Source organism: Kosakonia oryziphila (genome assembly GCF_900094795.1).
GTDB classification, from domain to species: domain Bacteria; phylum Pseudomonadota; class Gammaproteobacteria; order Enterobacterales; family Enterobacteriaceae; genus Kosakonia; species Kosakonia oryziphila.
The window spans coordinates 1-57,064 of the sequence record NZ_FMBC01000019.1; the positions used below are offsets into that span (position 1 = coordinate 1).

Below are 57,064 nucleotides of genomic sequence, written 5' to 3' on the forward strand. Positions count from 1 at the left end.
AGCTAACCGGTACTAATGAACCGTGAGGCTTAACCTTACAACGCCGAAGATGTTTTGGCGATTTGAGAAGACGAGCAATATTCAGCTTTGATTCAGATTAGCGGAAACGAAAGATTTTACGCTGAGGCAAGGCGGCAAACGCGGCGAAGGAAGGAGCATACGGTGGTATGTGACTGAGTTCGCAAGAGCAGCCAACACAGTCTCAGTGGAAAAGATTCGTTTCGTGCACCAGAATTTGCCTGGCGGCAACAGCGCGGTGGTCCCACCTGACCCCATGCCGAACTCAGAAGTGAAACGCCGTAGCGCCGATGGTAGTGTGGGGTCTCCCCATGCGAGAGTAGGGAACTGCCAGGCATCAAATTAGCAAGTCAAACCGGGGCAACAAACCGGTGGTTGTAAAGAAATTCGGTGGAGCGGTAGTTCAGTCGGTTAGAATACCTGCCTGTCACGCAGGGGGTCGCGGGTTCGAGTCCCGTCCGTTCCGCCACCCTAATTAGGGGCGTAGTTCAATTGGTAGAGCACCGGTCTCCAAAACCGGGTGTTGGGGGTTCGAGTCCCTCCGCCCCTGCCAGAAACAATCCTTAGCATTTGCTAAGGATTTTTTTTGCTTTTTTCAGCGACCTTCATATAGAAGGTACCAAACTGGCATCCTTGCCTCATAATTCAACCAATCACTTTGATCTTTAAAAGATCTTTGATCTGATTCTGTTTATCGCTGTTCTGCAGCCAAATAGCGTAAAGTGGGCGAGAAAGGGTTGCGGTATCCGCGACCAGATGTAAGCCAACTTTTTGTTCTGCCCACGACACCGGTAGCCAGGTACAGCCATTTAGATATGACAATTGTTGATGCGCGACTTCCGCAGAACTGGTCGTTAATGTGGGTACATCGTCACTGGCGATCAACTCCGCTTCATGCTGCTGAAAATCAGCCCCCCACTCCAGTCGCAAGTAATTTAGTTCCGCTTTATTTTTACCCGGCTCAGCAGAATAGAGCGCGAGTGTAAAATGCCCCAATAGTTGACTGCTGAACTCATCCATTTTCGGTGTTTCGGTGGTAATCAGAAGATCCAGTTGCCGCTCATGTAACTGTTTAACTAATGACTGACGTTGTGCAATACGTGCTTCGAATTGCAGATTTCCCTGTAGCTCATAGAGTCTGCTTAGCCAGTCGCTGAGCATACACTCCCATAATGACGCGCTGGCACCGATAGAAAATTGGTGATGCCGCGAAGTATGTGCAACCTCTTTCCGCGCAGCCTGCCACGTACTCATAAGCGTCTCTGCATAAGGCAGAAGCTTCTCTCCAGCCGCCGTAAGACGGATATTATTACGGTGACGAGTAAATAGATTAACCCCAAGCTGGTTCTCCAGCTGGCGAATACGAAAACTCACTGCGGACTGTGTCAGGTAGAGTGATTCTGCTGCCCGGCCGAAGTGACGAGTCCTGCTTACTTCCAGGAAAGTTTTTAGTAATTCCGTATCCACGGTTTTCTCCACAAAAATATTTGTCGTAATGATTTAAATGTTTTGTTTTACACTCTGTCAAGCGTAACTAATACTCCGCGCCATAAATAGCTCGGCCAAAGAATTAGGAGCGTGCAGGATGGCGGAAAGCTTTACGACGACGAATCGTTTTTTCGACAATAAAAATTATCCACGCGGGTTCTCGCGCCACGGTGATTTCACCATCAAAGAGGCTCAACTGCTTGAGCGTCACGGCTACGCGTTTAACGAGCTGGAGCTTGGTAAACGTGACCCAGTGACCGAAGTAGAAACGCAGTTTGTCGCAGTCTGCCGTGGAGAACGTGAACCCAGCACGGAAGCAGAACGTGTCTGGCTTAAGTATATGGCTCGCATTAAGCGACCGAAGCGTTTTCATACCTTGTCGGGTGGAAAACCACAGATGGAAGGCACGGAAGATTACACTGAGTCTGACGATTAAGAGAAAGGGGCGAAGGCCCCTTTTTTACGTCAACATCTTTTGCAGATGAATGAGTAACCTGTCGATTGCGCGGTAACTTAGCGCTTCTTGCAGGTGTGCTCGCTGGATCTCATCCTGTTGTTCCAGATCAGCGATGGTTCTTGCAACCTTCAGCAGACGTTGCCAGGCTCGTATAGAGAAACCGAGACGTGTTAGCGTCTCTTCCAGCCATTCCCCATCCTCTTTTGCAAGCAAGCAGAACTCTTTTGTTTCGTTGCTTTCCAGCCGGGCGTTGAGCTTCTTTTGCCGTTGATGCTGACGAGCATGAGCCTGAATAACACGTGACCGCACGACCTCACTGCATTCACCTTTCTGCTGGGGTTGGCTCATTAAGCCGGGAGCAGGCAGCGGTATTTCCAGCGAGAGATCAAACCGATCGAGAAAAGGGCCTGATAGCCTTCCCAGATACCGCAGTGTCTGTTCAGGCGTGCTGCGATTATGGTTACCCTGATAGTGCCCGGTTGGGCTGGGATTCATGGCCGCAATCAACTGAAAGCGTGCAGGATAAGTGATTTTTGCTCTTGTTCGTGAAATGTGAATCTGGCCTGACTCCATCGGTTCGCGCAGAGCATCCAGTACGCGTCGCTCAAACTCAGGTAGTTCATCCAGAAACAGTACACCGTTGTGCGCCAGCGAAATTTCACCGGGCTCTGGTAATGAACCTCCCCCAACCAATGCTGTCAGGGAGGCGCTGTGATGAGGCGTTCTGAATGGCCGTCGTCGCCAGTGAAGAGTGGTGCTATTGTTGTTGAATACACTCATCACTGCTGCACTTTCCAGGGCTTCCTGATTATTAAGCGGTGGTAATAATCCCCCCAGTCTACTGGCCAGCATGGTTTTTCCGGTTCCTGGTGGCCCTATCAACAATAAATTATGTCCGCCTGCCGCAGTGATTTCTAAAGCTCGTTTCCCTTGCTGCTGTCCAATTACATCGCTCAGATCCCCGCTGTGCCTCTCCTGAACGCCCTCAAAGGGCGCTGGAGTTAAAAGGGTGTGTTTTCCTTCCAGAAAAGCACATACCTCCTGCAAATGGGTGGCTATGCGGCAATCTTCTGTTTCAGCAAGACTGGCCTCTGCTTCATTTTCCTGAGCAATGATGATGCTACGCCTGGCTTTAACTGCTTCCATGACACAAGAGATAGTGCCGGAGACTCCACGTAATGCGCCTGTAAGAGCAAGTTCACCAACGAACTCGTAGTCACTCAGCATTGGTGCTGTTAGTTGCTCTGAGGCCGCCAGAAGCGCGATAGCGATGGGTAAATCGTATCGCCCGCCTTCTTTTGGAAGATCGGCCGGTGCGAGATTGATCGTGATCCGCTTTGCCGGAAAAACATAACCACTGTTGATGATCGCGCTGCGTACCCGATCGCGTGCCTCTTTAACGGTCATCTCTGGTAATCCGACAATGGTCAGCCCTGGAAGTCCGTTGCTGATATGCACTTCGACCGTCACCAATGGCGCAGTAACGCCAAGTGCCGCTCGGGTATAAATGACTGACAATGCCATAGTTCCTCCTTGCCATGTTCATTATCTGTTCGTCGCTTTTACCTTTCATTATCGATATTGAGCATTTACGTGGACGTTTCCGGTAATTTGTTGCAAGTACATCCCCTTTTCATCGCGCCGGGAGTACGCTCGCAATATTGATTTCGTTAAAAAAACAGTGAAATATTTTCATGAGCTTTTTTATTATATAAAACAATGAGTTTTTGCTATTTTGTGAGCAATGATGCCAAAGCGGTCATAAATTTTTCTTGTGTCTTGTCTGAAATCTGTGTTACCTCTTTAGGCATTCCTTCGAACATGAAGCAAGAACGAACAAACATGAAAGCCCTTCTACGAGTGATTAGCCTGGTCGTGATTAGCGTGGTGGTGATTATTATCCCACCGTGCGGGGCTGCACTTGGACGAGGAAAGGCTTAGAAAACAAGCCTTAACGAACTAAGACCCCCGCACCGAAAGGTCCGGGGGTTTTTTTATGACTTAAAAATATAAGCGAGGAGCAGAGAATGAGTTGTAGCACAAAATTCTGTTTCTCCCGATATACGGCGGGGAACTGACTATGAATGGGGCACAGTGGGTAGTACATGCGTTGCGGGCACAGAAAGTGGATACGGTTTTTGGCTATCCGGGTGGCGCAATCATGCCGGTTTACGATGCATTGTATGACGGCGGCGTGGAACACCTACTGTGTCGGCATGAGCAGGGCGCCGCGATGGCCGCTATTGGCTATGCCCGTGCAACGGGTAAGACAGGCGTATGCATTGCGACATCCGGTCCGGGCGCTACCAATCTGATTACTGGCCTTGCCGATGCGTTGTTAGATTCAGTTCCGGTGGTGGCGATTACGGGTCAGGTTGCGGCTCCATTGATAGGAACTGACGCTTTTCAGGAAGTGGATGTGTTGGGTTTATCGCTGGCCTGTACCAAACACAGCTTTCTGGTTGAGTCCCTGCAAGAACTGCCGCGCGTAATGGCTGAAGCCTTCCATGTCGCCAGTTCTGGCCGCCCTGGCCCGGTTCTGGTTGATATCCCGAAAGACATCCAACTGGCGAGTGGCGATCTTGAGCCCTATTTCGCTACCGTTGATGAGGTAATCTCCTTCCCGCAGGCGCAGGTTGATCAGGCCCGCCAGATGTTAGCGCAGGCTAAAAAACCGATGCTGTATGTTGGTGGTGGCGTTGGTATGGCACAGGCGGTTCCTGCTTTGCGTGAGTTCCTGGCTGCAACACAGATGCCAGTGGTGTGTACACTGAAAGGTCTGGGCGCAGTGGCACCAGAATATGCTTATTACCTCGGTATGCTGGGGATGCACGGTACTAAAGCGGCGAACTTTGCTGTTCAGGAGTGCGATTTGCTGGTTGCTGTTGGCGCGCGGTTTGACGATCGTGTGACCGGCAAGCTAAATACCTTTGCGCCACATGCAGAAGTGATTCATATGGATATCGATCCGGCGGAAATGAGTAAGTTGCGTCAGGCGCATGTCGCGTTGCAGGGCGATTTGAATGCGTTGCTCCCGGTGTTGCAACAGGTGCTGTCCATTGATGCGTGGCGACAGCACGCCGCAGACTTACGCCGCGAGCATGCATGGCGTTATGACCATCCTGGCGAGGCGATTTATGCGCCACTGCTGTTAAAACAACTCTCTGAACGTAAACCGGCGAACAGCGTAGTGACGACCGATGTCGGGCAGCATCAGATGTGGGCTGCGCAACATCTTGAATTCGATCGTCCGGAAAATTTCATCACCTCTAGCGGCTTAGGCACGATGGGTTTTGGTCTGCCCGCTGCCGTTGGCGCGCAGGTCGCCCGCCCGGAGGATACGGTCATCTGTATCTCTGGTGACGGCTCCTTCATGATGAATGTACAGGAACTGGGCACCGTAAAACGTAAACAGTTACCGCTGAAGATGGTATTGCTGGACAACCAGCGTTTAGGAATGGTTCGACAATGGCAGCAGTTATTCTTTAACGAGCGTTATAGCGAAACTATTCTGACTGACAACCCCGATTTCCTCACGCTGGCCAGCGCCTTTGGCATCCCGGGCCAGCACATCACCCGTAAAGACCAGGTTGAAGCGGCACTCGACACCATGCTTTCGAGCTCAGGGCCATACCTGCTTCATGTCTCAATCGATGAACTTGAGAACGTCTGGCCATTGGTGCCGCCCGGCGCCAGTAACTCACAAATGCTGGAGAAATTATCATGATGCAACATCAGGTCGCCGTTGAGGCTCGTTTCAACCCGGAAACGTTAGAACGCGTGTTGCGCGTGGTGCGACACCGTGGTTTTCAGGTATGCGCGATGAATATGGAAACCGCCAGCGATGCGCAGAACATAAATATTGAATTGACCGTTGCCAGCCCGCGGCCTGTCGAATTACTGTTTAGCCAACTGAGCAAGCTTGTCGACGTTGCCCGGGTTGATATCCGACAGCGCGCCACATCATCACAATCACAACAAATCCGCGCGTAAGCGCAAAAGGAAGAACAACAATGACGACGAAAAAAGCAGACTACATTTGGTTCAATGGCGAGATGGTTCGTTGGGAAGACGCGAAAGTTCACGTGATGTCCCATGCTCTGCACTACGGCACATCTGTCTTCGAAGGTATCCGTTGCTACGACTCGCACAAAGGCCCGGTAGTCTTCCGCCATCGTGAACATATGCAGCGTCTGCATGATTCCGCCAAAATCTACCGTTTCCCGGTTTCTCAGAGCATTGATGACCTGATGGAAGCCTGCCGTGGAGTGATCCGCAAAAACAACCTGACTAGCGCGTATATCCGTCCGCTGATCTTTGTTGGCGATGTTGGTATGGGCGTGAACCCGCCTGCGGGTTACGGCACTGACGTGATTATCGCTGCGTTCCCGTGGGGTGCTTACCTGGGCGCGGAAGCGCTGGATCAGGGGATCGATGCGATGGTTTCTTCGTGGAATCGTGCTGCGCCGAATACCATCCCGACAGCCGCGAAAGCTGGCGGCAACTATCTCTCCTCTCTGCTGGTCGGCAGCGAAGCGCGCCGTCACGGTTATCAGGAAGGTATCGCACTGGATGTGAACGGTTATATCTCTGAAGGTGCAGGCGAAAACTTGTTTGAAGTGAAAGACGGCATCCTGTTTACTCCGCCGTTCACCTCTTCTGCTCTGCCGGGGATCACCCGTGATGCCATTATCAAGCTGGCAAAAGAGCTGAATATTGAAGTTCGTGAGCAGGTGCTGTCCCGCGAATCGCTGTACCTGGCGGATGAAGTGTTCATGTCCGGTACCGCTGCTGAGATCACCCCGGTTCGTAGCGTTGATGGTATCCAGGTTGGTGAAGGTCGTTGCGGTCCGGTCACCAAACGTATTCAGCAAGCATTCTTTGGCCTCTTCACCGGTGAAACGGAAGATAAGTGGGGCTGGTTGGATCAAGTTAATCCATAAATACCCGTCATACTTCAGGTTGTAGGTGTGTTGGCTGCACTCGTTCACCCCAGTCACTTACTTATGTAAGCTCCTGGGGATTCGCTCGCTTGCCGCCTTCCTACAACCCGAATTATTTAGGGTATAGCAAATAAATATGGGATGGCACGCACCACCCCATCGACAAGACAGACGGGAGTAAAAGAGCATGCCTAAGTACCGTTCCGCCACCACCACTCACGGGCGCAATATGGCGGGTGCCCGCGCGCTGTGGCGCGCAACCGGGATGACCGACGCCGATTTCGGCAAGCCGATTATTGCTGTCGTGAACTCATTTACCCAGTTCGTGCCCGGGCACGTTCATCTGCGCGATCTTGGTAAGCTGGTTGCAGAGCAAATCGAAGCCGCAGGTGGCGTAGCGAAAGAGTTCAACACCATTGCTGTCGATGACGGTATCGCCATGGGCCACGGTGGCATGCTGTATTCACTGCCCTCCCGCGAGCTTATTGCTGATTCTGTTGAATATATGGTTAATGCCCACTGCGCCGATGCGATGGTGTGTATTTCCAACTGCGACAAAATCACCCCTGGGATGTTGATGGCTTCCCTGCGCCTCAATATTCCGGTGATTTTCGTCTCCGGCGGCCCGATGGAAGCCGGTAAGACCAAACTCTCCAACCAGATCATCAAGCTGGATCTGGTTGATGCGATGATTCAAGGCGCAGACCCGAAAGTCTCTGATGGCCAGAGCGAACAGGTGGAACGTTCCGCATGCCCGACCTGTGGCTCCTGTTCCGGCATGTTCACCGCCAATTCAATGAATTGCCTGACTGAAGCGCTGGGCCTGTCACAGCCGGGCAACGGTTCGTTACTGGCTACTCACGCCGATCGCAAAGCGTTGTTTATCAATGCCGGCAAACGCATTGTTGAGCTGACTAAACGTTACTACGAGCAGGACGATGGTTCGGCGCTACCACGCGCTATCGCCAGCAAAGCGGCATTCGAAAACGCCATGACGCTGGACATCGCAATGGGCGGTTCGACCAATACCGTTCTGCACCTGCTGGCGGCGGCGCAGGAAGCCGAAATTGATTTCACCATGAGTGATATCGATCAGCTTTCCCGCAAAGTTCCGCAACTGTGTAAAGTCGCGCCGAGTACGCAGAAATACCATATGGAAGATGTCCACCGTGCAGGTGGCGTGCTGGGTATTCTGGGGGAACTGGATCGAGCAGGCCTGTTAAACCGTAACGTGAAAAACGTGCTCGGTCTGACGCTGCCGCAAACGCTTGAGCAGTACGATGTCATGCTGACCAAAGACGAAGCGGTGAAAACTATGTTCCGCGCTGGCCCGGCAGGTATTCGCACCACGCAGGCTTTCTCACAGGATTGCCGCTGGGATACGCTGGATGATGATCGCGCGGCAGGTTGTATCCGCTCGCTGGAGCATGCATACAGCAAAGATGGCGGTCTGGCCGTACTGTACGGCAACTTTGCTGAAAACGGCTGCATCGTGAAAACCGCAGGCGTGGATGACAGCAATCTGAAATTCACCGGTCCGGCAAAAGTATATGAAAGCCAGGATGCGGCGGTTGAGGCTATTCTCGGCGGTAAAGTGGTGGCTGGCGATGTTGTGGTTATCCGCTATGAGGGGCCGAAAGGTGGGCCGGGCATGCAGGAGATGCTGTATCCAACCAGCTTCCTGAAGTCGATGGGGCTGGGTAAAGCCTGCGCGCTTATCACCGACGGGCGCTTCTCAGGTGGGACATCCGGCCTTTCCATCGGTCACGTTTCCCCGGAAGCGGCCAGCGGCGGCAATATTGGGCTGATTGAAGATGGCGACATCATCGCTATCGATATCCCGAACCGTGGTATTCAGTTGCAGGTTAGCGACCAGCAGTTGGCGGCGCGTCGTGAAGCACAGGAAGCTCGCGGCGATAAAGCCTGGACGCCGGTGGATCGCGAACGTCAGGTCTCTTTCGCGTTACGCGCTTACGCCAGTCTCGCAACCAGTGCAGACAAGGGTGCGGTGCGCGATAAATCTAAACTTGGGGGTTAATGATGGCCGAATCCCAACCCCTCTCCGCCGCCCCTGAAGGGGCGGAATATTTGAGGGCTGTGTTGCGCGCGCCGGTTTATGAAGTGGCGCAGGTGACGCCGCTGCAAAAAATGGACAAGCTATCTTCGCGTCTGGATAACGTCATTCTGGTAAAACGCGAAGATCGCCAGCCTGTGCACAGCTTCAAGCTGCGTGGCGCTTATGCGATGATCGCAGGGTTAACCGCCGAGCAGAAATCGCATGGTGTAATCACGGCATCCGCAGGCAATCACGCGCAGGGTGTGGCGATGTCTTCTACGCGCCTCGGCATCAAATCGCTGATCGTGATGCCAGTGGCGACAGCCGATATCAAAGTCGATGCGGTACGCGGTTTTGGCGGAGAAGTACTGCTACATGGTGCTAATTTCGATGAAGCGAAAGCCAAAGCCATTGAACTGTCGCAGCAGCAAGGGTTCACGTTTGTCCCGCCGTTCGATCATCCGATGGTGATTGCCGGGCAGGGAACGCTGGCGCTGGAGTTGTTGCAGCAGGATGCGCATATCGACCGGATCTTTGTACCGGTCGGTGGCGGTGGTCTGGCAGCGGGTGTAGCGGTGCTGATTAAGCAACTGATGCCGCAAATCAAAGTGATCGCTGTCGAAGCGGAAGATTCCGCCTGTCTGAAAGCGGCGCTGGACGCCGGGCATCCGGTCGATTTGCCGCGCGTTGGGTTGTTTGCCGAAGGCGTGGCGGTTAAACGCATCGGTGATGAGACCTTCCGTCTGTGCCAGGAGTACCTCGACGATATCATTACCGTCGATAGCGATGCGATTTGCGCGGCGATGAAAGATCTGTTCGAAGATGTGCGGGCGGTCGCGGAACCGTCCGGCGCGCTGGCACTGGCGGGGATGAAGAAATATATCGCCAAACACGACATTCACGGCGAGCGGCTGGCGCATGTGCTCTCCGGCGCAAACGTCAATTTCCACGGCTTACGTTACGTTTCTGAACGCTGTGAGCTGGGCGAGCAACGCGAAGCGCTGCTGGCGGTGACCATTCCAGAAGAGAAGGGCAGCTTCCTGAAATTCTGCCAGTTGCTGGGAGGACGTTCCGTCACCGAGTTTAATTACCGTTTCGCCGATGCGAAAAATGCCTGCATTTTTGTTGGCGTACGTTTGAGTCGCGGCCTGGAAGAGCGCCAGGAGATCCTTTCATTGCTGAACCACGGCGGTTATAGCGTGGTGGATCTCTCTGACGATGAGATGGCGAAACTGCATGTGCGCTATATGGTTGGCGGACGGCCATCGAAACCGTTGCAGGAGCGCTTGTACAGCTTCGAGTTCCCAGAATCACCGGGTGCGCTGCTGAAATTCCTGCATACGCTCGGTACGTACTGGAATATTTCGCTATTCCACTATCGTAGCCATGGCACGGATTATGGCCGCGTGCTGGCGGCGTTTGAACTGGGCGATCACGAGCCGGATTTTGAAACCCGACTCAATGAACTGGGTTATGACTGCCACGATGAAACACATAACCCGGCATTCCGTTTCTTCCTGGCGGGTTAGTTGTTCGGCAGAATTTTCCAGAAGGCATCGATAAGCGGCTCATAGAGCCGCTTTTTTTGTACGCACACGCCAAGCTCGAACGGTGTTTTTTCATCGCTACGTTCGAGGATCATCACGCGATTACGTACCGGCTCCGGACTGTTTTCCAGTACCACTTCCGGGATCAGCGCCACGCCGCACCCCAGCGCTACCATGGAGACCATTGCTTCGTGCCCGCCAACGGTCGCGTAAATGGCCGGGTTGCTGATTTTGTGGCGGCGGAACCACAGCTCAATACGCCGACGCACCGGCCCCTGATCGGCCATGATAAATGGCACCGTCGACCAGTCAGGCTCGGTTTGCGATACCTGATTACGCACAGGGCACGGCAACGCTGGTGCAATCAGCACTACTGCCAGATTCTCCAGCATAGAAAACGCCACCGCGCCGGGGAGCGTTTCCGGCTTACCGGCAATCGCCAGGTCCGCTTCACCTGTAACTACTTTTTCCATGGCATCGGCAGCATCGCCGGTTGTGAGTTTGATCTCCACCGACGGATGTTCAGCACGGAAATGGTCGAGGATTGGCGGTAAATGGCTGTAGGCTGCGGTGACCGAACAGAACAGGTGTAGCTCGCCGGAGAGTGATGGGCCTTGCTGGTCTATCGAATGGCGGAGTTGCTGATACTGTAATAACGTTTGTTGAGCAAAGGTGCGTAACTCTTCTCCCGCATCGGTCAGCGTGACGGCGCGGTTATCGCGTACAAACAGCGGTTGACCAAGGTCTTCTTCCAGCCGCTGAATCTGGCGTGAAAGCGTGGAGGGACTGACATGCATGGCGCGTGCGCTGCGGCCAAAATGGCGGCTTTCCGCCAGATGCAGGAAGGTTTTCAGATCGCGTAAATCCATGAGACAGGCTCCACAAATTTACATTGCAAAAATTGCAATGTGACGTTGTTAATATATCAATTTAAGCAACGCATTTCCTGTCATATAGTGGGTTCAATCTCGCGAATCAGCGAACTGAACAATAAGCACGACAACACAACATCATGAGGTCTTACCATGGCTAACTACTTTAATACACTGAACCTGCGCCAGCAGTTGGCGCAGCTGGGTAAATGTCGCTTTATGGCGCGTGAAGAATTTGCCGATGGCGCAAGCTACCTTCAGGGTAAAAAAGTGGTCATTGTCGGCTGCGGAGCGCAGGGTCTTAACCAGGGCCTGAACATGCGCGACTCCGGTCTGGATATCTCTTACGCTCTGCGTAAAGAAGCCATCGCAGAAAAACGTGCCTCCTGGCGTAAAGCGACCGAAAACGGTTTTAAAGTAGGTACCTACGAAGAACTGATCCCGCAGGCGGATCTGGTTGTTAACCTGACGCCGGACAAGCAGCACTCTGACGTTGTGCGCTCCGTACAGCCGCTGATGAAAGATGGCGCGGCACTGGGTTACTCCCACGGTTTTAACATCGTCGAAGTGGGCGAGCAGATCCGTAAAGACATCACTGTCGTGATGGTGGCACCGAAGTGTCCTGGTACGGAAGTGCGTGAAGAGTACAAACGCGGCTTTGGCGTACCGACGCTTATCGCTGTTCACCCGGAAAACGATCCGAAAGGTGAAGGCATGGCGATTGCCAAAGCGTGGGCTGCGGCAACAGGCGGCCATCGCGCAGGTGTTCTGGAGTCCTCTTTCGTAGCGGAAGTGAAATCTGACCTGATGGGCGAGCAGACCATTCTCTGCGGTATGTTACAGGCCGGTTCTCTGCTGTGCTTCGACAAGCTGGTGGCCGAAGGTACTGATCCGGCTTATGCTGAAAAACTGATCCAGTTTGGCTGGGAAACCGTGACCGAAGCCCTGAAGCAGGGCGGGATCACACTGATGATGGATCGTCTGTCTAACCCGGCGAAACTGCGTGCTTACGCGTTGTCCGAACAACTGAAAGGCATCATGGCGCCGTTGTTCCAGAAACATATGGATGACATCATCTCTGGTGAATTCTCTTCCGGCATGATGGCTGACTGGGCCAACGATGATAAAAAACTGCTGACCTGGCGTGAAGAGACCGGTAAAACCGCATTCGAAACCGCACCGCAGTTTGAAGGCAAAATCAGCGAGCAAGAGTACTTTGATAAAGGCGTGCTGATGATCGCGATGGTTAAAGCGGGCGTTGAACTGGCGTTCGAAACCATGGTGGCGTCCGGTATTATCGAAGAGTCTGCTTACTATGAATCGCTGCACGAACTGCCGCTGATTGCCAACACCATCGCGCGTAAGCGTCTGTATGAGATGAATGTGGTAATTTCCGATACCGCAGAGTACGGCAACTATCTGTTCTCTTACGCTTGCGTACCACTGCTGAAAGAGTTTATGACCACGCTGCAAACCGGCGATCTGGGCAAAGCGATTGCGGAAGGCGCGGTTGATAACGCGCAGCTGCGTGATGTGAACGAAGCGATTCGCGGCCATGCGATTGAAAAAGTGGGCCAGAAACTGCGTGGCTACATGACAGATATGAAACGTATCGCGGTCGCTGGCTGATTTCCATCGCCTTTCGGCCCACTGATGCGTTGGCTTTATAGTGCACCCAGGCCTCATAGTTATTCTATGCTCCTGGGGATGTACTTACTTGCCACCCTCCAGCAACCCGAAGTTCTTAGAGAAATGCGTTTCAGAATACAAACCCGGTAAGCGTCCGCGTTGCCGGGTTTATTTTTTGCGGCGCAGGGCAATCACCGAATCCGATACCTCCCCTTCTTGCCCCTGCGGACCGTGCATTAGCCTCGCAACATCATCACAGAAGATAATTTCCCAGTCTGTAGAGAGCGGTTCCAGCACAACTATCGCTTTTTTGGCCGACTGGAACGGTCTGTCAGCCTGTGGAGACCATGACGGTGGCTTCGCGTGTGAGGTAATGAGCAGCATTCCGCCAGGTGCAACATGAGTGAGCGCAGTGCGGAAAATCGTAAAGCGATCGAACGTCAGCGGCGATTCGAGAAACGATGCCACAATCAGATCGTAACTCCCTGTTGGAAAAGACTGTGTCAGATCGTATTGGGCAAAGACGATCTGCTTGCTGACCCAGATCTCTGTGCGTTTGCTGCAGCATACTCCAGCGCCCTGTAAGATAAATCAACAGCCGTAACCTGCCATCCCTTTTTGGCCAGCCAGATCGCATCATCCCCGCGCCCACAGCCTAATTCCAGGGCACTGGCGGGCGCAAGGCTATCGACAAACCGTACCAGCATCTTTCCGGGAATACCGTTTGAGTGTGGTGACATTGCGTCGTAGTGGCTCTCCCAGAACTCGACAGGTGTTTGATCAAGGTTGTGCATTGACGCCTCGCAGGGTGATGAATTTCATGTAATAAACAAAGTAACATAAGATGTCATTACGTCAATATTTTATAATAAAATTTTAAATTTAATTAAAATCAATGAGTTGATTGCTATCGCTATGTTTTTTACCGTGCAGTGATTGTTGAAATCCACTTTATGTAATATCGTAAGTTACATGAAAATAAACAACTCATTCTCAGCAACACTACACATCCTGCTTCATATGGAGCAGGCGGATAAATCGATGACATCGGAACAGATGGCTGCTTATATTGACGGCAACCCGGCATTTATTCGTAAGCTTCTTGCCGGGCTTCGGGAAAGCCAGATCGTGTATGCGACAAAAGGGCATCATGGCGGCTGGCGGCTTTGTCGCCCCGCCAGTGATGTCACTCTCCACGATATCTATATCGCTTTAGGTTCCCCGGCGCTGTTTGCCCTGGGAAATCGTAGCGAGAATCCCCAGTGCCTAGTTGAACAAGGTGTTAACCGGGTGATGTCATCCACGTTAGCTGATGCGCAGTCGCTGATTCTGGAGCGCTTTAAAAACCTAACGTTGCAGGATGTGGGAGCCGAATTCATCAGTTACTTCAATGAAAAAGGGCATAATAATGATTTCCACATTAATGACTGATCTGACGACCTGCCTGATGATCGCACTGGCAGCCAGCAGTATATCAATGACGGTAACGCAAACAGAACTGTTTGCCGCATTTCGTGAATGGGCAACCAAAAAGAACGCAATGATGGGGCACCTTTTCCAGTGCTTTTATTGCTTGAGTCATTGGGTGGTATTTGGCGGGATGCTGGTTTATCGTCCGGCGTTACTGCAAAGCGGTTTTGCTCTGATTGACTGGGTGATGACGGCATTTATCACCATTACCCTGACGACGTTGATTAATGGCCTGATGTTTAAAGTATTCCAGGCTGCTGTCAGTACACATGTGATGAAATTCGAAGCGCAAAAAACGCTGCAATCTCCTAAATAAAACAAGATAGCCTCTCATGCACAGAGAGGCTTTATAGCCGAACTATTTCCGGTACAGCACTTTGATGATGTGATAGCCAAACTTGGTTTTAACCGGACCGAAAGGTTGCAATAACGGGCAACTGAATACGGCCTTATCAAAAGGCCCTACCATCACGCCTTGCTTGAATTCGCCCAGATCGCCGCCGTTACGTGCTGAAGGGCAGGTGGAATAGCGCTTTGCCAGATGGCCGAAACTCGAGCCTTTCTCCAGCTTAGCCATAATTTCCTGCGCCAGTTTTTCGGTTTTCACCAGAATATGCAGCGCTGCTGCTGTCTTCGCCATGTTCACGTTCCGTAGTTGAGAGAAGCCTCCACACTTTACCATTGGCGGGTAAATCTCTGGCAGGCTTTCTGCTACAATCCTTCCCCCGTGCGAAGATTGAGCAATACCTCCATGCGTTTAAATCCAGGCCAACAACAAGCTGTCGAATTCGTCACCGGACCCTGCCTGGTGCTTGCGGGCGCGGGATCCGGTAAAACACGCGTGATCACCAACAAAATCGCTCATCTGATCCGCAGCTGCGGCTATCAGGCAAAACATATCGCGGCGGTAACTTTCACCAACAAAGCGGCGCGCGAAATGAAAGAGCGTGTAGCGCAGACGCTGGGGCGCAAAGAGGCGCGCGGTTTGATGATCTCCACCTTTCACACGCTGGGGTTAACGATTATTAAGCGCGAATTCGCCGCGCTGGGGATGAAATCCAACTTTTCGCTGTTTGATGATACCGATCAGGCCGCGCTGCTGAAAGATCTGACCGAAGGGCTGATCGACGATGACAAAGCGGTGTTGCAGCAGTTGATCTCCACGATCTCGAACTGGAAAAACGATCTGCTGACGCCGTCGCAGGTTGCCGCACAGGCAAAGGGCGAGCGCGATCGTATTTTTGCTCACTGCTATGGCCTGTACGATAGTCATATGAAATCGTGCAATGTGCTCGATTTCGACGATTTGATTTTGCTACCGACACTGTTATTGCAGCGTAATGAAGAGGTGCGCGAACGCTGGCAAAACAAGATTCGCTATCTGTTGGTGGATGAATATCAGGATACCAACACCAGCCAGTACGAGCTGGTAAAATTGCTGGTGGGGCAGCGCGCGCGCTTTACAGTGGTGGGGGATGACGATCAGTCGATCTACTCCTGGCGCGGCGCGCGCCCGCAAAACTTGGTACTGCTGAGTCAGGATTTTCCGGCATTGCAGGTGATTAAGCTGGAGCAAAACTACCGCTCATCCGGGCGTATTCTGAAGGCGGCAAACATTCTGATCGCCAACAACCCGCACGTATTTGAAAAGCGTCTTTTTTCAGAGCTGGGCTACGGGCCGGAACTGAAGATCCTTAGCGCGAATCACGAAGAACATGAAGCCGAACGTGTTACCGGAGAGCTGATCGCCCATCACTTCGTCAACAAAACCCAGTACAAAGATTATGCGATTCTCTATCGCGGTAATCATCAGTCGAGGGTGTTTGAAAAATTCCTGATGCAGAACCGCATCCCGTACAAGATCTCGGGCGGTACGTCGTTTTTCTCGCGTCCGGAAATCAAAGACCTGCTGGCTTACTTGCGCGTGCTGACCAATACGGAAGACGACAGTGCGTTTTTGCGGATTGTGAATACACCGAAGCGTGAGATTGGCTCAGCTACCCTGCAAAAGTTGGGGGAGTGGGCGATGCTGCGCAACAAAGGCCTTTTTGCCGCCAGCTTTGATGTTGGCCTGAATCAGACGCTCACTGGGCGGGGCTATGAATCGTTGACACGCTTTACGCAGTGGCTTGGCGATGTGCAGCAGTTGTCTGAGCGCGAGCCGATTGCTGCAGTGCGCGATTTGATCCACGGCATCGACTATGAATCCTGGCTGTTTGAAACTTCGCCCAGTCCTAAGGCCGCCGAGATGCGGATGAAAAACGTCAACACGCTGTTCGGATGGATGACAGAAATGCTGGAAGGAAACGAACTGGATGAGCCAATGACGCTGGCGGAAGTGGTCACGCGTTTTACCCTGCGCGATATGATGGAGCGCGGCGAGGGCGATGACGAATCTGACCAGGTGCAGCTAATGACGCTGCATGCCTCCAAAGGGCTGGAATTTCCGTATGTCTTCCTGGTTGGTATGGAAGAGGGATTACTGCCGCATCAGAGCAGCATCGATGAGGATAACGTCGATGAAGAGCGCCGTCTTGCCTATGTGGGCATCACCCGGGCGCAGAAAGAGCTGATTTTCACTCTCTGTAAGGAGCGCCGTCAGTATGGCGAACTGGTGCGCCCTGAGCCCAGCCGTTTCCTGCTGGAATTACCGCAGGATGATCTGAACTGGGAGCAGGAGCGCAAAGTAGTGAGTGCTGAAGAGAGGATGCACAAAGGCCAGGCCAACGTAGCAAATATTCGTGCCATGCTGGCGAAGGCGAAAGAGAAGTAAAAAAGGCCCGGTCAATGGGCCTCACACTTACTGGATTTCCAGCGGCCAGTGGACGTAACTTTGCCACTGGCTTTCCTGCTCGATTAACTCTGCGCCCAGAGGGTGACTTTTCAACCAGCCCAGCGGCAACGATAGCGTTAGTTTTTCTCCTCGCGCACTGACGATAATTTCCGGCAATAAATCGTCGCGACGGCGGCTGGCAAAAATAATCGCCAGGCGCAGCAGGCGGCAGAGATGTTCCGCAACGCGCGGTGGGACGGCGTTTTGCTGATGCAGGGAAGAGAGATCGACGGCGTTGGTCTGGTTCAGCAGCAGCGTGGCGAGCAGTTTTTTCTGCGCTGGCGTAAAGCCCGGGAGATCGAGATTGCGTACCAGCCATGCGGCATGCTGTGGTGCCTGTTTAAACTCAATACTCAAACCAATTTCATGCAATTCGCAGGCAACTTGCAGTATTTCGATGCTGTAGGCATCAAGCTCCCACTCTTTTTCTACACTCAGCACAAAGCGTTTTGCCAGCGCAGTCACGCGATGGGCTTGATCGGTATCGATAATAAAACGGCGCTGGATGTTGCGCAGCGTACGGCTGCGAATATCCTGATCAACCGGCAGATGCAGCATGCCGTAGACCAGCCCTTCGCGCAGCGCGCCGCCGGCCAGCGTCATGCTGGCAATATTCATCTCGGTGAAGATAGCGATCAGAATCGCCAGCCCACTAGGAAAGACCAGTGCGCGCTCCAGCGTCAGGCCTTCGATCTCCAGCTCTTCAAGCCGTCCACACTGAATAGCGCGCTGCTTAAGCTGCTGAAGTTTGGCGAGCGTAATGCGCTCATCCATGCCCTGCGCCATCATAATTTCTTGTAGGGCCTGCACGGTGCCGGATGCGCCAACGCATACTTTCCAGCCGTGCCGACGAAGCTCATCGGCGACCGGACGCAGCACTTCACGTGCAGCATGCTCTGCAGCGTCGAAATTTTCCTGCCCGAGATTGCGGTCGGTAAAAAAACGTTCAAGCCAGGTGACGCAGCCCATCGACAGACTAAACAGCGAAGTGGTTTGCGCGCCAGTGCCGGTCACCAGCTCGGTACTGGCACCGCCGATATCCACAACCAGACGCTGATCCGCACCGCCGGTGGTATGTGCGACACCCTGATAAATCAGGCGCGCTTCCTCTTCGCCACTGATAACCTGCACCGGGCAACCGAGGATGACTTGTGCTTTGTTGAGGAATTCCTGAGCGTTGACCGCCAGGCGGAGCGTGGCCGTTGCCACAACGCGGATTTGCTGTGCTGGAATATCCTGAAGACGCTCTGAAAACAGACGCAGACACTGCCAGCCGCGTTCCATCGCGTCCTGGGAAAGCTGATTTTCACTGCTCAGGCCCGCTGCCAGGCGAACCTTGCGTTTGATGCGGGAAAGCGTCTGAATGCTTCCCGCCACCTCGCGCACAACCAGCATATGAAAACTGTTGGAGCCAAGATCAATGGCGGCATAGAGCGAGGCGGAACCAAGCATATTTTTTTAACCTGAACGACGGCGATTACGTGGTGCACCACCATTGCGGCGCGGACCGTTACCTGAGCGCGAACGCGTCAGGCGTTTCGGCGGCGGTAATTCGCTGAGCAGCGCATCCGGATTGTATTTGCTCACCGGAATTGAGTGTCCGATATACGTTTCAATCGCGGGCAGGTTCAGCGCGTACTCTTCGCAAGCAAGGCTGATAGAGTTGCCGCTGGCACCCGCACGACCCGTACGACCGATGCGATGCACGTAGTCTTCGCAATCGTCCGGTAAATCGTAGTTAAAGACGTGGGTAACGGCAGGAATATGTAGACCGCGTGCCGCAACGTCTGTAGCGACCAGAATATCAAGATCGCCGCGGGTAAATTCATCAAGGATACGCAAGCGTTTCTTCTGCGCTACGTCGCCAGTCAGCAGACCAACGCGATGACCATCGGCAGCCAGATGGCCCCAGATATCTTCACAGCGGTGTTTTGTATTGGCGAAAATAATGGCGCGATCCGGCCACTCTTCTTCAATCAACGTTTGCAGCAGGCGCATTTTCTCTTCATTAGAAGGATAGAAAAGCTCTTCTTTAATGCGGTGGCCGGTTTTCTGTTCCGGTTCCACTTCGACGTATTCTGCGTTGTTCATCTGCTCGAATGCCAGTTCACGTACCCGATAAGAGAGGGTAGCGGAGAACAGCATGTTCAGACGCTGTGTTGTTGCTGGCATACGGCGGAACAGCCAACGAATATCTTTGATAAAGCCGAGATCGTACATACGATCGGCTTCGTCCAGCACCACAACCTGAACTGCGGCCAGGTTAATATGGTTCTGTTTGGTGTAATCGATCATACGACCGGTTGTGCCGATCAGAATATCGACGCCGCTTTCCAGCACTTTGAGCTGTTTGTCGTAACCATCTCCGCCGTAAGCGAGACCCAGTTTCAGGCCTGTTGACTGCGCAAGCGGTTCTGCATCGGCATGAATTTGTACCGCAAGTTCACGCGTCGGCGCCATAATAATTGCGCGCGGCTGGTTCACTTTACGGTCTTCGATCGCCGGGTGAGAGAGAAGATAATGAAACGTTGACGTTAAAAACGCCATCGTTTTACCGGTACCGGTTTGCGCCTGACCTGCAACGTCACGGCCCGCCAGCGTCAGCGGAAGAGCCAGAGCCTGTATAGGCGTGCAGTTATGAAACCCTTTATATTCAAGGGCTTCTATCACTTTTGGGTGCAGGGCGAAGTCGGAAAACTTCTGTTCAGTTAAATGTGTTTTGCTCATAGTGTGGTAGAATATCAGCTTACTATTGCTTTACGAAAGCGTATCCGGTGAAATAAAGTCAACCTTTAGTTGGTTATTGTGGCATCAATACGTTGCTGTTTTATGCTACACCAACACACCAGGCTTATTCCTGTGGAGTTATATATGAGCGATAAAATTATTCACCTGACTGACGATAGTTTTGACACGGATGTACTCAAAGCGGACGGGCTTGTTCTCGTTGATTTCTGGGCAGAGTGGTGTGGACCGTGCAAAATGATCGCCCCGATTCTGGATGAAGTCGCTAATGAGTACGAAGGCAAACTGACCATTGCGAAACTGAATATCGACCAGAACCCAGGCACCGCGCCGAAGTACGGTATTCGTGGTATCCCTACCCTGCTGCTGTTTAAAAACGGCGAAGTGGCGGCGACCAAAGTGGGTGCCTTGTCCAAAGGCCAACTGAAAGAGTTCCTGGACGCCAACCTGGCGTAATCTCAGGTTCTGCCGGCGCGCCAGTCGTCCTAATTTTTTAGGATCGCTGGACGCCCGGCTTCTGCCGTGCTAATTTAGTTTTGACTTCGTTTTGAACATACCTTTAGTTGTTTGAACCTTGCATTACCCGATACTTCCCGCAGAGCAATATTGCCGCGACGGAAGTAAACAGATTCCGGGCTTATCACTCATTCCGTCTTATCGTTTCAGTTCTGCGTACTTTCTTGTGACCAGGCACCGATCAGATATGAGTTGATGGCCGTTAACAGGCATGGATGACCCTGCCATACCATTCACAACATTAAGTTCGAGATTTACCCCGAGTTTAAGAACCCACACCATTATGAATCTTACCGAATTAAAGAATACGCCGGTTTCTGAGCTGATCACTCTCGGCGAAAATATGGGGCTGGAAAACCTGGCCCGTATGCGCAAACAGGACATCATTTTCGCCATCCTGAAGCAGCACGCGAAGAGTGGCGAAGATATCTTTGGCGACGGTGTGCTGGAGATTCTGCAGGATGGATTTGGTTTCCTCCGTTCCGCAGACAGCTCCTACCTCGCCGGCCCTGACGACATCTACGTATCCCCCAGCCAAATCCGCCGTTTCAACCTCCGCACTGGCGACACCATTTCAGGTAAGATTCGCCCACCTAAAGAAGGTGAACGTTACTTCGCATTGCTGAAAGTTAACGAGGTGAATTTCGATAAGCCGGAAAACGCGCGTAATAAAATTCTGTTCGAAAACTTAACGCCGCTGCATGCAAACTCTCGTCTGCGTATGGAGCGTGGTAATGGTTCGACCGAAGATTTAACCGCTCGCGTACTGGATCTGGCATCGCCGATTGGTCGTGGTCAGCGCGGTCTGATTGTTGCACCGCCGAAAGCAGGTAAAACCATGCTGCTGCAGAACATTGCGCAGAGCATTGCGTATAACCATCCGGATTGCGTACTGATGGTGCTGCTGATTGACGAACGTCCGGAAGAAGTGACGGAAATGCAGCGTCTGGTGAAAGGCGAAGTGGTTGCTTCAACCTTCGATGAACCTGCTTCCCGCCATGTGCAGGTTGCTGAAATGGTTATCGAAAAAGCCAAACGTCTGGTTGAGCACAAGAAAGACGTTATCATTCTGCTGGATTCCATCACCCGCCTGGCGCGAGCTTATAACACCGTCGTTCCGGCTTCCGGTAAAGTGTTGACGGGTGGTGTGGATGCTAACGCCCTGCATCGTCCGAAGCGTTTCTTCGGTGCTGCGCGTAACGTGGAAGAGGGCGGTAGCTTGACCATTATTGCGACGGCGTTGATCGATACCGGATCGAAGATGGATGAAGTGATTTACGAAGAGTTTAAAGGCACCGGTAACATGGAACTGCATCTCTCCCGTAAGATCGCAGAAAAACGCGTCTTCCCGGCGATTGATTACAACCGTTCCGGTACGCGTAAAGAAGAACTTCTCACCACTCAGGAAGAGCTGCAGAAGATGTGGATCCTGCGCAAAATCATCCATCCAATGGGTGAGATTGATGCAATGGAGTTCCTCATCAACAAGCTGGCGATGACGAAGACAAATGATGAATTCTTCGACATGATGAAGCGCTCCTGATTCAAATAAACCTCAGATACGCCACGTTTTTACGTGGCGTTTTTCATTTCTGGGCTATACGCTATATGCACCAGGACAGGTATTGTCCGACACTGGCGACGACTGGATGGCGTTTCGAAGGTCAAAACCTTCCATTTGGCTGAAAAGCAAACAATAACGCCTGTGATTGACCTGCATTCTCCTTTTATGGAGTGTAGCAACGTCGTTATACTGCCAGGATCAACATTTGCTGAGAGCATGCATTGTGAGTTTATCCACTGCGATTACTGAATTATTCGGTATTTTCTTGTTTACAACGGTTTTCCTGTTCTTCGCCCGAAAAATGGCGAAGCACGTTGGCCTGGTAGACAAACCTAACTCCCGAAAACGACACCAGGGGCTGGTCCCATTGGTTGGCGGCATTTCAGTTTACGCCGGGATTTGCTTCACTTTCAGCATTACAGACTACTACATTCCCCACGTTGGTCTTTATCTTGCCTGCGCAGGTGTGCTCGCGTTTGTCGGGGCGCTGGACGATCGTTTCGATATCAGTGTTAAAACCCGCGCAGCTATTCAGACGGTGATTGCCGTTGTGATGATGTGGGCCGGTAATCTCTACCTTAGCAGCCTCGGCTATATCTTTGGATCCTGGGAGATGGTGCTGGGGCCGTTTGGCTATCTGCTTACGTTGTTTGCCGTCTGGGCGGCTATTAACGCGTTTAATATGGTAGACGGCATTGATGGCCTGCTAGGTGGTCTTTCCTGCGTCTCGTTTGCAGCGATTGGTATCATTTTATGGTTTGATGGCCAGACCAGCCTGGCACTGTGGTGCTTTGCCATGATCGCGGCAATTCTGCCCTATATTCTGCTCAATCTTGGCCTGCTGGGGCGGCGTTATAAAGTGTTTATGGGCGATGCTGGCAGCACGCTGATTGGTTTCACTATCATCTGGATTTTGCTGGAAACGACTCAGGGTAAGACCCATCCGATAAGCCCGGTGACGGCGTTATGGATTATTGCTATTCCCTTGATGGATATGGTGGCGATTACCTACCGACGTCTGCGTAAAGGCATGAGTCCGTTCTCACCCGATCGCCAGCATATTCACCACCTCATTATGCGGGCAGGTTTCAGTTCCCGTCAGGCGTTTGTGCTCATTACGCTCGCTGCGGCAATACTTGCCAGCATCGGCGTCCTGGCAGAGTATCTTCATTTTATCCCTGAATGGGTGATGTTGGCATTATTTTTGCTAGCATTCTTTTTATACGGTTACTGCATCAAACGCGCCTGGAAAGTCGCGCGCTTAATGAAACGAGTTAAACGCAGAATGCGCCGTTACAGCGCTTCTAAATCAACACTAACCAAGTAAATCCGGGAAAGCGATGACTCAACCATTGTCGGGAACACCTTCAGCGGGTACGGAAAATGAGCTGGATATTCGAGGACTGTTTCGTACTTTGTGGGCTGGAAAACTGTGGATTGGGGGGATGGCGCTGCTGTTTGCATTGATTGCGCTGGCCTGGACTTTCTTTGCGCGGCAGGAATGGAGCGCGACGGCCATTACGGATAGCCCCACGGTTAACATGCTTGGCGGATTTTACTCCCAGCAGCAGTTTTTACGTAATCTGGATGTGAAGGCGAATCTGGCATCCGTCGAACAACCTTCGGTAATGGATGAATCCTATAAAGAGTTTGTTGTGCAACTGGCTTCATGGGATACGCGCCGTGACTTCTGGTTGCAGACGGACTATTACAAGCAGCGTCTGGTTGGTAACAGTAAATCTGATGCTGCGATGCTGGATGAGTTAATCAACAATATTCAGTACACGCCGGGTGATGCGGCTCGCAATCTGAATGACAACGTCAAGCTGATTGCTGAGACCGCGCCGGATGCGAATAATTTGTTGCGCCAGTACGTGGCTTTCGCCAGCCAGCGTGCCGCCAGCCATTTAAATGATGAGCTGAAAGGGGCATGGGCCGCGCGTACCATCCAGATGAAAGCCCAGGTTAAGCGCCAGGAAGAGGTGGCAAAAGCGATTTACAACCGTCGCCTGCACAATGTTGAACAGGCGCTGAAAGTTGCTGAACAGCATAATATTTCACGCAATGAAACTGAGGTTCCACCCGACGAGTTACCCGATTCGGAACTGTTTATGTTAGGCCGCCCGATGTTGCAGGCGCGCCTTGAGAACTTACAGGCTGTGGGGCCGCAGTTCGATCTGGACTATGATCAAAACCGGGCGATGCTGAATACCCTTAACGTTGGGCCTACATTGGACCCGCGTTTCCAGACTTATCGTTATTTGCGTACACCGGAGGAGCCGGTGAAACGTGACAGCCCGCGCCGCGTTTTCCTGATGATCATCTGGGGTATCGTTGGGGTGTTAGTCGGCGCCGGGGTGGCATTAACACGTCGCCGCACACATTAAGCGACGCCTGAGATGAAGGCACGGGGCCTTCATCCTCTAAAACAAAGAGAATCGTTGTGAAAGTACTCACCGTATTCGGCACACGACCAGAAGCTATCAAAATGGCTCCACTAGTGCATGCGTTGGCAAAAGATCCTGACTTTGAGGCGAAAGTTTGCGTCACTGCACAGCATAGGGAAATGTTGGATCAGGTGTTGAGCCTTTTCTCGATTGTTCCGGATTATGACCTGAATATCATGCGCCCCGGACAGGGGCTGACGGAGATCACTTGCGGTATTCTTGAAGGATTGAAACCGATCCTTGAATCGTTCCGCCCGGATGTTGTGCTGGTGCATGGCGATACGACGACCACCATTGCAGCGAGCCTTGCTGCTTTTTACCAACGTATTCCTGTTGGTCATGTGGAAGCCGGGCTGCGCACTGGCGATCTCTCTTCGCCCTGGCCCGAAGAAGCCAACCGTACCCTGACGGGCCATCTGGCAATGTATCATTTTGCGCCGACAGAAAATTCTCGCCGTAATTTGCTGCGCGAGAACGTTGCCGACAGCCATATTTTTGTGACGGGTAATACAGTGATTGATGCCCTGTTCTGGGTGCGCGACAGCGTAATGAATACTTCCGGCCGCTATAAGGAACTGGCGGTGCGCTATCCGTTCCTCGATGTCAATAAGAAACTGATTCTTGTCACCGGGCATCGCCGCGAGAGTTTTGGTCATGGGTTCGAACAGATTTGCCATGCACTGGCGGATATCGCCGCGCAACATGATGATGTGCAGATTGTCTACCCGGTGCACCTGAACCCCAACGTCAGTGAGCCGGTAAACCGAATTCTGGGTCATGTTGAGAATGTGAGCCTAATTGAGCCGCAGGATTACCTGCCGTTTTTGTGGTTGATGAATCGCGCCTGGCTAATCCTCACCGATTCAGGCGGTATTCAGGAAGAAGCACCTTCACTAGGTAAACCAGTGCTGGTGATGCGGGATACGACCGAGCGTCCGGAGGCCATCGAAGCGGGAACGGTAAAACTGGTCGGTACGAATCGCCAGCGCATTGTGGAAGAGGTCACGCGCCTGCTCCGCGATAACGATGCCTGGCAAGCAATGAGCCATGCGCACAACCCCTATGGCGATGGACAGGCCTGTGGGCGCATTTTGCACGCACTTAAAAACAATCGGATAACACTATGAGCTTTACAACCATTTCCGTGATCGGCCTTGGCTATATTGGCCTGCCTACCGCTGCCGCTTTTGCCTCCCGGCACAAACAGGTCGTGGGAATCGACATCAACTCGCACGCTGTGGACACCATTAACCGTGGTGAAATCCATATTGTTGAGCCAGAGTTGAGTAACGTGGTCAAAGCGGCTGTGGATGGCGGTTATCTGCGGGCCAGTACGACGCCGGTGGTAGCCGATGCTTACCTGATTGCCGTGCCGACGCCGTTTAAAGGCGAGCACGAACCCGATATGACTTATGTCGAAGCGGCAGCCAAATCCATTGCACCAGTGCTGACGAGAGGTGCGCTGGTGATCCTCGAATCCACTTCGCCCGTCGGCGCAACAGAGCAGATGGCTGACTGGCTCGCCGAAGCGCGACCGGATCTCACTTTCCCGCAACAGGTGGGCGAGGCGGCCGATGTGAACATCGCTTATTGCCCGGAGCGTGTGCTGCCAGGGCAGGTGATGGTAGAGCTGATCAGGAACGACCGTGTGATCGGTGGTATGACGTCGGTCTGCTCGGCGCGTGCCAGCGAGCTGTACAAGATTTTCCTTGAGGGCGAGTGTGTGGTGACCAACTCCCGCACCGCTGAAATGTGCAAACTCACCGAAAACAGTTTCCGTGATGTGAACATCGCCTTCGCGAACGAACTGTCTTTGATCTGCGCCGAGCAGGGGATCAATGTCTGGGAGCTGATTCGTCTGGCGAATCGTCATCCACGAGTAAACATTTTGCAACCGGGGCCAGGTGTTGGCGGGCACTGCATTGCAGTCGATCCATGGTTTATTGTGGCGCAGAACCCGCAGCAGGCGCGGCTTATCCGTACGGCGCGCGAGGTGAACGATTATAAACCTCACTGGGTGCTGAACCAGGTTAAAGCGTGCATTGCCGATTGCCTGACCGCCAGCGGTAAACGCGCCAGCGAGATTAAAATCGCCTGCTTCGGGCTGGCGTTTAAACCGAATATTGACGATCTGCGCGAAAGTCCGGCGATGGAAATTGCCGGTGATATTGCGCAGTGGCACAGCGGGCAAACGCTGGTTGTCGAACCGAACATTCATCAACTTCCGGCAGCGCTGAGTAGCCATGCGTCGCTGGTAAATATCGCAGATGCACTGGCGCAGGCTGATGTGCTGGTGCTGCTGGTTGATCACAACGAATTTAAAGCTGTAGAGAGTAGCCGCATCACGCAACGCTACATCGTGGATACCAAAGGCGTCTGGCGCTAAGGCGTAAAGGAGGCGAAATGGCAGTTCACGGAACGTTAGAAGAGCTGGCCTGGGAAAGCGCCTTTTTTGGCGTGCGCAGTGCAATTGTGCGCCTGCAACCTGCGGCTCCTGCGCTGAGCGTGACGGATTTTAGCGCCTGGGAACGTGTGCAGGTAAAGCTGGCGGCGTCGCAAACCACACAACTGGACGCCTTGCAAACGCTCGGTTTTCAGTTGGTGGAGGGCGAGATCGACTTTTCGCTAACGGTATCGCCGCAGGGTGTTGACCCCGCTTGCGACGTGGCTACCGCCGACGATATTGCTGAATTACGCCGTCTGGCAGCCGGGATCTTCGTGCAGAGCCGTTTTCGTGCTCCCTGGTATGCGGCTGAAGCAAGCGGGCGATTTTACGCGCAATGGATAGAAAACGCAGTCAAAGGCGTATTTGACCATCAATGTCTGCTGTTTCGCGGTGAAAATGGCGAAATTGCGGGTTTTGTTTCTCTGCGTCAGCTTAACGAGCAGGAGGCGCGTATAGGCCTGCTGGCCGGGCGCGGCGTCGGAGAAAAATTAATGCAGGCTGCGTGTCACTGGGCGCGACAGCGGCAACTGACTCTTGTGCGTGTCGCGACCCAACTTGGGAATACCGCGGCACTTAAACGATATATTCAGAGCGGTGCGAACGTTGAAAGCACCGCCTTGTGGTTATACAGGTGACTCTATGATCCCCTTCAATGCACCACCGGTAGTAGGCACAGAAATCGACTATATGCAGTCGGCGATGAGTAGCGGTAAATTGTGCGGCGATGGCGGTTTTACCCGTCGCTGCCAGCAATGGATGGAACAGCATTTTCATAGTGCAAAAGTGCTGCTGACGCCGTCCTGTACCGCGTCGCTGGAAATGGCTGCGTTGCTGCTGGATATTCAGCCTGGTGATGAAGTGATCATGCCGAGCTACACCTTCGTTTCCACCGCCAATGCTTTTGTACTGCGCGGTGCAAAAATCGTCTTTGTCGATATCCGCCCTGATACGATGAATATCGATGAAACCTGCATTGAAGCGGCCATTACCGATAAAACCCGGGCGATTGTACCGGTGCACTACGCGGGCGTGGCCTGCGAGATGGACACCATTATGGATATCGCCAAACGGCATAATCTGTTTGTGGTGGAAGATGCTGCTCAGGGCGTGATGTCCACCTACAAGGGCCGTGCGCTTGGTACTATTGGTCATATCGGCTGTTTTAGCTTCCATGAAACCAAAAACTACACCGCTGGTGGTGAAGGTGGCGCGACGCTGATTAACGATCGCGCGCTGGTGGAGCGGGCGGAAATTATCCGCGAGAAAGGTACTAACCGCAGTCAGTTTTTCCGTGGGCAGGTGGATAAGTACACCTGGCGGGATATCGGCTCCAGCTATCTGATGGCGGATTTGCAGGCGGCTTACCTCTGGGCGCAGCTGGAAGCGGCAGATCGTATTAATCAGCAACGCCTGGCGCTGTGGCAAACCTACTATGACGCACTGTTACCGTTGGCGCGCGTCGGGCGCATTACGTTGCCGACTATTCCGGCAGATTGTGGCCACAATGCGCACATGTTCTACATCAAGCTGCGTGATGAAGCCGATCGCAGTGCGCTGATCGCTTTTCTGAAAGAGGCGGAGATCCTGGCGGTATTCCATTACATTCCGCTGCATGCGTCGCCTGCCGGCGAGAAATTTGGCGAATTCCACGGCGAAGATCGTTACACCACGGTGGAAAGTGAGCGTTTGCTTCGCCTGCCTCTGTTTTACAATCTGGCGCCGGTTAACCAGCGCACGGTTATCAGCACTCTTCTGAGCTATTTCCGCTGACATGTCGCTGGCAAAAGCATCGGTATGGACTGCGACAAGCACGCTGGTCAAAATTGGCGCGGGCTTGCTGGTGGTCAAACTTTTGGCGGTATCTTTTGGGCCGTCTGGTGTCGGGCAGGCTGGTAACTTCCGCCAGTTAATTACCGTGCTGGGCGTAATGGCTGGCGCCGGGATCTTCAATGGCGTTACTAAATTCGTCGCCCAGTATCACGATGATCCGGTGCGTCTGCGTGCGGTTGTTGGCACATCTTCAGCCATGATACTGGGCTTCTCAACACTGCTGGCGCTCGTTTTTTTGCTTGCCGCTGCGCCTGTCAGCCAGGGTTTATTTGGTCATCCTGATTTTCAGGGGCTGGTGCGGCTGGTGGCGCTGGTACAGTTTGGCATTGCATGGGCGAACTTGCTGCTGGCGGTGATGAAGGGGTTCCGCGATGCCGCCAGCAATGCGCTGTCGCTGATTATCGGTAGCGTGGTTGGCGTGCTGGCCTGGTATCTCTGTTTCCGGCTTGGTGGTTACCAGGGTGCGTTGCTGGGAATGGCGCTGGTTCCGGCGCTGGTGATAATTCCGGCCGTGCTGCTACTGATTCGACGCGGTTCGGTGCCGATGGCGTACTTCGCACCGCGTTGGGACAACGGTTTAGCCGGTCAGCTCAGCAAATTTACGCTGATGGCGCTGATTACATCGGTAACGTTGCCGCTGGCCTATGTGATGATGCGAAATCTGCTGGCGGCGCATTATAGCTGGGAAGAGGTGGGGATCTGGCAAGGTGTGAGTAGCATTTCCGATGCTTATCTTCAGTTTATTACCGCTTCATTTAGTGTCTATCTGCTACCGACTTTATCGAGGCTGGCGACAAAACAGGCGATTTCGAGCGAAATCGTGAAATCGTTACGCTTTGTATTGCCAGCGGTAGCGGCGGTGAGCCTGACGGTCTGGCTACTGCGCGACGTGGCTATCTGGTTGCTGTTTTCCGACAAGTTCACCGCTATGCGCGATCTCTTTGCCTGGCAACTGGTTGGGGATGTACTGAAAGTGGGCGCTTACGTTTTTGGTTATCTGGTGATTGCCAAAGCATCGCTACGCTTCTACATCCTGGCAGAAATCAGTCAGTTCACTCTGCTAACGCTGTTCTCGCGCTGGCTCATTCCCGCGCATGGCGCTGCCGGTGCGGCACAGGCTTATATGGCAACTTATATTATTTATTTCGCCCTCTGTTGTGGCGCATTTTTGATTTGGCGAAAAAAAGCATGACTGCACTGATTCATGTACTGGGATCGGATATCCCACACCATAACCAGACCGTATTGCGCTTCTTTAACGATCATCTTGCCGCGTCGGGTGCATATGCTCGTGAGTTTATGATTGCCGGCAGCGATATGAAAATAGGTGCGGAGTACCCGGCGCTGACGCTGCACTTTTATGCGGACAAAAAGGCGTTGGCGAAAGCTGTCGTTGCGCGTGCAAAAGCAGATCGGCAACAGCGTTTTTTCTTCCACGGCCAGTTCAATTTCAGCCTATGGCTGGCGTTATTGCGCGGTGCCATCAAACGCGAGCAATTTTACTGGCATGTCTGGGGCGCTGATCTGTACGAAGTCTCGCACAGCCTCAAATTCCGTCTTTTTTATCCGTTGCGCAGGTTGGCGCAAAGCCGCGTAGGCTGCGTTTTTGCGACTCGTGGCGATCTGTCGTGGTATGGGAAACGTCATCCCACGGTGCGCGGGGAGTTGCTCTATTTCCCGACGCGTATGGATCCCGCGCTGAATACCATAGCGCATGAGTTGCAGCGGGAAGGTAAGCTGACGATTCTGGTGGGTAACTCCGGTGATCCGAGTAATGAACATATTGCCGCGCTGGAGGCTATTCACCACCAGTTCGGCGATACGGTGAATATCATTGTGCCGATGGGCTACCCGGCCAATAATGACAGCTATATTGATGCGGTCAGCCGTGCCGGTCTGACATTATTCAGCGCCGAAAACCTGCATATTCTGCGCGAGAAAATGGCCTTTGATGACTATCTGTCACTGCTTGGGCAGTGTGATCTGGGGTATTTTATTTTTGCCCGCCAGCAGGGGATCGGTACGCTCTGTTTGCTGATTCAGGCCGGGGTGCCATGCGTGCTTAACCGGGAAAACCCGTTCTGGCGAGATATGGTGGCCGAAGATATTCCGGTACTGTTTACCGGTGATGCGTTGAATGAGACGGTGATTCGCGAAGTCCGGCGGCAATTGATCGCGGTGGATAAAAGCGCCATCACCTTCTTCAGTCCAAATTATATTGCGCTCTGGCATAAGGCGCTGCGCAATGCTGCGGGGATCGCCGGATGAGTCCACTTGAGTTTTGCGGTCTGTTGATCCTCTGGTTGGTGGCGACGCTGTTTATTGCCACGCTGACCTGGTTTGAGTTTCGCCGGGTACGATTCAATTTTAACGTCTTCTTTTCACTGCTCTTTTTGTTGACGTTTTTCTTTGGTTTCCCGCTCACCAGCATCCTGGTGTTCCGCTTTAACGTCGGCGTAGCGCCGCCGGGCGTGATGATGCAGTCGCTGCTGGCTGCGGCCTGTTTCTACGCGATTTATTATGTGACGTACAAAACCCGGCTGCGGGAGAAAAGTGAGCAGGTATCGCGGCGCCCGTTGTTTACCATTAATCGGGTCGAGGCACATCTGACGTGGATCATGCTGATGGTCATTGCGCTGGTCAGTGTGGGCATCTTCTTCCTGCACAACGGGTTTTTGCTGTTCCGTCTGCAATCCTATAGCCAGATCTTCTCCAGCGAAGTTTCCGGTGTCGCATTGAAACGCTTCTTTTATTTCTTTATCCCGGCCATGCTGGTGGTCTATTTTCTGCGGCAGAACGCGCAGGCATGGCTATTTTTCCTCGTCAGTACGGTCGCATTTGGTTTGTTGACGTACATGATCGTCGGCGGCACGCGCGCCAATATTATTATCGCTTTTGCTATCTTTTTGTTTATCGGCATTATTCGTGGCTGGATCTCGCTGTGGATGCTGGTAGCGGCGGGCGTGTTAGGTATTGTCGGGATGTTCTGGCTGGCGCTGAAACGCTACGGACTGAATGTCAGCGGTGATGAAGCTTTTTACACTTTCTTGTATCTGACGCGCGATACCTTTTCTCCCTGGGAAAATCTGTCTCTACTGCTGCAAAACTACGACAAGATCGATTTTCAGGGGCTGGCGCCGATTGTGCGCGATTTCTACGTCTTCATCCCTTCCTGGCTGTGGCATGGTCGCCCGAGTATCGTGCTGAACTCGGCGAATTACTTTACCTGGGAAGTATTGAATAACCACTCCGGGCTGGCTATCTCCCCGACGCTGATTGGTTCGTTGGTGGTGATGGGCGGTGTCTGGTTTATCCCGTTCGGTGCGGTGGTAGTGGGTCTCATCATCAAGTGGTTTGACTGGGTATATAAACTTGGCAATCGGGAAACAAACCGCTATAAAGCGGCGATCCTGCACAGTTTCTGCTTTGGCGCTATCTTCAATATGATCGTGCTGGCGCGTGAGGGGCTGGATGCTTTCGCTTCCCGCGTAGTGTTCTTCCTCGTTGTTTTCGGTTTCTGCTTGCTGGTGGCGAAATTGCTGTACTGGTTGTTCGATAGCGCTGGTCTGATACGTAATCGCAGTGCGCGCGCAGTGAACCCCCTTTCCCAGTTGTAAAAAGGAATAACATGACGGACAAGACGGCAGCGCCGCTGTATGACCTGCGCGGTCTGAAACTCATCGGTTGGCGCGATATGCAGCACGCGCTGGATTACCTCTATGCTGATGGTGAAATCAAACGCGGCACGTTGGTGGCGATGAACGCCGAAAAACTGCTGACCGTGGAAGACGATCCCGTGGTGCGTGCACTGATCGAGGCGGCAGAGTTTAAATATGCTGACGGTATCAGCGTGGTTCGCTCTCTGCGCAAGAAATTTCCGCAGGCGCAGGTCTCACGCGTTGCTGGCGCCGATCTCTGGGAACATTTAATGATGCGTGCCGGTCAGTCAGGTACGCCTGTATTTCTGGTGGGGGGAAAACCGGATGTGCTGGCGCAAACTGAGCAGAAGCTGCGTGCGCAGTGGCAGGTCAATATTGTGGGTAGCCAGAATGGTTATTTTACGACGGATCAGCGTGAAGCGCTGTTTGCGCGTATCCGGGACAGCGGTGCAAAAATTGTCACCGTTGCTATGGGATCGCCACGGCAGGAGATTTTTATGCGTGACTGCCGCGCTGTTTACGCCGATGCCTTGTTTATGGGGGTTGGTGGGACGTATGACGTCTTTACCGGCCATGTAAAGCGTGCGCCGAAGATTTGGCAGCAACTAGGGCTGGAGTGGCTCTATCGCTTGCTTTCACAGCCTACGCGGCTCAAACGCCAGCTCCGCTTACTGCGTTATTTATATTGGCACTATAGCGGAAAATTCTGACCTTACCAGGCAGCGTTTCCCGCTGCCGCTTTTCTTCTGGTTGCTGTTTTATTGTGCATCGGGTCGATTTTTCTTATACATCGTTTGCCATTTCCCGCAATTTAAGAAACCATTCGCTCACTCATTTGCAGTGCCACGGCGTTTTTGCGTCAGCCATTTCCTGGCTGGTGCAGCATGGCCTGTTATGAGTTGAGGAAAAACGCATAACAATAATCCGCGGAGCGGGTGAGAAAGATGCAAACACAACAGAGGATTTATGGCTGAAAATAAACCGGAGCTTCAGCGCGGTCTGGAGTCTCGTCACATCGAATTAATCGCCCTGGGCGGCACCATTGGTGTAGGGTTGTTTATGGGGGCCGCCAGTACGCTGAAGTGGGCGGGCCCATCAGTATTGCTGGCGTATATCATCGCCGGCCTTTTCGTCTTTTTTATCATGCGTTCAATGGGCGAGATGCTATTTCTTGAGCCGGTAGCCGGCTCCTTTGCCGTCTACGCGCATCGTTATATGAGCCCCTTCTTTGGCTATCTAACGGCCTGGTCCTACTGGTTTATGTGGATGGCGGTGGGGATCTCGGAAATTACCGCTATCGGCGTTTATATCCAGTTCTGGTTCCCCGAGCTTGCTCAATGGATCCCTGCACTGATTGCGGTAGCGCTGGTGGCGCTGGCCAACCTTGCGGCCGTACGTCTTTATGGTGAAATTGAATTCTGGTTTGCCATGATTAAAGTCACCACCATTATCGTGATGATTATTGTTGGTCTTGGTGTGATCTTCTTCGGTTTTGGCAACGGCGGTCATTCGATTGGCTTTGGCAATCTGACCGAACATGGTGGCTTTTTTGCCGGTGGCTGGAAAGGCTTCTTAACCGCGCTCTGTATTGTGGTCGCCTCTTACCAGGGGGTTGAGCTTATCGGTATTACCGCCGGTGAAGCCAAAAACCCGCAGGTAACGCTGCGTAGCGCGGTCAGTAAAGTGCTGTGGCGTATCCTGATCTTCTATGTGGGTGCCATCTTCGTTATTGTCACCATCTTCCCGTGGAATGAAATCGGCACCAATGGCAGCCCGTTTGTACTGACGTTTGCCAAAATCGGTATTACCGCAGCAGCAGGCATCATCAACTTTGTGGTGCTGACGGCTGCGCTCTCGGGTTGTAACAGCGGTATGTACAGTTGCGGTCGTATGCTTTACGCTCTGGCGAAGAACCGCCAGTTGCCGTCTGCGGTAGCGAAAGTGTCGAAAAGCGGCGTTCCGGCTGCGGGCGTGACCATCTCTATTATTATTCTGCTGATCGGTTCGTGCCTGAACTACATTATTCCTAACCCGCAGCGCGTGTTTGTGTATGTCTATAGTGCCAGCGTATTGCCGGGTATGGTGCCGTGGTTCGTGATTCTGATTAGCCAGTTGCGTTTTCGTAAAGCTCACAAAGCGGCGATTGCCACGCATCCCTTCCGCTCAATGCTGTTCCCGTGGGCGAACTGGCTGACCATGGCGTTCCTGGCATGCGTGTTGATTGGTATGGGGTTCAATGACGATACTCGTATGTCGCTGTTTGTCGGCATTATCTTCCTTGCCGCAGTAACCATGGCGTATAAGGTATTTGGCCTCAGTGGACACGCGGTTACGCGTCAGGTGGGTGAATAAGAGGCAAAATGCGCAAAGCATAACCAAACGCGCATTTTCTTAAAAAAAGCACTAGACAGCCGCGCCCGAAGTCCGTACTATCCACCCCCGCAACGGCGCTACGCGCCCGTAGCTCAGCTGGATAGAGCGCTGCCCTCCGGAGGCAGAGGTCTCAGGTTCGAATCCTGTCGGGCGCGCCATTTAAATCCGGCGCTTGAGCTGCGGTGGTTCGTGATTCGTCACGATACCGCGTGAAAAGATTTACAGTGGTGGCTATAGCTCAGTTGGTAGAGCCCTGGATTGTGATTCCAGTTGTCGTGGGTTCGAGTCCCATTAGCCACCCCATTATTCAGTACAAGTTTCGTGGAATGCGAAGGTGGCGGAATTGGTAGACGCGCTAGCTTCAGGTGTTAGTGTCCTTACGGACGTGGGGGTTCAAGTCCCCCCCCTCGCACCACAACTTAAATTGAACAAAAAATTCAAAAAGCAGTAAAAACGGCGAGTAGCGCAGCTTGGTAGCGCAACTGGTTTGGGACCAGTGGGTCGGAGGTTCGAATCCTCTCTCGCCGACCAATTTTGAACCCCGCGAAAGCGGGGTTTTTTGTTTTCTGCGTTCCCTGAACCTTCATTTTTCCTGCTTGTTGCTCATCAACGACAATCTCTTTTCGTACTGTCGCCTGCGGGAGACATTTAATCTATTGAATTCAAATAAGTAATATAACTCATCCAGTAAATGTCGTTCTGCGGCGACAAATTGTGACGACGATCGCGGTGAGGAGGGACACAGGATGTCCGAAGAGGGCTGAATTTACTGGCTTACTAAAAGTTTGCACTGCGTTCCATTTGAGAGTGCAAACCTGGCATAATACATGCAATAATATTTATGTAGATGCTCATTCCATCTCTTATGCTCGCCTTCTGGCTTCATAAACTCAGGAATGATGCAGAGCCGTTTACGGTGCTTATCGTCCACTGACAGATGTCGCTTCGGCCTCATCAAACACCATGGACATAACGTTGAGTGAAGCACCCATTAGTTGTCAAAGACCTGTTTTAACGCCTGCCTGAGCTTTCCGGCAGGCGTTTTTTTTGGCTGGCCGTGTCAGGCCGGGGGGGTATTTTGCAGCGTCAGCAGCAGACCATCACGGCGCATGAGCGCGGCCTCTTCCGGCTGATGCATTCGATCGAGACAATCTGCCAGCCAGGCGTAGTCGAACGCATCCGGACGCTGTTTCAGCGCCGCGCGGAAGGCCAGGCTTGCTTCTTGCCATTCGCCATGTTTCAGCAGCGACTGGCCCAGCGTACTCCATAGCAGAGGCCGATCGCCCTGCGTTTTAATCTGTTGGCGCAGAACTTTTTCGATCTGCTCCGGATTATTGGTTTTCAGCCGCGGGATCACTGTCACCAGACGATCGTCATACTGGCGCTTCAGGCCATCAAGAATAACTTCCTGTGCAGTATCGTGATCGTCGCACTCAATCAAGTGCTCGGCGATAGCCACCTGTAGCGTTATCTGCTGACGGGTTTTACGGCTCTGGTTTTTCCACCAGCTTTTCAGACCTTCGCTGCCTTGATCCGCGCGCGCCTGATCCATCATGCCAATCCATGCCTGCTGTTGCAGCGCATCACGATGATCGTCGTCGCCGACATTGGCTTTCGCCATCGAAGGGATGATATCCAGCAGGGAAGTCCATGCGCCGGTGCGAATATAGGCCTGTTCAGCCAGGCGCAGCACTTCCGGATGACGTGGGGTGATCTCCAGCAATTTATCCACGCCATGACGGGCTGCATGATTCTCGTTGCGCGCCAGTTGCAGACGTACCCGGGTGATTTCCACCGGGATGGGGTCGTTTTCCGCCAGCTCTGCCGCGCGATCCAGATGCTGGTTGGCGCGAGCTTCATCACCGCGTTGCTGCGCCGCTTCAGCCGCCAGCAGGTAATTCACCACGGGCTGCTCGGCGTGGTCGGCATTTTTCGACATCAACTTTTCAACTTGCTGATAGTCGCCTTCCGCCAGTTTGAGCAGCGCTTGCTCCGTTTGTTTACGTGCGCGACGACGCTTACGGCCTACAAACCAGCCACGGGTATGTGCGCCAGTGCGGAAAATGCGACGCAGCACCCATTCGAGGGCAAATATCACCACCAACGCCAGCACCAGAATGATCATTAACCCGGTGACGCTGGTTTCAATGTTGTAATTATCGGTTTGGATCAGCACATAACCCTGATGCCCGGCGAGCATGGGGCCGAGCACGATCCCGGCGATCAACAGTGCAAAGAGCAATAATACTTTCAGCATGCTTATTCTCCCTGCGCTGTGGCTGCATGGGCTGGCGCCTGTTCAGACGTCACAGCAGGCTGCGCCAGAAGATTGCGTACGCGAGTTTGCATTAATTTTTCCAGGATTGGCTGGCTTTGCAGCGATTCCGGTAAATTCATGGCGATTGTTTTCTGGCTCAGCTTATCCACTTCCTCGAGGAAGGATTTGGTGGCCGCATCGTCGGTGTCGTAGTACGCGCGTACCCAGGTAGAAACATTATCCAGCGCCTGTCTGTAGGTCTCTTCCTGATGACGCGGAACGGCTTGTGCGGCGACGAGCAGACGTGAACGGATGTTTTCACGCAGGTAGATATCCTGATTTGGCGCGAGCAGCGGTACTGCCGTTTCATCGCGGCGACGGATAGTGATAAAACTGTCCATAAAGTTCTGCCAGCTTTTTTGCAGATTGACGCGCCATTCGCTGATCGAGCCGGAGAGTTCGCTGCTATCGTTATCCATCGGTGAATCGTCATCGTTATTATCCGCAAGGCGCAGATTATCGATTTGATTCGAAAGCTGGTTCAGATTGAGGATAATGCCGTCGTAATCCACCTGTGTGATTGCCGACAGACTGCCGATATCGTCAGTGATGGCGCGACGTGCGGTAATCAGGCTTGGATCGTTCATCTCAGCCAGGCTGGCGTCAGCGCTCTTCAATAGTGCGGCAGCGGTGGTGACATCCTGATCGCTCCACAGTTTGCGGCCCGCCAGTTTCACCAGAAAATCGGCTTGCGCCAGTTGCCAGGTTTTGGCATCAGAACCGGAGATGGTTGCCACTTTCTGCTGCACTTCATCGAGCTGCTTCGCCAGTACGTCGTTTTGACGTTTGGCGGCATTAAGCTGGTCCGCTTGTTGTTTAATCACACTTTCCAGCTCTGCGCGCTGCTTATCCTGCGATTGTTGTAAGGCGATAACCTGGTTGGCGATCTCGCCATTATTGCTATGCAGTGTTGCCACTTGCTGTTTCACCCAGCCATAAAGCCCCGCACCCGACGCCAACGCAATAGCGATGGCGATCGCGCTGAGCGCAAGGCTTGTCCTGTTAGCGCGTCTATTCTTCTCTGCTTTCTCCGGCGGCGGCGTTGCGCCGTCAGCCGCTTTGGTCTCTTCGACCACGGCGGAGGAGTTTTTTTGTTCCGTCATTATGGCTTCCCATTATGAGAGTTATTGTAATGCGCGAAGTAGCGCATCGTTGTCGGCATTGTCAGCGACCCGAATATCCTGCCAGCCCAGTTCCCGGGCGAGGTGCGCCAGACGCTCACTCGCCACAACCAGGTGACAGTGAAGTAGCCAGTTTTCCCGATACCAGGGGGGAATAAGTGAAAACAATTGTTGCATCATTTCGCCGCTGGTGATCACCAGTGTCGTCACGCCGCGCGTATGCCAGCGCATTGCTTCTTCAGCACCATCATAAAATATTGCACTGCGTTGATAACATTCGCAAAATTCGACTTCAGCACCGCGCGCCGCCAGCGTTTCCGCCAGTACTTCGCGCCCGCCGTTACCCCGTAAGATTAGTGCATGCTTACCCTGAACACTTTGTAATTCAGGTAATTGTAGCAACACTTCACTGATTTCCCGATCGTGCGGATAACGCACCTCAATGCCGCTGACGGTATGTAATGCCAGCGCAGTGGTGCGACCGATAGCGAAATAGTGAGGCTGAGGGGGAAAGCGCAAACCAAGCTGCTGTAAGTGGGCATGAGCAAATGTCACCGCATGCTGCGACAGGGCAAAAACCATATCATCTGCGGTTAGAGCAGCAAGCCGCGCGGGTAATGAAGCGAGCTCGCGGCCTGGCGTAAATTCGATTAACGGAAAGCTCCAGGCCACCAGCCCCAGTGTGCGCAACCGGCTGACTAATTCTTCTCCGGCTGGAGATGGGCGAGTGACCAGAATGCTCATGCAGGTGCGTCTCCGTTATAAACCTCATCCAGAATAGCGCGGGCGCCATTCGCCAGTAGCTCTTCCGCCAGCGAGATCCCCAGTTGTTCTGCATCTTCCGGTTTGCCGCGACATTCGCCGCGTACCTGGGTTGAACCGTCTGGCGAACCTACCAGCCCACGCAGCCAGATCTCACCGTTGATAAGTTCAGCATAGCTGCCAATAGGCACCTGGCATCCACCTTCAAGACGGGTATTCATCGCCCGCTCGGCTTTAACGCGCACGGCGGTATCCTGGTGATTCAGCGGTTCGAGCAGCATGCGCGTGCGCGCATCATCAAGACGGCATTCTACGCCGACCGCGCCCTGACCGACTGCCGGTAGCGAGGTTTCCGGCGGCAGCGCCATGCGTACGCGTGAAGCCAGACCGAGGCGGTTAAGGCCTGCTACAGCGAGGATAATAGCGTCATATTCACCGTTATCCAGCTTGCTCAGACGGGTGCCGACGTTTCCGCGCAGGGAACGGATCACCAGATCCGGACGGCGTTCCGCTAGTTGGCACTGACGGCGTAAACTGGAAGTGCCAACAATGCTGCCATGCGGCATTTCGTCCAGCGAGGCATAACGGTTTGACACAAACGCATCGCGCGGATCGTCGCGCTCGCAAATGGTCACCAGGCCAAGCCCTTCGGGGAAATCCACAGGCACATCTTTCATTGAATGCACAGCGATATCGGCGCGGTTTTCAAGCAGTGCCAATTCAAGTTCTTTCACAAACAACCCTTTGCCGCCCACTTTCGCCAGTGGCGTATCAAGGATCACATCGCCGCGGGTTACCATCGGCACCAGTTCTACAGTCAGCCCCGAATGGCTCGCTTCAAGGCGTTCCTTAACGTATTGTGCTTGCCATAGCGCAAGGGGGCTTTGCCGTGTGGCAATTCTTAAAACATTGTCTAACATGCTTGTTACCGTCATTATCGTCCGTTGACCATCCTAACATTGTTGCATTAGGGTGTCAGTGTTCGCGGTGGATTGCCGGGGAAAGAGAAAGCTTCACCCCGCAATACCGGTCAATACCGGTGCAGCGCAGGCCGTAATTAAGAATTTACAGAGTGCGTTTGATGCTACACTGGTTTGTACTGCATCTTTCTTTACGGTCAATGAGCAAGGTGTTAGATTGATCACGTTTTAGACCATTTTTTCGTCTGTACCTCTATAAAGATAAGGGCGAAAAATGGCAACGGCGACTTTGGATTTTCTGTAAACATCAGGCGATATGTCTTGTACCTCTATATTGAGACTCTGAAACAGAGACTGGATGCCATCAATCAACTGCGTGTGGAACGCGCGCTTGCTGCCATGGGGCCTGCTTTTCAGCAGGTCTACAGTCTGCTGCCGACATTACTGCACTACCATCATCCGCTGATGCCGGGTTACCTTGAAGGTAACGTTCCGCAAGGCATTTGCCTTTACACGCCTGATGAAAACCAACTTCACTATCTGAATGAACTCGAACTGCACCGTGGTTTGCCGCCGCAGGAGTCGCCAAAAGGCGAGGTACCGATCACCGGCGTTTACTCTATGGGTAGCACGTCATCCGTTGGGCAAAGTTGCTCTTCGGATCTGGACATCTGGGTATGTCATCAATCCTGGCTCGATAATGAAGAGCGTCAACTGTTGCAGCGTAAATGCAGCCTGCTCGAAAGTTGGGCTGCGTCGCTGGGTGTGGAAGTGAGCTTTTTCCTGATTGATGAGAACCGCTTCCGCCATAACGAAAGCGGCAGTCTCGGCGGCGAGGATTGCGGCTCGACGCAGCATATATTGTTGCTTGACGAATTTTATCGCACTGCCGTGCGCCTCGCCGGGAAGCGTATTCTTTGGAATATGGTGCCGGGCGATGAAGAAGAGCACTACGACGACTACGTAATGACGCTCTATGCGCAGGGTGTTCTGACGCCAAATGAATGGCTGGATCTCGGCGGCTTAAGTTCTCTTTCGGCGGAAGAGTATTTCGGTGCCAGCCTTTGGCAGCTCTATAAAAGCATCGATTCCCCATACAAAGCAGTGTTGAAAACCCTGCTGCTGGAAGCTTATTCCTGGGAATATCCCAACACGCGCCTGCTGGCGAAAGATATTAAACAGCGTCTGCATGATGGCGAGATTGTTTCCTTCGGTCTTGATCACTACTGCATGATGCTGGAACGCGTAACGCAATATCTGGTGGCCATCGAAGACACCACCCGTCTCGATCTGGCACGTCGATGTTTCTACTTAAAAGTGTGCGAGAAGCTCAGCCGTGAACGCGCCTGTGTCGGCTGGCGTCGTGAAGTGATCGCGCAACTGGTGAAAGAGTGGGGCTGGGACGATGCGCGCGTGGCCATGCTGGATAACCGTGCCAACTGGAAAATCGATCAGGTACGCGAAGCGCACAATGAGCTGCTCGACGCGATGATGCAGAGCTACCGCAATCTTATCCGTTTCGCACGGCGTAATAATCTGAGCGTTTCCGCCAGCCCGCAAGATATCGGGGTGTTGACCCGTAAACTGTATGCCGCCTTTGAGGCGTTGCCGGGCAAAGTAACGCTGGTGAACCCGCAGATTTCACCGGATCTCTCCGAACCCAATTTAACCTTTATTCATGTTCCGCCAGGCCGTGCCAACCGCACCGGCTGGTATCTGTACAATCGTGCGCCGAACATGGACTCTATCGTCAGCCATCAGCCGCTGGAATATAACCGTTATCTGAATAAGCTGGTGGCCTGGGCCTGGTTTAACGGGCTGTTGACCTCGCGCACACATCTGTTTATTAAAGGCAATGATGTGGTCGATCTGGCGAAATTGCAGGAGATGGTAGCGGATGTATCGCATCACTTCCCGTTGCGCCTGCCTGCACCGACCCCGAAAGCGCTGTATAGCCCGTGCGAAATCCGTCACCTGGCGATTATCGTCAACCTGGAGTACGACCCGACTGCGGCGTTCCGTAACCAGGTGGTGCATTTCGACTTCCGTAAGCTTGATGTCTTCAGCTTCGGCGAGCAGCAAAACTGCCTCGTCGGAAGCGTGGATCTGCTCTACCGTAATTCGTGGAATGAGGTGCGTACTCTGCATTTCAACGGCGAGCAGGCGATGATTGAAGCGCTGAAAACGATTCTTGGCAAAATGCATCAGGATGCGGCACCGCCGGATAGCGTTGAAGTGTTCTGCTACAGCCAGCATCTGCGTGGCCTGATTCGAACCCGCGTCCAGCAGTTGGTTTCTGAGTGTATTGAGCTGCGTCTTTCCAGTACGCGCCAGGAAACCGGACGCTTTAAAGCATTGCGCGTGGCGGGTCAGACCTGGGGGCTGTTCTTTGAACGTCTGAATGTGTCGGTACAGAAGCTGGAAAACGCGATCGAGTTTTACGGTGCGATTTCGCATAACAAACTGCATGGCCTTTCTGTGCAGGTTGAAACCAATCACGTCGAATTACCGGCGGTGGTGGATGGTTTTGCCAGTGAAGGGATTATTCAGTTCTTTTTTGAAGAGACCGGCGAAGAAGGCTTTAACATCTATATTCTGGATGAGAGCAACCGCGCGGAAGTCTATCATCACTGTGAAGGCAGCAAAGAGGAACTGGTGCGGGATGTAAGCCGTTTCTACTCGTCATCACATGACCGCTTCACCTACGGCTCCAGCTTTATTAACTTCAACTTGCCGCAGTTCTATCAAATTGTGAATACGGAAGGGCGTGCTCAGGTGATCCCGTTCCGCAATCAGACAATCAGCACCGCAACGCCGGCGAATCAGGACAACGATGCACCGCTGTTGCAGCAATATTTCTCGTAATGTGTGCCGGATAAATCATTAACATCTTATCCGGCGCGTAATATTAACGAAAAGTCACCGTTTCGCCCGCTTGCTGCGTGGCTGCCTGTTCCAGCAGATCCCAGAAGGTTTCGCCGCTGCGATCGCAAACCCAGTCATCACCCTTGAGATCGAAATGGTAGCCGCCCTGTTTGGTTGCCAACCACACCTGGTGCAGCGGTTCCTGACGGTTAATGATGATTTTGCTGCCGTTTTCAAAGCTGATGGTTAAGACGCCGCCGTTGACTTCGCAGTCGATGTCGCTGTCGCCATCCCAGTCATCAAGGCGTTCTTCAATGGTGAGCCACAGGCTGTCGGCGAGGCGATGAAATTCACTGTCGTTCATTCTGCTTTCCTGTTTTTTATGATGGCAGCAGTATAACGCGAAATATTTCCCGATGCCCTAAACCAGCAAACTCTTGCTTTTGTGTCTTCTCCTGCGATGATAGAAAGCAGAAAGAACGAACTTACAGGCAACTCATAATGAAAGATGTGTTTCGCGCGATGGCCGTACTGCTGACTCTGTTCAGCCTGACGGGATGTGGTCTGAAGGGGCCGCTCTATTTTCCCCCTGCGGATAAAAATGCGCCGCCGCCAACCAAAACGCAAACCAGCACGATCCAGCCGAGTACTCCGAATAGCACCGATCGTGGTAACGACGGCTCTCCGAGCCAGGTGAATTACTGACGCTACCGTTCTGTATCCGCGCAACTGGAGTAGATGATGCAGTTCTCAAAAATGCATGGCCTTGGCAACGATTTTATGGTCGTCGACGCGGTAACGCAGAATGTCTTTTTCTCACCGGAGCTGATCCGCCGTCTGGCGGATCGTCATCTTGGCGTTGGGTTTGATCAACTGCTGGTGGTTGAGCCTCCCTACGATCCTGAACTCGATTTTCACTACCGTATTTTTAATGCCGACGGCAGTGAAGTATCGCAGTGCGGTAATGGCGCGCGCTGTTTCGCCCGCTTTGTTCGTCTGAAAGGGTTAACCAATAAACGTGATATTCGCGTCAGTACGGCGAACGGTCGTATGGTATTGAGCGTAACGGAAGACGAACTGGTACGCGTTAATATGGGTGAGCCAAACTTTGAACCGTCGCAGGTGCCATTCCGCGCTAACAAAGCGGAAAAGACCTATATTATGCGGGTAGCGGAGCAAACCATACTGTGCGGCGTTGTTTCGATGGGGAACCCGCACTGCGTGATTCAGGTTGATGACGTGGACACTGCGTCGGTAGAAACACTGGGCCCGGTAATGGAGAGCCACGAGCGTTTTCCTGAGCGCGCCAATATCGGTTTTATGCAGGTCGTCTCACGGGATTACATCCGACTGCGCGTCTTTGAACGTGGCGCTGGTGAAACCCAGGCGTGCGGTAGCGGCGCTTGTGCGGCTGTCGCGGTCGGCATTCAACAGGATTTGCTGGCGGAAAATGTTCGCGTTGAATTACCGGGCGGTCGGCTTGATATCGCGTGGAAAGGACCGGGTCAACCGTTGTTTATGACTGGCCCGGCGACACATGTCTATGACGGGTTTATTCATCTATGAAGCATATAGGAGAAGAGCAGCAGGGAACGTTGGCCGAACTGGATGACCAGGCGGTGGCGGAATATCTGCTGCACCATCCTGAATTCTTTATCCGCAATGCGCGGCTGATAGAGCAAATGCGCGTGCCGCACCCGGTGCGTGGTACGGTTTCTCTCGTCGAATGGCACATGGCGCGCTCGCGTAATCACATCAATGTGCTGGAAGAGAACATGACCTTGTTGATGGAACAGGCGAGTGCAAACGAAGGGTTATTCTATCGTCTGCTGCGCCTGCAAAGTCGGCTGGCATCCGCCAGCAGCCTTGAAGAGATGCTTAACCGTTTTCATCGCTGGGCGCGCGATCTGGGGCTGGCTGGTGCGACTATCCGCCTGTTTCCCGATCGCTGGCGTCTGGGGGCGCCTTCACGCTACACCCATCTTGCGCTCTCCCGGCAGGCGTTTGAATCGTTGCGTATTCAACGCTTAGGTCAGCAACACCACTATCTCGGCTCATTAAACGGGCCGGAGCTATTGTTGTTGTTGCCGGAAGCGAAAGCAATCGGCTCGGTGGCCATGTCCTTAATGGGGCCGGACGGTTCTCTTGGCGTGGTGCTGTTTAGCAGCCGTGATGTTCACCATTATCAGCAAGGTCAGGGCACCCAGCTTTTAGATGAGATAGCGCAGATGCTGCCGGATCTTCTGGAACGCTGGATTGAGCGCGTATGAGCGATTCGCCGTTGTTACCTGCCGTCAGCAAATTCCTGCGCTACCTTGGTGTTGAACGTCAACTCAGTCCCATTACGTTGCTTAATTATCAGCGTCAGCTTGATGCCATCATTGCTTTGACCGGTGAAACCGGCCTGAAAAGCTGGCAACAATGTGATGCTGCAATGGTGCGCGCAATTGCCGTTCGCAGCCGACGAAAAGGGCTCGGCCCGGCAAGCCTGGCGCTACGGCTTTCGGCGCTGCGCAGTTTCTTTGACTGGATGGTCAGCCAGGGCGAGCTGCAGGCAAACCCGGCAAAAGGCATTTCTGCACCGAAAGCGCCGCGCCATTTGCCGAAGAATATTGACGTTGATGATGTGAACCGACTGCTGGATATCGATCTTAACGATCCGCTGGCAGTGCGAGATCGGGCCATGCTGGAAGTGATGTACGGTGCTGGTCTGCGTCTTTCGGAGCTGGTGAATCTGGATATCAAACATCTGGATCTGGAAAGCGGTGAAGTGTGGGTAATGGGCAAGGGCAGTAAAGAGCGCCGCTTGCCTATTGGTCGCAGTGCGGTGACCTGGATTGAACACTGGCTCGATCTGCGTGGGCTGTTTGGCGCGGAAGAGGATGCGCTGTTTTTATCGAAGCTGGGGAAACGAATTTCGGCGCGTAATGTGCAAAAACGTTTTGCCGAGTGGGGTATCCGTCAGGGACTCAACAGTCATGTAAATCCGCATAAACTGCGGCACTCATTCGCCACACACATGCTTGAATCGAGCGGCGATCTGCGCGGGGTGCAGGAACTGCTTGGTCACGCCAATCTTTCAACGACACAAATCTATACCCATCTCGATTTTCAACACCTTGCATCGGTGTACGACGCCGCGCACCCGCGCGCCAAACGGGGGAAATAATGCGTTTTTACCGCCCATTGGGTCAGATCTCCGCGATCACTTTTGACCTGGACGATACTCTTTACGACAACCGACTGGTGATCCAGCGCACCGAACAGGAAGCGCTGGCATTTGTGCAACGCTATCATCCGGCGCTTAACGGCCTGGAAAATGAAGAATTCAAGCGTCTGCGCTGGTCGCTGCGGGAAACCGAGCCGGAGATCTATCACGACGTTACCGAATGGCGGCGACGCGCCGTTGAACAGGCGATGCTGAACGCCGGGCTGACAGTCGAGGAAGCCGCCGTGGGCGCACAGGCCTCGATGGTTAACTTTGCCAAATGGCGCAGCCGCATTGATGTGCCGCAGGAAACCCACGACACGCTGAAGAGACTGGCAACGAAGTGGCCGCTGGTGGTGATCACCAACGGTAACGCGCAGCCGGAACTGTTCGGGCTGGGCGATTACTTTGAATTTGTGCTGCGCGCCGGGCCAGATGGGCGTTCAAAGCCGTTCAGCGACATGTATCATCTGGCCGCAGATCGCCTCGGTGTGGCGGTAGAGGATATTCTGCATGTTGGTGACGATTTGACCACAGATGTTGCGGGTGCGATCCGTTGCGGCATGCAGGCATGTTGGATCAAACCAGAAGGCGCCGATCTGTTACAGGCAACCAACAGCCGTTTGTTACCGCATATGGAAATTTCGCGGTTGGCATCCCTCACGACGCTGATATAATCACCAATTGTTCTGTATAAAATACCAGGGTTTTTGGCGGATGGCGCTACGCTTATCCGCCCTACGGTAACGTAGGCCCGGTAAGCGAAGCGCCCACGGGCGTTTCGTTCAATTCCTGACGACTACGCGACGGTACCTATGGACGTTTCTTATCTGCTCGACAGCCTCAATGACAAACAGCGCGACGCCGTAGCCGCAGAGCGCAGCAATATGCTGGTGCTGGCCGGGGCAGGGAGCGGTAAGACGCGCGTGCTGGTACACCGTATCGCCTGGCTAATGACCGTGGATAACTGTTCGCCATACTCGATCATGGCGGTCACCTTTACCAATAAAGCAGCGGCGGAAATGCGTCATCGTATCGGCCAGTTGATGGGCACCTCGCAGGGCGGAATGTGGGTGGGCACGTTCCACGGGCTGGCGCACCGCTTGTTGCGGGCGCACCACATGGATGCCAACCTGCCGCAGGATTTCCAGATCCTCGACAGTGAAGATCAGCTCCGGCTGCTGAAACGCCTGATCAAAGCGATGAATCTGGATGAGAAGCAGTGGCCGCCGCGTCAGGCGATGTGGTATATCAACGGCCAGAAAGATGAGGGCATCCGTCCGCATCATATCCAGAGTTTCGGTAATCCGGTTGAGCAGACCTGGCAGAAAGTTTATCAGGCTTACCAGGAGGCCTGTGATCGCGCCGGGCTGGTGGATTTTGCCGAGCTGTTGCTACGTGCCCATGAGCTGTGGCTGAACAAACCGCATATTTTGCAGCACTATCGTGAACGCTTTACCAATATCCTGGTGGATGAATTTCAGGATACCAACAACATTCAGTATGCATGGATCCGCCTGCTGGCTGGCGACACCGGCAAAGTGATGATCGTCGGTGACGATGATCAGTCCATTTACGGTTGGCGCGGCGCCCAGGTAGAAAACATCCAGCGCTTCCTGAAAGATTTCCCTGGCGCGCAGACTATTCGGCTGGAGCAGAACTACCGCTCCACCAGTAATATCCTTAGCGCCGCTAACGCCCTGATTGAGAACAATAATGGGCGTCTGGGGAAAAAACTGTGGACCGACGGCATCGATGGCGAGCCGATTTCACTCTATTGTGCATTCAATGAGCTGGACGAAGCGCGCTTTGTCGTAAACCGTATCAAAGCCTGGCAGGACAACGGCGGACAACTGACGCAGTGCGCTATTCTCTATCGCAGCAACGCCCAGTCGCGCGTGCTGGAAGAGGCGCTGTTGCAGGCCAGTATGCCGTACCGCATTTATGGCGGTATGCGATTCTTTGAACGTCAGGAGATTAAAGATGCTCTCTCCTATCTGCGTTTGATCGCCAACCGCAATGATGATGCCGCGTTTGAGCGCGTAGTGAATACGCCGACGCGCGGCATTGGCGATCGCACGCTGGATGTTGTGCGCCAGACGTCCCGCGATCGCCAGTTGACGCTGTGGCAGGCGACGCGCGAGTTATTACAGGAAAAAGCGCTGGCGGGCCGTGCTGCAAGCGCCCTGCAACGCTTCCTGGAACTGATTGACGCGCTGGCCCAGGAAACGGCCGATATGCCGCTGCATGTGCAAACCGACCGGGTGGTGAACGACTCTGGTCTGCGCATGATGTATGAGCAGGAGAAGGGCGAGAAAGGCCAGACGCGTATTGAGAACTTAGAGGAACTGGTCACCGCTACGCGGCAGTTCAGCTACAACGAAGAAGATGAAGATTTGATGCCGCTACAGGCATTTCTCTCCCATGCCGCTCTGGAGGCGGGTGAAGGGCAGGCGGATAGCTGGCAGGATGCGGTGCAGCTTATGACGCTGCACTCGGCAAAAGGTCTCGAATTCCCGCAGGTCTTTATCGTTGGCATGGAAGAGGGCATGTTTCCGAGCCAGATGTCGCTGGATGAGGGGGGCCGTCTGGAAGAGGAGCGCCGCCTGGCGTATGTCGGCGTGACGCGCGCGATGCAGAAATTAACCTTAACCTACGCCGAAACGCGCCGTCTGTACGGGAAAGAGGTTTATCACCGCCCTTCACGCTTTATCGGCGAGCTGCCGGAAGAGTGTGTGGAAGAGGTGCGTTTACGCGCCAGCATCAGCCGCCCGGTAAGCCATCAGCGCATGGGAACGCCAGCCGCACAGAGCGATACCGGCTATAAACTCGGTCAGCGCGTGCGCCATGCGAAGTTTGGCGAAGGTACGGTAGTGAACATGGAAGGCAGCGGTGAACACAGCCGTTTGCAGGTGGCTTTCCAGGGGCAGGGTATTAAATGGCTGGTGGCCGCCTATGCGAAGCTTGAAACTGTCTAACATTCAGAAAAATATCATTATTTTGTAATAATCTGCTAGCCTTATACGTTGAGGGGCAAATATTGCTCTTTCGCGTTTCGTTGCGTGTTGACGCCTTCTGAGTGCTGGCGTAACATGCGCGCACGAACACGCTAAGAGGACATTCGCCTTGGACACACCCAGTAGATACTGGCTCAATCTCCTGTTTCACAGGAACAATTCCTAAGGCTATTTTCTCATGCTGATAGCCTTAGAGGTTGTCAGCGACCTGCATGTTTTCCCGTCGCGCTGAGTCAGGCTGTTGAATGGTCTGAAACCCAATTCGTTTCTTGTGTGCCCACCGAACTGTCCGATATTTTTTGCACTGGGAGTCCCGGCCATGCTGAGCGCATTTCAACTGGAAAACAATCGCTTAACCCGTCTTGAGGCTGACGAAATTAAACACCTCGCCAGCTCGGTTTGGGTTGATTTGGTCGAGCCGGACGAAGACGAACGAACCCGTGTGCAAATGGAATTGGGTCAGAACCTGGCCACCCGCCCTGAACTGGAAGACATCGAAGCCTCCGCGCGTTTTTTCGAGGACGAAGACGGGCTGCACATCCACTCCTTCTTCTTTTTTGAAGATGCTGAAGATCACGCCGGTAACTCAACGGTGGCATTCACCATTCGCGAAGGTCGCTTGTTTACGCTGCGTGAGCGCGAATTACCCGCGTTTCGGCTCTACCGTATGCGCGCCCGCAGCCAGGAGATGGTTGACGGCAATGCCTATGAACTGCTGCTGGATCTGTTCGAAACTAAAATCGAACAGCTGGCGGATGAGATCGAAAACATCTACAGCGACCTGGAAAAGCTGAGCCGCGTTATTATGGAAGGCCAGCAGGGCGATGAATATGACGACGCGCTTTCAACGCTGGCGGAGCAGGAAGACATCGGCTGGAAGGTGCGCTTGTGTCTGATGGATACCCAGCGTGCGCTGAACTTTCTTGTGCGCAAGGCGCGTTTACCGGCTGGTCAACTGGAGCAGGCGCGCGAGATCCTGCGCGATATCGAATCTCTGCTGCCGCATAATGAATCCCTGTTCCAGAAGGTGAACTTCCTGATGCAGGCGGCGATGGGGTTCATCAATATCGAGCAGAACCGCATCATTAAAATCTTCTCGGTCGTTTCCGTGGTGTTCCTGCCGCCGACGCTGGTGGCCTCCAGCTACGGAATGAACTTTGAATTTATGCCCGAGCTGCACTGGAGCTTCGGCTACCCTGGCGCGATTGTCTTTATGATCCTCGCCGGTCTGGCACCGTATCTCTACTTCAAGCGCCGCAACTGGCTATAAGACAACGGGCGGCGCTGCCGCCCTTGTTCATTTTGATTGGATTGCGCGCGCCGCTTCAGCATATGGGGAAGAGGCGACACCAACTTTCCATCATACGTTTTTGCGTAAACCACGCTGTGTGTATACCGCGTCCATAATAAAAATCGCCAGCGCCAGCCAGATAAAACCAAAGGTCACCATCTTATCCGGCCCCGGATGCTCGCCATAGAAAGCAACGGCCAGCAGGAACATCAGTGTTGGGCCGATATACTGGAAAAAACCCAGCGTCGATAAACGCAAACGCATTGCCGCTCCGGTAAAACACAGCAGAGGAACCGTCGTAACTACACCTGCGGCCATCAACAGCAAGTTCAGCGACAGGCTGTTTTGCCCCATATGGCTGGTTGGGCTATCTGTGATGCCAAATAGCCACACCGCCGCAACCGGCAATAACCACAGCGTTTCTACCAGCATGCCGGTTTGCGCATCAACAGCTATTTTTTTGCGCAGCAGGCCGTAAAAAGCAAAACTAAATGCCAGACCGAGCGCAATGATCGGCAGCGAGCCAAACGTCCACAGTTGCACCAGTACACCGATGGCAGCCAGCAGTACCGCCAGCCATTGCATACGGCGGAAACGCTCACCCAAAAACAGCATCCCCAGCAGAATGTTCACCAGTGGATTAATAAAGTAACCCAGACTGGCTTCCAGCATATGGTTGTGGTTCACCGCCCAGATAAACAGCAGCCAGTTGCCGCCAACCAGTACGGCGGAGATGCCCAGCAGCAGGATCTTTTTCGGCGTTTGCAGCAACGTTTTTACGTTGCTCCACTGACGGCTGGCGCTGATCAACGCCAGCATAAAAAAGAAGGACCAGATGACGCGGTGAGTGAGAATTTCGTCAGCCGGTACGTACCAAATCACTTTGAAATAGGCCGGGGCAACCCCCCAAATGAAATAAGCGGCCAGGGCGAGTAACACGCCCTGCCGCGTCTGTTTTGCATCCATCGGGAAAACTCTTTGCTGAAAAGTAATTGTATGTTACCCGTTTTTTACAAGAGCCTCACCCCACCATATAGGTAGCTGTGGCGCTGGCGATGTGCAGTTGATCCTCATTATGCAGCTCTACGCGGGCGACGGCGACTTTATTGCCCGCACGCAACAAACTACTGCTGGCAGTAAAGCGCGTGCCGCGCCCGGGCCGCAGATAATCGACACGTAAATCAATAGTACCCATGCGCGACAAACGCTGGCGCAGCTCCTCTTCGCTAATAGTGTCATGGCGAGTTAACGTACTGCCAACGCAAACCAGACCTGCGGCGACATCCAGCGCTGAAGCGATTACGCCGCCATGTAAAATGCTTTGCGCCCAGTTACCCACCATCATTGGCTGATTAGTAAATTTCAACTCCGCATACTCTTTTTCATAACGTTCCAGCTCAAGACCTAACGCACGGTTAAACGGCATGTGATAAACAAAAATCTCGCCCACCAGTTTAAGGGCCTGATCGGCTGTGAGAACGGCTGACATAGTAATCTGATCCGATGTGTTAATGAGGTGTTGATTTTATGCCTGTTATTTGTTGAGTTCCAGTTTGAGAATCGATACCTGCGCAGTGACTCTTAAATATGTAGAATACTTTCGGTAACTTATTCAATTCAACAATATGATTCGGGAGCATAAAACCGATGCGGACCTCTCTGGGTTGGTTTTTCGCAGTACTTGCGCTGCCTTTTATGGCATACGCACAAGAAGCTACGGTAAAGGAGGTTCATGATGCCCCCGCCGTGCGCGGCAGTATCATCGCCAATTTATTGCAGGATCACGATAATCCTTTCACGCTTTATCCTTATGACACCAACTACGTGATCTATACCGATACCAGCGATCTGAACAAAGATGCAATTCGCTCCTATAACTGGTCTGATAATGCGCGTAAGGACGAAGTGAAGTTCCAGCTCAGCCTGGCGTTTCCTCTGTGGCGCGGAATTCTGGGGCCTAATTCTGTTTTTGGCGCTTCCTATACGCAGAAATCCTGGTGGCAGCTCTCCAATAGTGCCGAGTCATCGCCGTTCCGCGAAACCAACTACGAGCCGCAACTTTTCCTCGGTTTCGCCACCGATTATGAGTTTGCTGGCTGGACGTTACGCGATGTGGAGATGGGTTATAACCATGATTCAAACGGCCGCTCCGACCCGACGTCGCGTAGTTGGAACCGCATCTACACCCGCCTGATGGCGCAAAACGGCAACTGGATGGTTGAGGTGAAGCCCTGGTATGTGGTGGGTTCCACCAACGATAACCCGGATATCACCAAATACATGGGCTATTACCAGTTGAAGATTGGTTATCAACTGGGTGAGGCAATCCTCAGCGCCAAAGGGCAGTACAACTGGAATACCGGCTACGGCGGTGCGGAAATCGGCATCAGCTATCCGATAACCCGACACGTCCGGTTTTACACCCAGGTATACAGCGGCTACGGCGAATCATTGATTGACTATAATTTCAATCAAACTCGTGTTGGTGTGGGTGTAATGCTTAACGATCTGTTTTAAGCATTGCAGTTTCTGTCGCAGGCGCTGAAAATAGCGCCTGTTTTTATTTCAGGCTAATGGGGTCATTGTGGCGCAGGCGGAAGTATTGAATCAGGAATCGCTGGCTAAGCAGGTCTTGCAGGAGACCTTCGGCTATCAGCAATTCCGCCCGGGCCAGCAGGATATTATCAATACCGTACTGAGCGGCCGCGACTGTCTGGTGGTGATGCCGACGGGCGGCGGAAAATCCCTGTGTTACCAAATTCCGGCGCTGGTGTTGCGGGGACTGACGGTGGTGGTTTCGCCGCTGATCTCACTAATGAAAGATCAGGTCGACCAGCTCCTTGCCAACGGCGTTGCGGCGGCGTGCCTGAACTCTACTCAAAGCCGTGAGCAGCAGTTTGAAGTGATTAACGGCTGTCGCAACGGTCAGATCCGTCTGCTTTATATCGCGCCCGAGCGCCTGATGCTCGACAACTTCCTTGACCAGTTGCGCCAGTGGAATCCGGTGCTGTTGGCCGTTGACGAAGCGCACTGTATTTCCCAGTGGGGGCACGATTTCCGCCCGGAATACGCCGCGCTTGGCCACCTGCGCCAGATGCTGCCGTCCGTGCCTTTTATGGCACTGACCGCGACGGCTGATGACACAACCCGCCGCGACATAGAGCGTTTGCTTGGCCTTAACGATCCGCTGATCCAGGTCAGCAGCTTCGACCGGCCGAATATTCGCTACATGTTGATGGAAAAGTTTAAGCCGCTCGATCAGCTGCTGCGTTATGTGCAGGAGCAACGCGGCAAGTGCGGCATCATTTATTGCAATAGCCGGGCGAAGGTTGAAGACACCGCCGAGCGTCTGCAAAGCCGTGGTTTCAGCGCGGCGGCTTATCATGCCGGGCTGGATAACGAACGGCGTGCACGGGTGCAGGAGCAGTTCCAGCGCGACGATTTACAAATTGTGGTGGCAACCGTGGCGTTCGGCATGGGCATTAACAAGCCCAACGTACGTTTCGTGGTGCATTTCGACATCCCGCGTAATATTGAATCCTATTATCAGGAAACCGGTCGCGCCGGGCGTGACGGCCTGCCTGCGGAAGCAATGCTGTTCTACGATCCGGCTGATATGGCGTGGCTGCGCCGTTGTCTGGAGGATAAACCGGCCGGGCCATTGCAGGATATTGAGCGGCACAAGCTCAATGCGATGGGCGCGTTTGCTGAAGCGCAAACTTGTCGTCGTCTGGTGCTGCTCAACTATTTCGGCGAAGGACGACAAGAGCCTTGCGGTAACTGCGACATTTGCCTCGATCCGCCGCGCCAGTACGATGGTTTGCAGGACGCGCAAAAAGCGTTATCGGCCATTTATCGCGTTAATCAGCGTTTCGGTATGGGTTATGTGGTGGAAGTGCTGCGCGGTGCGAACAATCAGCGTATCCGCGAATACGGTCACGATAAATTACCGGTGTATGGTATTGGCCGCGAGCAGAGCCATGAACACTGGGTAAGCGTAATCCGCCAGCTTATCCACATGGGATTTGCTACCCAGAATATAGCTCAGCATTCTGCGCTTCAGTTAACGGAAGCAGCGCGTCCGCTGCTGCGTGGTGAAGCACCGCTGATGCTGGCGGTGCCACGAATGGTGGCGCTTAAGCCAAAAGTGATGCAGAAAGCAGCCATCGGCAATTACGATCGCAAGCTGTTCGCCAAGCTGCGTAAATTGCGAAAAGCGATTGCCGACGAAGAGAATATCCCGCCTTATGTGGTGTTTAACGATGCAACGCTGATTGAGATGGCCGAGCAGATGCCGCTTTCTCCGGGGGAAATGCTCAGCGTGAACGGCGTGGGAACGCGCAAACTTGAGCGTTTTGGCCAGGAATTTATGGCGCTCATCCGCGCGCATGTCGACGGCGACGAAGAGTAGTTTTAGCGGTCGAAAAGTGCCAGGATAGTCACTCACTGAATCATCTTCCCGCAGGTTCTCTCTATGTTGATGTTATTTCTTACCGTGGCGTTGGTGCATATTGTTGCCCTGATGAGCCCCGGCCCGGATTTCTTCTTCGTTTCGCAAACCGCCGTTAGCCGCTCGCGCAAAGAGGCGATGATGGGTGTGTTCGGTATCACCTGTGGTGTAATGGTGTGGGCTGGCGTGGCGCTGCTCGGCCTGAATCTGATCCTTGAAAAAATGGCATGGTTGCACAGCATTATTATGGTCGGCGGCGGTCTTTATCTGTGCTGGATGGGCTATCAGATGCTGCGTGGCGCGCTGAAGAAAGATAAAAAACCGGTTGATGCGCCGAAAGTGGAGCTGGCGACCAGCAGCGGCCGCAGTTTTCTGAAAGGGTTACTGACCAATCTGGCAAACCCGAAAGCGATCATCTACTTCGGCTCGGTGTTTTCACTGTTTGTCGGCGATAGCGTCGGCACCAGTGCGCGCTGGGGTATTTTTGTGCTGATTGCGCTGGAAACGCTGGCCTGGTTTACCATCGTGGCCAGCTTGTTTGCGCTGCCGGCAATGCGTCGCGGTTATCAGCGTCTGGCGAAATGGATTGACGGTTTTGCTGGCGCGCTGTTTGCCGGCTTCGGCATTCACCTGATTATCTCCCGTTGAGTTCATCTGCCGGAGGGTGTTTCGTTATCCGGTATGCTGATTTTCAGGCCCGGTAAGCTCAGCGCCACCGGGCATCTGCCTCAGGCGTGGCGGGCGGATGCCAGCAATGCGCCAACCAGCACAAACAGCGATCCAAATACCTTATTCAGCGCCTTCATCTGGTGCGGCCCTTTGATCCAGCCGGCAATGCGCTGCGCCAGCGTCGCGTAGCCAATCATGACAATGATGTCGACGATGATCGTTGTGACCCCAAGCACCACATACTGCATCACCTGCGGCTGATGTGGCACAATAAATTGCGGGAACAAGGCGGCAAGAAAAACGATGCTTTTCGGGTTGGTCAGGTTAACGAATACCGCCCGCTTAAACAGCCGACCGCGCGACTGGGTTTTCGCCAGCGTATTGAGATCGATAGCGCCTGCGGCGCGCCACTGCTGAATACCCAGCCAAATCAGGTAGGCTGCCCCCGCCCATTTCAGTACTTCAAACGCCAGCACGGAACGAGAAAATAGGGTGCCCAGGCCGACGCCGACCAGCACGATATGAATGCCAAGCCCGGTCTGCAACCCGGCAATAGAAGCCACCGCGCCGCGATAGCCGTAGCCGATGGACGTGGTCATGGTATTAATCGCGCCGGAACCGGGCGAGAGGCTTAAAATGATTGAGGTCAGTAGATAGGCGAACCACCATTCGAAGGTCATGAGAAATTCCTGGTTGTCTGTTTTTATGCCACAATACGCTATTGTCAGTGGATTTTGCTATTGGTCACAAAAAAACGATTTTACATGGCTAACAGGGGCGAAATTGCGATGTTTCGGCAAAAAACGGCCTGGGAAACCAGAGAAAAAGCGTTCGCAGCATTTACCACGGGGCCGCTAATGGATTTCTGGCGCTCGCGTGAAGAAGCCGTGTTTACTGGTGTCGATAATGTACCCGTCAGTTTTGTCCGCTTTTGCCATCCTCGCCACGATCGGGTGATTGTGGTTTGTCCGGGCCGTATTGAAAGCTACGTCAAATACGCCGAACTGGCTTACGACCTGTTCTACCTCGGTTACGATGTGTTGATTATCGATCATCGTGGGCAGGGGCGTTCCGGGCGAATGTTGGCGGATACGCACCGGGGCCATGTGGTCAACTTTAGCGATTATGTCAATGATTTGGCGGCATTCTGGCAGCAGGAAGTTGCCGACGGGCCCTGGCGCAAACGCTATATCCTGGCGCATTCGATGGGTGGCGCGATCGCCACGCTCTTCTTACAGCGTTATCCGCATGCCTGTGATGCTATTGCCCTGTGCGCGCCGATGTTCGGAATTATCATTCGCCTGCCAGAGTGGATGGTGCGCCCGTTGCTTGACTGGGCGGAAAGCTATCCGCGTCTTCGCGAAAATTACGCTATTGGCACCGGAAGCTGGTGCGCGCTGCCGTTCGCTATTAACGTGCTGACCCACAGCCGCGAGCGTTACCGGCGCAATCTGCGTTTTTATGCCGACGAACCGACGCTACGTGTGGGCGGCCCTACGTGGCACTGGGTGCGCGAGGGCATTCTGGCCGGAGAACATGCGCTGGCAGGGG

At 53.3% G+C, this 57,064-nt stretch carries 54 protein-coding genes, 6 tRNA genes and 1 rRNA gene (1 of these 61 cut by a window edge); 45 read left to right on the forward strand and 16 right to left on the reverse strand.

Going from position 1 to position 57,064, the window contains the following annotated elements:
• The first annotated feature begins 238 nt into the window (after positions 1-238).
• The 3 genes from rrf (at position 239) to GA0061070_RS10730 (ending at position 571) form a co-directional block, all read left to right on the forward strand.
• Positions 239-354 (forward strand): 5S ribosomal RNA (rrf, locus tag GA0061070_RS10720).
• A gap of 56 nt (positions 355-410) precedes the next feature.
• A tRNA-Asp gene (locus GA0061070_RS10725) sits at positions 411-487 on the forward strand.
• An 8-nt stretch (positions 488-495) separates the two neighbouring features.
• A tRNA-Trp gene (locus GA0061070_RS10730) sits at positions 496-571 on the forward strand.
• 92 nt (positions 572-663) lie between these two features.
• On the opposite strand, the gene hdfR is transcribed toward GA0061070_RS10730, so the two are convergent.
• Positions 664-1,497: an HTH-type transcriptional regulator HdfR gene (gene hdfR / locus GA0061070_RS10735; RefSeq protein WP_167353566.1), complete on the reverse strand. Its 834-nt coding sequence runs from the start codon at positions 1,495-1,497 to the stop codon at positions 664-666.
• A 106-nt stretch (positions 1,498-1,603) separates the two neighbouring features.
• Between hdfR and GA0061070_RS10740 the strand changes: the two genes are divergently transcribed.
• On the forward strand, positions 1,604-1,942 hold the full coding sequence (locus tag GA0061070_RS10740) for a MaoP family protein (protein WP_090136003.1): 339 nt from the start codon (positions 1,604-1,606) through the stop codon (positions 1,940-1,942).
• Positions 1,943-1,966: 24 nt separating this feature from the next.
• On the opposite strand, the gene GA0061070_RS10745 is transcribed toward GA0061070_RS10740, so the two are convergent.
• Positions 1,967-3,487, reverse strand: a complete 1,521-nt coding sequence (locus GA0061070_RS10745) for a YifB family Mg chelatase-like AAA ATPase (RefSeq protein WP_090136005.1) — start codon at positions 3,485-3,487, stop codon at positions 1,967-1,969.
• Between the two features lie 318 nt (positions 3,488-3,805).
• Here GA0061070_RS10745 and ilvL point away from each other — a divergent pair, with 318 nt between their 5' ends.
• The 7 genes from ilvL to ilvA all read left to right on the forward strand — a co-directional run bounded on the left by ilvL (position 3,806) and on the right by ilvA (position 10,491).
• Positions 3,806-3,904, forward strand: coding sequence for an ilv operon leader peptide (gene ilvL, locus GA0061070_RS10750; RefSeq protein WP_015966468.1), 99 nt, complete (start codon positions 3,806-3,808; stop codon positions 3,902-3,904).
• 86 nt (positions 3,905-3,990) lie between these two features.
• Positions 3,991-4,041 carry a peptide IlvX gene (gene ilvX, locus GA0061070_RS25960; RefSeq protein ID WP_202626166.1) on the forward strand — a complete coding sequence of 17 codons (51 nt, stop codon included), beginning with the start codon at positions 3,991-3,993 and terminating at the stop codon, positions 4,039-4,041.
• Positions 4,042-4,043: 2 nt separating this feature from the next.
• Complete coding sequence (gene ilvG / locus GA0061070_RS10755) at positions 4,044-5,690, forward strand: acetolactate synthase 2 catalytic subunit (protein WP_090136007.1); 1,647 nt, start codon at positions 4,044-4,046, stop codon at positions 5,688-5,690.
• On the forward strand, positions 5,687-5,956 hold the full coding sequence (gene ilvM / locus GA0061070_RS10760) for an acetolactate synthase 2 small subunit (protein WP_007369196.1): 270 nt from the start codon (positions 5,687-5,689) through the stop codon (positions 5,954-5,956). The genes ilvG and ilvM overlap by 4 nt, the downstream gene beginning before the upstream one ends.
• A gap of 20 nt (positions 5,957-5,976) precedes the next feature.
• Complete coding sequence (gene ilvE, locus GA0061070_RS10765; RefSeq protein ID WP_090136009.1) at positions 5,977-6,906, forward strand: branched-chain-amino-acid transaminase; 930 nt, start codon at positions 5,977-5,979, stop codon at positions 6,904-6,906.
• Between the two features lie 187 nt (positions 6,907-7,093).
• Positions 7,094-8,944, forward strand: coding sequence for a dihydroxy-acid dehydratase (gene ilvD, locus GA0061070_RS10770; RefSeq protein ID WP_090136011.1), 1,851 nt, complete (start codon positions 7,094-7,096; stop codon positions 8,942-8,944).
• Positions 8,945-8,946: 2 nt separating this feature from the next.
• Entirely contained in the window at positions 8,947-10,491 is a 1,545-nt protein-coding gene (gene ilvA, locus GA0061070_RS10775) for a threonine ammonia-lyase, biosynthetic (RefSeq protein WP_090136137.1), read from the forward strand.
• Here the strand turns inward: ilvA and ilvY are convergent.
• Positions 10,488-11,378, reverse strand: coding sequence for an HTH-type transcriptional activator IlvY (gene ilvY, locus GA0061070_RS10780; protein WP_090136013.1), 891 nt, complete (start codon positions 11,376-11,378; stop codon positions 10,488-10,490). The genes ilvA and ilvY overlap by 4 nt on opposite strands.
• 156 nt (positions 11,379-11,534) lie before the next feature.
• Here ilvY and ilvC point away from each other — a divergent pair, with 156 nt between their 5' ends.
• Positions 11,535-13,010, forward strand: coding sequence for a ketol-acid reductoisomerase (ilvC, locus tag GA0061070_RS10785; protein ID WP_090136015.1), 1,476 nt, complete (start codon positions 11,535-11,537; stop codon positions 13,008-13,010).
• 168 nt (positions 13,011-13,178) lie between these two features.
• Here ilvC and GA0061070_RS10790 read toward each other — a convergent pair whose 3' ends face one another.
• Both GA0061070_RS10790 and GA0061070_RS25965 read right to left on the reverse strand, forming a co-directional pair.
• Complete coding sequence (locus GA0061070_RS10790) at positions 13,179-13,478, reverse strand: hypothetical protein (protein WP_090136016.1); 300 nt, start codon at positions 13,476-13,478, stop codon at positions 13,179-13,181.
• A gap of 35 nt (positions 13,479-13,513) precedes the next feature.
• A complete protein-coding gene (locus GA0061070_RS25965; protein ID WP_090136018.1) occupies positions 13,514-13,804 on the reverse strand; it encodes a class I SAM-dependent methyltransferase in 291 nt (96 codons plus the stop codon).
• Between the two features lie 178 nt (positions 13,805-13,982).
• Between GA0061070_RS25965 and GA0061070_RS10800 the strand changes: the two genes are divergently transcribed.
• Positions 13,983-14,441, forward strand: a complete 459-nt coding sequence (locus GA0061070_RS10800) for an Rrf2 family transcriptional regulator (protein WP_090136020.1) — start codon at positions 13,983-13,985, stop codon at positions 14,439-14,441.
• On the forward strand, positions 14,419-14,796 hold the full coding sequence (locus GA0061070_RS10805; RefSeq protein WP_090136022.1) for a DUF1360 domain-containing protein: 378 nt from the start codon (positions 14,419-14,421) through the stop codon (positions 14,794-14,796). The genes GA0061070_RS10800 and GA0061070_RS10805 overlap by 23 nt, the downstream gene beginning before the upstream one ends.
• Positions 14,797-14,838: 42 nt before the next feature.
• Here GA0061070_RS10805 and ppiC read toward each other — a convergent pair whose 3' ends face one another.
• A complete protein-coding gene (gene ppiC / locus GA0061070_RS10810; protein ID WP_090136024.1) occupies positions 14,839-15,120 on the reverse strand; it encodes a peptidylprolyl isomerase PpiC in 282 nt (93 codons plus the stop codon).
• Positions 15,121-15,231: 111 nt separating this feature from the next.
• On the opposite strand from ppiC, the gene rep reads away from it, so the two are divergent.
• A complete protein-coding gene (gene rep, locus GA0061070_RS10815) occupies positions 15,232-17,253 on the forward strand; it encodes a DNA helicase Rep (RefSeq protein WP_090136026.1) in 2,022 nt (673 codons plus the stop codon).
• 27 nt (positions 17,254-17,280) lie between these two features.
• Here rep and gppA read toward each other — a convergent pair whose 3' ends face one another.
• Positions 17,281-18,765, reverse strand: coding sequence for a guanosine-5'-triphosphate,3'-diphosphate diphosphatase (gppA, locus tag GA0061070_RS10820; protein ID WP_090136028.1), 1,485 nt, complete (start codon positions 18,763-18,765; stop codon positions 17,281-17,283).
• Positions 18,766-18,771: 6 nt separating this feature from the next.
• The gene (rhlB, locus tag GA0061070_RS10825) at positions 18,772-20,040 is read right to left on the reverse strand and encodes an ATP-dependent RNA helicase RhlB (protein ID WP_090136030.1); all 1,269 of its coding nucleotides are present in this window, start codon (positions 20,038-20,040) and stop codon (positions 18,772-18,774) included.
• A 144-nt stretch (positions 20,041-20,184) separates the two neighbouring features.
• Between rhlB and trxA the strand changes: the two genes are divergently transcribed.
• The 17 genes from trxA (at position 20,185) to GA0061070_RS10910 (ending at position 35,424) form a co-directional block, all read left to right on the forward strand.
• Positions 20,185-20,514, forward strand: coding sequence for a thioredoxin TrxA (gene trxA / locus GA0061070_RS10830; RefSeq protein ID WP_090126584.1), 330 nt, complete (start codon positions 20,185-20,187; stop codon positions 20,512-20,514).
• Between the two features lie 343 nt (positions 20,515-20,857).
• On the forward strand, positions 20,858-22,117 hold the full coding sequence (gene rho, locus GA0061070_RS10835) for a transcription termination factor Rho (protein ID WP_004386383.1): 1,260 nt from the start codon (positions 20,858-20,860) through the stop codon (positions 22,115-22,117).
• A 244-nt stretch (positions 22,118-22,361) separates the two neighbouring features.
• The gene (gene wecA, locus GA0061070_RS10840) at positions 22,362-23,465 is read left to right on the forward strand and encodes a UDP-N-acetylglucosamine--undecaprenyl-phosphate N-acetylglucosaminephosphotransferase (protein WP_090136032.1); all 1,104 of its coding nucleotides are present in this window, start codon (positions 22,362-22,364) and stop codon (positions 23,463-23,465) included.
• 13 nt (positions 23,466-23,478) lie between these two features.
• Positions 23,479-24,525: an ECA polysaccharide chain length modulation protein gene (gene wzzE / locus GA0061070_RS10845; protein ID WP_090136034.1), complete on the forward strand. Its 1,047-nt coding sequence runs from the start codon at positions 23,479-23,481 to the stop codon at positions 24,523-24,525.
• A gap of 56 nt (positions 24,526-24,581) precedes the next feature.
• Positions 24,582-25,712, forward strand: coding sequence for a non-hydrolyzing UDP-N-acetylglucosamine 2-epimerase (wecB, locus tag GA0061070_RS10850; RefSeq protein WP_090136036.1), 1,131 nt, complete (start codon positions 24,582-24,584; stop codon positions 25,710-25,712).
• Positions 25,709-26,971: a UDP-N-acetyl-D-mannosamine dehydrogenase gene (gene wecC, locus GA0061070_RS10855; RefSeq protein WP_090136038.1), complete on the forward strand. Its 1,263-nt coding sequence runs from the start codon at positions 25,709-25,711 to the stop codon at positions 26,969-26,971. Before wecB ends, wecC begins: the two co-directional genes overlap by 4 nt.
• 17 nt (positions 26,972-26,988) lie before the next feature.
• Positions 26,989-27,666 (forward strand): dTDP-4-amino-4,6-dideoxy-D-galactose acyltransferase, encoded by a 678-nt coding sequence (rffC, locus tag GA0061070_RS10860; RefSeq protein ID WP_090136040.1) that lies wholly within the window; start codon positions 26,989-26,991, stop codon positions 27,664-27,666.
• 4 nt (positions 27,667-27,670) lie between these two features.
• Positions 27,671-28,801 (forward strand): dTDP-4-amino-4,6-dideoxygalactose transaminase, encoded by a 1,131-nt coding sequence (rffA, locus tag GA0061070_RS10865; protein ID WP_090136042.1) that lies wholly within the window; start codon positions 27,671-27,673, stop codon positions 28,799-28,801.
• A 1-nt stretch (position 28,802) separates the two neighbouring features.
• On the forward strand, positions 28,803-30,053 hold the full coding sequence (gene wzxE, locus GA0061070_RS10870) for a lipid III flippase WzxE (protein ID WP_090136044.1): 1,251 nt from the start codon (positions 28,803-28,805) through the stop codon (positions 30,051-30,053).
• A complete protein-coding gene (locus tag GA0061070_RS10875; protein WP_090136047.1) occupies positions 30,050-31,129 on the forward strand; it encodes a TDP-N-acetylfucosamine:lipid II N-acetylfucosaminyltransferase in 1,080 nt (359 codons plus the stop codon). The genes wzxE and GA0061070_RS10875 overlap by 4 nt, the downstream gene beginning before the upstream one ends.
• Positions 31,126-32,478 carry an ECA oligosaccharide polymerase gene (gene wzyE / locus GA0061070_RS10880; protein WP_090136049.1) on the forward strand — a complete coding sequence of 451 codons (1,353 nt, stop codon included), beginning with the start codon at positions 31,126-31,128 and terminating at the stop codon, positions 32,476-32,478. The genes GA0061070_RS10875 and wzyE overlap by 4 nt, the downstream gene beginning before the upstream one ends.
• A gap of 11 nt (positions 32,479-32,489) precedes the next feature.
• Positions 32,490-33,230, forward strand: a complete 741-nt coding sequence (gene wecG / locus GA0061070_RS10885; RefSeq protein ID WP_090136051.1) for a lipopolysaccharide N-acetylmannosaminouronosyltransferase — start codon at positions 32,490-32,492, stop codon at positions 33,228-33,230.
• Between the two features lie 256 nt (positions 33,231-33,486).
• Entirely contained in the window at positions 33,487-34,872 is a 1,386-nt protein-coding gene (gene thrP / locus GA0061070_RS10890) for a bifunctional threonine/serine APC transporter ThrP (RefSeq protein WP_090136053.1), read from the forward strand.
• 102 nt (positions 34,873-34,974) lie between these two features.
• Positions 34,975-35,051, forward strand: a tRNA-Arg gene (locus tag GA0061070_RS10895).
• 69 nt (positions 35,052-35,120) lie between these two features.
• Positions 35,121-35,196 (forward strand) — tRNA-His (locus GA0061070_RS10900).
• 25 nt (positions 35,197-35,221) lie between these two features.
• Positions 35,222-35,308, forward strand: a tRNA-Leu gene (locus GA0061070_RS10905).
• A 39-nt stretch (positions 35,309-35,347) separates the two neighbouring features.
• Positions 35,348-35,424, forward strand: a tRNA-Pro gene (locus GA0061070_RS10910).
• Positions 35,425-35,953: 529 nt separating this feature from the next.
• Here the strand turns inward: GA0061070_RS10910 and hemY are convergent.
• From hemY to hemC, 4 genes are read right to left on the reverse strand one after another with little or no spacing between them, the layout of a single operon-like run.
• Positions 35,954-37,150: a protoheme IX biogenesis protein HemY gene (hemY, locus tag GA0061070_RS10915; protein WP_090136055.1), complete on the reverse strand. Its 1,197-nt coding sequence runs from the start codon at positions 37,148-37,150 to the stop codon at positions 35,954-35,956.
• A gap of 2 nt (positions 37,151-37,152) precedes the next feature.
• The gene (gene hemX, locus GA0061070_RS10920) at positions 37,153-38,313 is read right to left on the reverse strand and encodes a uroporphyrinogen-III C-methyltransferase (protein ID WP_090136057.1); all 1,161 of its coding nucleotides are present in this window, start codon (positions 38,311-38,313) and stop codon (positions 37,153-37,155) included.
• A 21-nt stretch (positions 38,314-38,334) separates the two neighbouring features.
• Positions 38,335-39,075, reverse strand: coding sequence for a uroporphyrinogen-III synthase (gene hemD, locus GA0061070_RS10925; protein ID WP_090136059.1), 741 nt, complete (start codon positions 39,073-39,075; stop codon positions 38,335-38,337).
• Positions 39,072-40,013 carry a hydroxymethylbilane synthase gene (gene hemC, locus GA0061070_RS10930; RefSeq protein WP_139109751.1) on the reverse strand — a complete coding sequence of 314 codons (942 nt, stop codon included), beginning with the start codon at positions 40,011-40,013 and terminating at the stop codon, positions 39,072-39,074. The genes hemD and hemC overlap by 4 nt, the downstream gene beginning before the upstream one ends.
• 321 nt (positions 40,014-40,334) lie before the next feature.
• Between hemC and cyaA the strand changes: the two genes are divergently transcribed.
• Positions 40,335-42,878, forward strand: a complete 2,544-nt coding sequence (gene cyaA, locus GA0061070_RS10935; RefSeq protein WP_090136063.1) for a class I adenylate cyclase — start codon at positions 40,335-40,337, stop codon at positions 42,876-42,878.
• A gap of 43 nt (positions 42,879-42,921) precedes the next feature.
• Here the strand turns inward: cyaA and cyaY are convergent, their stop codons facing one another.
• Positions 42,922-43,242 (reverse strand): iron donor protein CyaY, encoded by a 321-nt coding sequence (gene cyaY / locus GA0061070_RS10940; protein WP_090136065.1) that lies wholly within the window; start codon positions 43,240-43,242, stop codon positions 42,922-42,924.
• A 137-nt stretch (positions 43,243-43,379) separates the two neighbouring features.
• On the opposite strand from cyaY, the gene lptM reads away from it, so the two are divergent.
• The 8 genes from lptM (at position 43,380) to corA (ending at position 50,373) form a co-directional block, all read left to right on the forward strand.
• Complete coding sequence (gene lptM / locus GA0061070_RS10945) at positions 43,380-43,583, forward strand: LPS translocon maturation chaperone LptM (RefSeq protein ID WP_090136067.1); 204 nt, start codon at positions 43,380-43,382, stop codon at positions 43,581-43,583.
• A gap of 36 nt (positions 43,584-43,619) precedes the next feature.
• Positions 43,620-44,444, forward strand: coding sequence for a diaminopimelate epimerase (dapF, locus tag GA0061070_RS10950; protein WP_090136068.1), 825 nt, complete (start codon positions 43,620-43,622; stop codon positions 44,442-44,444).
• A complete protein-coding gene (locus GA0061070_RS10955) occupies positions 44,441-45,148 on the forward strand; it encodes a DUF484 domain-containing protein (RefSeq protein ID WP_090136069.1) in 708 nt (235 codons plus the stop codon). Before dapF ends, GA0061070_RS10955 begins: the two co-directional genes overlap by 4 nt.
• The gene (xerC, locus tag GA0061070_RS10960; protein ID WP_090136071.1) at positions 45,145-46,047 is read left to right on the forward strand and encodes a tyrosine recombinase XerC; all 903 of its coding nucleotides are present in this window, start codon (positions 45,145-45,147) and stop codon (positions 46,045-46,047) included. Before GA0061070_RS10955 ends, xerC begins: the two co-directional genes overlap by 4 nt.
• Positions 46,047-46,763 (forward strand): 5-amino-6-(5-phospho-D-ribitylamino)uracil phosphatase YigB, encoded by a 717-nt coding sequence (gene yigB / locus GA0061070_RS10965; protein ID WP_090136074.1) that lies wholly within the window; start codon positions 46,047-46,049, stop codon positions 46,761-46,763. The genes xerC and yigB overlap by 1 nt, the downstream gene beginning before the upstream one ends.
• A 138-nt stretch (positions 46,764-46,901) precedes the next feature.
• Positions 46,902-49,064 (forward strand): DNA helicase II, encoded by a 2,163-nt coding sequence (gene uvrD / locus GA0061070_RS10970; protein ID WP_090136075.1) that lies wholly within the window; start codon positions 46,902-46,904, stop codon positions 49,062-49,064.
• 148 nt (positions 49,065-49,212) lie between these two features.
• On the forward strand, positions 49,213-49,269 hold the full coding sequence (gene ysgD, locus GA0061070_RS25970; RefSeq protein ID WP_367888890.1) for a YsgD/CorL family protein: 57 nt from the start codon (positions 49,213-49,215) through the stop codon (positions 49,267-49,269).
• A 153-nt stretch (positions 49,270-49,422) separates the two neighbouring features.
• Positions 49,423-50,373, forward strand: coding sequence for a magnesium/cobalt transporter CorA (gene corA / locus GA0061070_RS10980; protein ID WP_090136079.1), 951 nt, complete (start codon positions 49,423-49,425; stop codon positions 50,371-50,373).
• Between the two features lie 90 nt (positions 50,374-50,463).
• On the opposite strand, the gene rarD is transcribed toward corA, so the two are convergent.
• Positions 50,464-51,360, reverse strand: coding sequence for an EamA family transporter RarD (gene rarD, locus GA0061070_RS10985; RefSeq protein WP_090136081.1), 897 nt, complete (start codon positions 51,358-51,360; stop codon positions 50,464-50,466).
• Positions 51,361-51,415: 55 nt separating this feature from the next.
• Positions 51,416-51,883 carry an acyl-CoA thioesterase YigI gene (yigI, locus tag GA0061070_RS10990; protein WP_090136083.1) on the reverse strand — a complete coding sequence of 156 codons (468 nt, stop codon included), beginning with the start codon at positions 51,881-51,883 and terminating at the stop codon, positions 51,416-51,418.
• Positions 51,884-52,041: 158 nt separating this feature from the next.
• Here yigI and pldA point away from each other — a divergent pair, with 158 nt between their 5' ends.
• The 3 genes from pldA to rhtC all read left to right on the forward strand — a co-directional run bounded on the left by pldA (position 52,042) and on the right by rhtC (position 55,492).
• Complete coding sequence (pldA, locus tag GA0061070_RS10995; protein WP_090136085.1) at positions 52,042-52,911, forward strand: phospholipase A; 870 nt, start codon at positions 52,042-52,044, stop codon at positions 52,909-52,911.
• A 67-nt stretch (positions 52,912-52,978) separates the two neighbouring features.
• The gene (gene recQ, locus GA0061070_RS11000) at positions 52,979-54,805 is read left to right on the forward strand and encodes an ATP-dependent DNA helicase RecQ (RefSeq protein ID WP_090136087.1); all 1,827 of its coding nucleotides are present in this window, start codon (positions 52,979-52,981) and stop codon (positions 54,803-54,805) included.
• A gap of 63 nt (positions 54,806-54,868) precedes the next feature.
• A complete protein-coding gene (gene rhtC, locus GA0061070_RS11005) occupies positions 54,869-55,492 on the forward strand; it encodes a threonine export protein RhtC (RefSeq protein WP_090136089.1) in 624 nt (207 codons plus the stop codon).
• Between the two features lie 80 nt (positions 55,493-55,572).
• Here the strand turns inward: rhtC and rhtB are convergent, their stop codons facing one another.
• Entirely contained in the window at positions 55,573-56,193 is a 621-nt protein-coding gene (gene rhtB, locus GA0061070_RS11010; RefSeq protein WP_090136091.1) for a homoserine/homoserine lactone efflux protein, read from the reverse strand.
• Positions 56,194-56,301: 108 nt separating this feature from the next.
• Here rhtB and pldB point away from each other — a divergent pair, with 108 nt between their 5' ends.
• Positions 56,302-57,064 carry the 5' portion of a lysophospholipase L2 gene (gene pldB, locus GA0061070_RS11015; RefSeq protein ID WP_090136093.1) on the forward strand. Its footprint extends 230 nt past the window's final position, so only the first 763 of its 993 coding nucleotides appear in the window; its start codon is at positions 56,302-56,304; its stop codon lies off the right edge, out of view.

Coding starts and splice junctions, on each gene's coding strand:
- rhlB (WP_090136030.1), bottom strand. CDS start 20,040: ATGAGCAAAACACATTTAACTGAACAGAAGTTTTCCGACTTCGCCCTG.
- hemX (WP_090136057.1), bottom strand. CDS start 38,313: ATGACGGAACAAAAAAACTCCTCCGCCGTGGTCGAAGAGACCAAAGCG.
- rho (WP_004386383.1), top strand. CDS start 20,858: ATGAATCTTACCGAATTAAAGAATACGCCGGTTTCTGAGCTGATCACT.
- thrP (WP_090136053.1), top strand. CDS start 33,487: ATGGCTGAAAATAAACCGGAGCTTCAGCGCGGTCTGGAGTCTCGTCAC.
- hemY (WP_090136055.1), bottom strand. CDS start 37,150: ATGCTGAAAGTATTATTGCTCTTTGCACTGTTGATCGCCGGGATCGTG.
- GA0061070_RS25965 (WP_090136018.1), bottom strand. CDS start 13,804: ATGCACAACCTTGATCAAACACCTGTCGAGTTCTGGGAGAGCCACTAC.
- yigB (WP_090136074.1), top strand. CDS start 46,047: ATGCGTTTTTACCGCCCATTGGGTCAGATCTCCGCGATCACTTTTGAC.
- wecG (WP_090136051.1), top strand. CDS start 32,490: ATGACGGACAAGACGGCAGCGCCGCTGTATGACCTGCGCGGTCTGAAA.
- yigI (WP_090136083.1), bottom strand. CDS start 51,883: ATGTCAGCCGTTCTCACAGCCGATCAGGCCCTTAAACTGGTGGGCGAG.
- hemD (WP_090136059.1), bottom strand. CDS start 39,075: ATGAGCATTCTGGTCACTCGCCCATCTCCAGCCGGAGAAGAATTAGTC.
- hemC (WP_139109751.1), bottom strand. CDS start 40,013: ATGTTAGACAATGTTTTAAGAATTGCCACACGGCAAAGCCCCCTTGCG.
- GA0061070_RS10740 (WP_090136003.1), top strand. CDS start 1,604: ATGGCGGAAAGCTTTACGACGACGAATCGTTTTTTCGACAATAAAAAT.
- ilvE (WP_090136009.1), top strand. CDS start 5,977: ATGACGACGAAAAAAGCAGACTACATTTGGTTCAATGGCGAGATGGTT.
- trxA (WP_090126584.1), top strand. CDS start 20,185: ATGAGCGATAAAATTATTCACCTGACTGACGATAGTTTTGACACGGAT.
- ilvD (WP_090136011.1), top strand. CDS start 7,094: ATGCCTAAGTACCGTTCCGCCACCACCACTCACGGGCGCAATATGGCG.
- ilvC (WP_090136015.1), top strand. CDS start 11,535: ATGGCTAACTACTTTAATACACTGAACCTGCGCCAGCAGTTGGCGCAG.
- GA0061070_RS10955 (WP_090136069.1), top strand. CDS start 44,441: ATGAAGCATATAGGAGAAGAGCAGCAGGGAACGTTGGCCGAACTGGAT.
- rffA (WP_090136042.1), top strand. CDS start 27,671: ATGATCCCCTTCAATGCACCACCGGTAGTAGGCACAGAAATCGACTAT.
- ilvG (WP_090136007.1), top strand. CDS start 4,044: ATGAATGGGGCACAGTGGGTAGTACATGCGTTGCGGGCACAGAAAGTG.
- GA0061070_RS10805 (WP_090136022.1), top strand. CDS start 14,419: ATGATTTCCACATTAATGACTGATCTGACGACCTGCCTGATGATCGCA.
- GA0061070_RS10875 (WP_090136047.1), top strand. CDS start 30,050: ATGACTGCACTGATTCATGTACTGGGATCGGATATCCCACACCATAAC.
- ilvM (WP_007369196.1), top strand. CDS start 5,687: ATGATGCAACATCAGGTCGCCGTTGAGGCTCGTTTCAACCCGGAAACG.
- wzyE (WP_090136049.1), top strand. CDS start 31,126: ATGAGTCCACTTGAGTTTTGCGGTCTGTTGATCCTCTGGTTGGTGGCG.
- xerC (WP_090136071.1), top strand. CDS start 45,145: ATGAGCGATTCGCCGTTGTTACCTGCCGTCAGCAAATTCCTGCGCTAC.
- lptM (WP_090136067.1), top strand. CDS start 43,380: ATGAAAGATGTGTTTCGCGCGATGGCCGTACTGCTGACTCTGTTCAGC.
- pldA (WP_090136085.1), top strand. CDS start 52,042: ATGCGGACCTCTCTGGGTTGGTTTTTCGCAGTACTTGCGCTGCCTTTT.
- rhtC (WP_090136089.1), top strand. CDS start 54,869: ATGTTGATGTTATTTCTTACCGTGGCGTTGGTGCATATTGTTGCCCTG.
- ilvA (WP_090136137.1), top strand. CDS start 8,947: ATGGCCGAATCCCAACCCCTCTCCGCCGCCCCTGAAGGGGCGGAATAT.
- cyaY (WP_090136065.1), bottom strand. CDS start 43,242: ATGAACGACAGTGAATTTCATCGCCTCGCCGACAGCCTGTGGCTCACC.
- corA (WP_090136079.1), top strand. CDS start 49,423: ATGCTGAGCGCATTTCAACTGGAAAACAATCGCTTAACCCGTCTTGAG.
- ppiC (WP_090136024.1), bottom strand. CDS start 15,120: ATGGCGAAGACAGCAGCAGCGCTGCATATTCTGGTGAAAACCGAAAAA.
- uvrD (WP_090136075.1), top strand. CDS start 46,902: ATGGACGTTTCTTATCTGCTCGACAGCCTCAATGACAAACAGCGCGAC.
- wzzE (WP_090136034.1), top strand. CDS start 23,479: ATGACTCAACCATTGTCGGGAACACCTTCAGCGGGTACGGAAAATGAG.
- rep (WP_090136026.1), top strand. CDS start 15,232: ATGCGTTTAAATCCAGGCCAACAACAAGCTGTCGAATTCGTCACCGGA.
- rffC (WP_090136040.1), top strand. CDS start 26,989: ATGGCAGTTCACGGAACGTTAGAAGAGCTGGCCTGGGAAAGCGCCTTT.
- rhtB (WP_090136091.1), bottom strand. CDS start 56,193: ATGACCTTCGAATGGTGGTTCGCCTATCTACTGACCTCAATCATTTTA.
- wecC (WP_090136038.1), top strand. CDS start 25,709: ATGAGCTTTACAACCATTTCCGTGATCGGCCTTGGCTATATTGGCCTG.
- GA0061070_RS10745 (WP_090136005.1), bottom strand. CDS start 3,487: ATGGCATTGTCAGTCATTTATACCCGAGCGGCACTTGGCGTTACTGCG.
- gppA (WP_090136028.1), bottom strand. CDS start 18,765: ATGCTTGGTTCCGCCTCGCTCTATGCCGCCATTGATCTTGGCTCCAAC.
- ilvL (WP_015966468.1), top strand. CDS start 3,806: ATGAAAGCCCTTCTACGAGTGATTAGCCTGGTCGTGATTAGCGTGGTG.
- wzxE (WP_090136044.1), top strand. CDS start 28,803: ATGTCGCTGGCAAAAGCATCGGTATGGACTGCGACAAGCACGCTGGTC.
- dapF (WP_090136068.1), top strand. CDS start 43,620: ATGCAGTTCTCAAAAATGCATGGCCTTGGCAACGATTTTATGGTCGTC.
- ilvY (WP_090136013.1), bottom strand. CDS start 11,378: ATGGATTTACGCGATCTGAAAACCTTCCTGCATCTGGCGGAAAGCCGC.
- GA0061070_RS10800 (WP_090136020.1), top strand. CDS start 13,983: ATGAAAATAAACAACTCATTCTCAGCAACACTACACATCCTGCTTCAT.
- rarD (WP_090136081.1), bottom strand. CDS start 51,360: ATGGATGCAAAACAGACGCGGCAGGGCGTGTTACTCGCCCTGGCCGCT.